Raw genomic sequence first — 46,384 nt, forward strand, 5'->3', positions numbered from 1 at the left:
ATACTGTCAACTCGACCTTTAAAAGGGTGATTAGGAAAAGCATCCAGCTTAATTTCTACTGCTTCTCCTGGTTGCATTTTATTCAATTGAGTTTCTTTGAAGTTCGCTACTACCCAATAGCCGTTATCTACGATCGCCATTAATGGTGTTCCCACTTGTACCCGGTTCCCAACTTCCACGTTTTTCCTACCTACCCGTCCGGCGCTAGGAGCGGTAATGTTGGTGTAAGAAAGCTGCAACTGTGCATCTTTGAGAGAAGCTTCAGCTTGAGCGATCGCGGCTTTTGCTGCTTCGTACTGACTTTGTTTAACAGCGGTGTCTTGTCCGGTGGCGGTGGCTTGTTGCAATCCTCCCTTAGATGCAGCCAGTTTCGCTTGGGCGCTGGTTACACCTTCTTGTGCTTGTGCAAGTTGAGACTGCGCTTTTGCTACACCCACTCTGGCAGAGGCTAACCTAGCTTGTGCTTGTTCTACTCCTTGAAGTGCAGCATTTTTTTGCGCTACAGCCACATCATAAGCAGCCCTGGCTGTATCTAGCTGTTGCCGAGGAATTGCGCCTTCTTTAAACAAGCTGTTGTAACGGTTGTAATCTGCTTGAGCTTTGGTCAAATTGGCATTCGCCTGCGCTACTTGGGCTTGTGCTGCGGGTATCCCGGCTTGCGCTAATTGCACTTCAGCTTGGGCTGCGGGTATCCCGGCTTGCGCTTCTTTAACTGCGGCTTGCGCTGTGGAAATTGCTGCAACTGCACTGCTGACATCTCCTTGCGCTTGAGTGGTTTTACCACTAGAGGTTTGTGAAGTTAAAGCAATATTCGCTTGTGCAGCTTGTGCCTGACCACGAGCATTTTGTAACGCTGCTTGCGCTTGCTGTACTTTACTTTGATAATCCTTAGGATCGAGTGTTACTAATAACTGTCCTGGTTGCACCAGTTGGTTGTCGTCTACTAGCACCTGGCTGACCGTTCCCGGAATCCGGCTACTGACTTGGTGAATATTTCCTACCACAGTAGCGTTATCTGTTTGTTCGTGGGCAGAAGCATATTGCCAGTAGTGATAACCAAAACCACCAGCAGCGATCGCTCCTACACCCACGCCAGCTAAAATCAAACCTATCGGTTTTTTCCGCTTCTTCTCAGCCTTTTTCTCTGTTTCTGGCTGAGGATGGACATCAGTTTCTGGTTCTGTAGGAGCTTCGGGAGTTACAACGGTTGCTTCTGGACTTGCGGAAGTCTTGGCAGTAACAGCCTCTAAACTCTCTACATCAGTAATTAGTTCTTTGTCTATAACAGAGGTATTGCCTTTTTTGCGTCCGTTCCAAGAATTAGCGCCCATGATTGTTAACTCCCCTAACTCAATGATTAAATTAATATTTTTACTTAGAGTACGTATTATTTAATTACTAGCCTTCATCTATCGTTCCCTTCGTATGCGTAGTATTATTATGGCAAAACAAAACTTCACACTACTTCACCCAATTGGGTGATCGTTACTTCTTCTACAGATAGACTTCCTAAGGTGTTACGCAAATAAACTTGTAGATTTCGCGCTCAGGTTGTCAAGAGCCATTTTTCTCCCTCATCCCCCTCATCCTCCTTGTCTCTGTGTGCCCTCATTTCAAGACAAATTAGTGATCGCCCGATTTAATAACTGCGAAAATAATTCTTTCTCTGAGGGAGAAATACCAGACATGGCTTCATCGCGTAACTCTGCGGCTAGGGGGGGTAAAACTGTTTCTAGTTCCTTACCAGCATCCGTTAGCCAAATTCGCCAGATGCGGCGATCGTGAATATCTCGTTCTCGACGCACTAAACCGCGTTCTTCCATGCGATCTAATACGCCAGTTAAAGTCCCTCCCACCTGTTTGAGCTTGTCGCCAATACTGGAAGTTGGTAAACCGTCTTCTTCCCACAAACAGCACAATACTAACCAGTGAAAGGGTGTCAATCCGAAAGGTTCTAGCTTTTCAGTAAACTTACGAGTCAGCAGTTGCGAGAGCAACTTGATTCGGTAGCCAATATTATATGGTGCCAGAACTTGCTGCCACGACTCCAAAACTTCAGAATCCTTAGATATAGACACCATGTCAACTAATTATTTAGTGTGCGTAATATTATTCTAGCTACACAATGCTTTCTTGGCAACAGTTGATTGCCATCTCTCTTAGGGAAGGACTTGAATCAGCTGGTACTCTTGTAGTGTAGCAATAACGCGGTAAGACGTGGATAATTGCTGGTTCTGTGGTGCAGATATCCAAGTATAGCTCAAAGCTGGTAATTGGGAAATTGCATTTACCCTTGGACCAGGAATCGGAGTGTAGAAATTCAGCAGTACAGAGTTTTTATCTTCTACTTGGGCAAAAGAGACAGGATAAGTTTGTAGAATAGATGCGATCGCTGGTTGTTGGAAAAAAGCTTTAAAAGCTGGGTTGTAGTCGCTTAACAAGCCTAAGCTACCAGCCATAGCTAAAGTTAGCCAACAGGGAAGTAACCAACAAGCTATCCAATAATTATCTGTCAAGAACTTTTTGCCGAAGTGATAACGACCGAGCCACACTAAAGGTAAAATTAGCCAACCTAATCCTAAAATCAAGCCTAAGGTTGCCTGCTGGTCAATATCAAAGTCACCCGAAATTAATGCAAATGTACTTACTAGCAAAAGTACAATCCCCAGTACACCAAAGGCGTAACTGAGGTTCCGCGGAAGATTTTCCTTAGTCTGTCTAATAAATGAGAGTAATATATTTCCTTTATTCTTTAGGTGGGAAGTTGTTGGGTGTGTAATTCCTCTTTGATAAATTTTGCCCAACCAGTCTAAACCTAAAGCAGCCAGCAAAGCTATGAATGGATAAAGACCAAGAGCATAGTGAGAAAGACGTGTAGAAAAAATACTCAGTTCAGTCAACCAAACTAAGGGAACGCCTACTAAAATCAACTGGTAGCGAGAAATAGGGCGATGCAGCACCACAGCTAATCCTATAAGACTGAAAAAAAACCAAGGAAAGGATTTTAAAGGAATATTCCAGAAATAGAATAGTGCTCCATTATGGTTGCGGTCTTCAGAACCTAGCTCCACCACAAATCCTAACAAGCGATTCAAGCTTTCATAACCATAGCGTGACCAGCTTAACCACAGCCAAGCTAATGTAGGAATCAAACCAACTGCTAATCCTAAATACAACATTGGGTTAGCAAGATGATGATGACGGCGATGCTCCCCAATTAAATAAGGTAATAAAGCTATCATTGGCAAAAAAATCATAAAGCTTCTCATTAAGAAGCCCAAACCAAAACTTAACCCGGCAATAAAAAGCCAATAATAGCTATATTGAGGATGTACTTCAGCTTTTAAGAAAGATAAAATAGCTAAAAGTACCAAGAGAATCATGGGAATATCTGGTGCGGCTAATCGACATGATTGTAGCCAGAGAAATTCCACACTCAAAATAGTGGCTGCTAGCCATGCTACTTTTTTACCTAAGAGAATTTTGCCGATTTCATATATAGTAAAAAGGCAAAATATTCCGGCGAGCGCACTCGGAATTCGCGCACTAAATTCACTGACACCAAATAACTGATAAGAACTAGCAATTAACCAATAGGGACCGGGTGTTTTATGATGGGCGTTGCCCCAAGGAGCTATCCAATCACCAGATTCAAACATCTGGCGTGCTCGCCCAGCATAATAGCCTTCATCATGCGCCATTAGGCTATCTTGCCCAGAATTGCATAGTAGTAAAGGAAGTAGCCAAATTAACAAACTGATATGAGGCAATCTCGCAAAAAGGGAGATTTGCCGCCATACACTCGGAAATACTCGGGTTTTGTACAACATTAATTAGTACGAATTGAATGTTGCGAGGTAAATTTCATGTATTTGTAATCCCGCTTCTAAAATATGTAAGGCAGCATACAAATTACTCGATTAAAATCCTAACTGAAATTAACTCAGTTAGGAAAAAAATCCTCCCAAATAGACATTTAAGCTATGATACTTCGACCAAATCAACGCCTAAAGTTAGATGACACAAATGACAAAATGTTTTATGCATTCCCGCGCTTTGTAACCCATGTTGATGAAGCGTTTATTAAGCAGCTAACAGATGTATATCGCGATCGCCTCAAACCTAACACACGCATCTTAGATATGATGAGCAGTTGGGTATCTCATCTGCCTGAAGAAATGCACTTTGCTCATGTTGAGGGACACGGACTCAATGCTGAAGAATTAGCGCGTAATCCCCGATTAAATCATTACTTTGTACAAGATATTAATGATAGCCCGCAGTTACCTTTACAAGATCAAGATTTTGATGCCGTTCTCAACTGCGTCTCAATACAGTATGTGCAATATCCAGAGGCAGTCTTTTCCGAAATACATCGCATTCTTAAACCTGGTGGTATAGCTATTATCAGCTTTTCTAATCGCATGTTTTTTCAAAAAGCGATTCAAGCATGGCGGGATGCATCAGAAGAAACCAGAGTGGAGTTAGTCAAAAACTATTTTGCCTCAGTCCCAGGGTTTTCTACTCCAGAAGTTATTGTCAGTAAGTCAAACATCCCAGCTGTGCTTCAATGGTTGGGCGCACCTGGAGGAGATCCGTTCTATGCAGTTATAGCTCATCGGACTGAAGCACAATAGTCTGTTAGCTGTTCACTGATTACTAATCAGCTATCGACTGACAACATCTGTAATTCTGGATACCGAGCAATAGTTATCAAAAAGTAAATTTTGTGGCGAAAGAAGACACAAGCGCTGATAATTGCCTCAAAGCTCAAGCATAAGGAGACACTAAACATGACTTTCCCTCGTGGGCGTAGGATTTTAGCTGCTGTGTTAATTTCAGTATTACTACTGACTACAGCATGTACACCAAAAACACCCGGCCGTTTTGACCAGGCACAGCAACAAAGCAGTCGCCAAAAAAGTGGTCAAGCAGTTGCTAAAGATGCAACTCAAGGTAGCAAATTGAACAAATTCTTTCCTGCTGGGGGAGATGGCTACCAGCGCGTCTATACTCAAGAGAAAAAAGGTTTTTCGGAAGCAAACTTGAAAAAAGGTGGCAAAGTTGTAGCACAATTAGCTATTTCGGACACTACCAGTACACCTAGTGCTGCGGCCAAATTCTCTAAAAGTACCAAAAAAGTTGGCGGTTACCCCGCAGTCACACTTGGCAACACTCAAACTTCGATTTTGGTAGGTAAATACCAAGTAAAAGCGATTTCCAAAGATCCAACATTTACCGCAACAGACAGGGAAGCTTGGATAGAGAAATTCAATCTTGATGGTCTGGCTAAACTCAAATAAGCTGCACTACACAGATAAAAATTACAACATCTAAAATAGGAGATTGTTTTGAGCAAATCGATTTTTGAGTTGGTGGATCAACTCCCAACTAGTGGTTTGACAGTGTCTATGTTGAATGCGCTGGATTTTGTGGCTCCAGGTCAGTGGCAAAATACTGTGGGTTTTGTCAACACTATTAAAACTGTGACTGGCGAAACTGACGAAGACCTAATTCAACAAATTGGCGAACGAGCAATTTATCTTTTCAACGATAAATCTCAAGGCTACCAAACAGCTTTATGGCTCTATCAAACCGTTGATGGTACAGATAAAGCCCTTGGTGCAGCAGCTTTAGCTAATAAGGTGGGAGAAAAAGTTCCCTTGTTAGGTTTTTTAAATGCTGTCACTCCTAAACCTGACAAAGCCCAAACCATTGACTTGACTTTAAAATTAGTGGCTGAGTTGGTAGCCTTCTGCCAAATCAACGGCATTCCAGGAGACAGCATTGGAGATTTTGTCGCCTCTTTGGCTGAGTATAGTGGTGAGTCTTTGATTCGGATGGTGGCTTTGGTTTGCGTTGATGGTTTAATTCCCTTGGGGCCTGATTTCATCAGCAAAGCTATATCTGGGATAAGCCAAACCAATCCCCAGGAGTTAGAACAAAACTCGACTTTTCAAAGCATCAAAGATGTCATCCCCGGCAATAATGCTGGCAGCAAACTGAACTTTATTGGTGAAAGCTTTGATTCTGTGAAAGGTTGGATGAGCGGTCTTGTTATCTCTAATAATTTAACCCCACAAAAAGTTGTCGGTCATTTGCAAAATTTTGTCGAATTTTCTGATAGCAAATTAGACTACCTAGCGGCATTTTTGGACGTGGCGACCAATTACTATGAACACACTGGTACGCAAACTCTAGCACGTCGCTTAATTGAACGAGCTGTAGCTGAAATTTAAGCTTCTCAGTATCTAAGAACGAGTAATGGGTAATAGTTGCAATTATCCATTACCAAAACCGCTATAGATGGTTAGATAAATGATGAGTAAATCTTGCAAATTGCTATACATTAAATTAAATGCAGAATAGGCTTTTTGTGTCTTGGTTCAAAACAGTATGCCCTGCTTTCATTGCCTTATCCTGCATAATGTTTGCACCCAAGGCGATCGCTGATACTTTTGACAAAGACGTATCTGATTTTGTCTCTGGAGGCGGTACTGCGCTTTATTTAGGTGCTGGTGTTGCACTACCGCTTTTGCTAGATGGTAAACAAGGTGGACAACATTCTCTAAGAGCACTAGATTCCCTCGGTACAAGTACTCTGCTTTGTATTGCTTTAAAAGAAGTAACCGATGTTAAGCGCCCCGATTCAGACTCCCGTGATAGTTTCCCTAGTTGTCATGCGACAGCAGCATTTGCGATCGCAACTGTACAAAGTCAATACCATCCCGGTTCTGCTATCCTCTGGTACTCTGGCGCGTCTCTTATCGCCTATTCACGGGTAAACCTCAATCGTCATCGGATTACGGAAGTGCTGGCTGGGGCTGCACTAGGGTATCTGACAGCGAAATTGGAGTTGAGCCAAAAGCATGGGCTGATATTATTTCCGATCATTAGCAGTGATGATGCGGGCGGATCGCTTGTCGGACTACAGGTAATCGGATCTTTTTGAGGAAATATCAACAACAAATTTACTTGGGCAAACGCAGATCGGCCGCGATCGCATAGAAATATGGTTGGAATATAGCCCAATCTTCTAACTTATCAAATTTGCCTGTTTCTGAAGCTGGATCAAAGGCACTACTAATAACGTAAAGTGCAGTACCATCGAAGGTAACATGAGCAATGTGTTGCTCCTGTACTCCACCTTGCTGCTTAAGCCCAGCAAATCCATAGCGAATTCCGGGCAGTTTACTAATAGTTACTGCTTGTGGCGGATAGGGTGAGAAAATAACCTGGTTTTTATAAGTAACCTGACGGTCTTTGGCGATCGTAGTATAGTAGTCTGTTACCCAAGCCTTCAGTGCTGTCAATAGCTGGGTTTGATACTGAGGACTTTGGTAATCTGCTTTAGTCCCTGTTGAAATACCAGCGGCTTCTAGCTGCTTTTGGAAAGCCGGAGTTTTTTCCAATGGGTAAACCCCAATCTCAACCGTACCTAAAAGCTTTCCTTTGCTAGAGACACATAAAAGCGGTGCATTACCTTTACAAGGTGCAACTTGCCAATTAGTGGGTGCTGAGGTATTACCCAAGAGATTCTGCCAAATGTTTCCCTCAGTAGAAGCAGGGTTAGGTGTTTTTAATGTCTGTACCACCGGGGCTTTCTGCTCGGGATTATTTGCAGAAATTAGGTGGGAACCATATTTTACCCCCACTGGTATTAATGCTACTAAGGTAGCACCAATTAATAGATGATAAAGGCGCAACATTTTTTCTGAAAATCTAGAGTCAGAGATGGCGGGATGAAAGTATACAAAGAAGATATATCTAAATAGCTAGAAGTTCCGCAAAAGTTACTTTTATAACCAGTTGCATTGATCGTATAAATTTGTAGTAGTACTGTCTTTGCTTTTAGTACTACTACAACAATTGTTATGTATTTATGTCTGCCTACTTATTTAGGCTTTCCAAAGGTCAAGCCACTAAGTATGATAATTAAACATGGCAAGCAAGCCGAAGAGCAAATTTCTAGGAAATTTTATCTGTAGCGAGAACGTTGTCTACGACTTTGCTTATGCCTAGCGACTGCCTTGCGCTTCTCTTTTTCTAAAGGCGTTTCAAAGTGACGCTTTTTGCGCATATCTTGAAAAATCCCTGCTTTGGAAACTTCTCGCTTAAATCTTCGTAAAGCCGATTCAATGCCTTCATTCTCTCCTAGTACTACTTGTGTCATTCTCATTCCTCCTGAATATGGATGAATAGACAAAATAAAATATTCCAGCAGAAATGAGCCTTTGGCTTTATCTGCTGGAGACTCTATATTTTAAATTTTTAGCTTCAGGCTTAGTAGCGGCGATTGTTGCGGTTATTATTGCCCCAGTTACCACGGGGGGAAGAACTTCTTTCTTCACGAGGCTTGGCTTTGTTAACTTTTAAATCACGTCCCATCCACTCAGCACCATCAAGTGCATCAATTGCAGCAGTTTCTTGTGCATCTGTTTCCATTTCTACAAATGCAAAACCACGTGGCCGACCTGTCTCCCGGTCAGTAGGTAGTTGAACGCGATTAACCGTTCCATATTCTGCAAAAGCCCTCTTCAGGTCTTCCTCAGTAACCTGATAAGACAAGTTCCCAACGTAAATCGACATGTTCTGTCTCCGAATTCAGAAATTTGTAGAGACTTAAATTCGGAGAGACGCTTTTGAGAAATCAAAACGAATAACTCAACCGAAAATAATCTTTATATCCACTAGTATAGCACAGCATTTGAAAATTAACTCCTACGGAGTTGGATTTCAAAGGTATAAATTATCTGCCAAGCAACGAAAGCTGCTATATTTCGGTTATATTCTTGAGCGTATCCAATTATTGCACGATTGTTGCATTTTTCAACATAAAATTTTTGGCAGATAGTCATTATTAGCGAACAAATCTTTTTGTCTACTAATAATTTTGAATTGTAAACGACCTCTTAAGGGTTTTTGTGTAAGGAGTTATGATTGTCAGGTAGGGTTTATTTAGGTGTATATACTACTATTAAAGTATAAGCAGGAACTTTTTAAAGCCAGAAGAAGTTCAAGAGCTACAGCAAGCTCTCTTTGAGAGTGAACTACCGCAGATCAGAGAAAGAATTCTAATTATTTTGCTCCAAAATGATGGCAGGACACAACAAGAAATTGCTAAATTTTTAGGTTGTTTACCTAGGCTATTTTGATGCATCTACGTAACTTATAAATATTATGAATCGTTTTTTCCCACATTGTTTCAGTATTATTATCCTCAGCAGTTTGTCTATTAATGCTATCACAATGGCAAGCACAACACCGGAAATACCAGGGATACATTTAGCTCAAAAGCTCAACTGTAATAATGCTCAAAATCAAGCCGAAATTAATCAGTGCGCTCAGTTATCCTATCAGAATGCTGATAAAAAGTTGAATCAAGTTTATAAACAACTCCTGCCAACTTTACCTGCTTATAGAAAACCGAAATTAATTACTGCTCAGCAAGCATGGATTAAGTTTCGCGATACTAATTGTGAATTTGAAAGAAGTGAAAATGAAGGGGGAAGTATAGCTCCTCTGACTTATTTTAGTTGTCTAGCAAGGACTACACAACAGCGTACCCAGCAATTACAGGAATACCTCAATTACACTCATGAATTATGATTGCTACTCGTTAGTGTTGTATTCAAAATAGTGTAAATAAATGTAAAGAAAATCGAAAACAAACTTAACCGAAATTAGGCAATTAGCATCCGGTAAGTCACTCACTGCGGTAGTCTAGATGAGAGTGAATTTATCGCCCGGTTTGACATATTGTTTTATGACTTCAGCTGTTTCCAGTCCTGCACGCACAATTCGTATTGGTTCTCGTAAAAGCCAACTCGCCCTAGTTCAAACCTACTGGGTACAAGAGCAACTCCAAAAAAGCTTTCCTGACATTGCTTTTGAAGTCCATACCATGTCTACCCAAGGCGACAAAATCCTAGATGTAGCATTAGCCAAGATTGGTGATAAAGGATTATTTACTAAAGAGTTAGAACTTGGGATGCTCAATCAGGAGATTGACTTTGCGGTTCATTCCCTAAAGGATCTGCCAACTAACTTACCTCAAGGGTTAACACTGGCAGCAATTACAGAACGGGAGAACCCAGCAGATGCCTTAGTACTGCATGAAAAGCATAAAGGTCAGCAAATTGATACCTTACCAGAGGGTGCGGTAATTGGTACATCTTCCCTGCGGCGATTGGCACAGTTACGCCATCAATTTCCCCACTTTAATTTTAAAGATGTTCGGGGAAACTTGAATACACGCATGGCTAAATTAGATGCGGGTGAGTATGATGCTTTGATTTTGGCAGTAGCAGGGTTAGAGCGATTGGGAATGAGCGATCGCGTTCACCAAATTCTACCCAAAGAAATTTCTCTCCATGCCGTTGGTCAAGGTGCATTGGGTATAGAATGCCGTGCTGATGATACCGAATTGATATCTCTACTCAAAGCTATTGAGCATCCCCAAACACGCGATCGCTGTTTAGCTGAACGCGCTTTCTTGCGCGATCTCGAAGGTGGTTGTCAAGTACCTATTGGTGTTAACACTGAAATTAATGGTGATAATTTAACATTAACAGGCATAGTTGCTAGCGTGGATGGGCAAAAGCTGGTTAAGGATACTGTCTCGGGAGAAGCTAAAAATGCCGAACAGCTAGGCAATCAATTAGCAAATCTCTTGCGTCAACAGGGAGCGCAGGAAATTTTAGATGTCATCTTTACCGAAATCCAACGGGGTTCTTGATTACGCAGGGGACAGGGAAGGAAGTGTGGGGAGTGTGGGGGAGAAATGGGGCAAGGGAGACAAGGGGAAATAAGTAATCACTTATGCCCCATGCCCCATGCCCCATGACCAATGCCCCATGCTCTATGACCAATGCTCATCACTGTTTTAGTCACCAGATGTGATTAGATCAGAAATGAAGCTTAGAAAATCAGCAGAACCGGGGAAACAAAAATTACCATGCGGATTCTATTTGTAGCAGCAGAGGCAGCTCCCGTTGCAAAAGTCGGAGGAATGGGTGATGTTGTGGGAGCATTGCCAAAAATCTTGAGAAACATGGGGCATGATGTCCGGATATTCTTGCCCTACTATGGCTTTCTGCCAGACAAAATGGAGATTCCCAAAGAACCCATCTGGCGGGGATATGCCATGTTTCAGGACTTTGCTGTTTATGAAAGCATTCTACCTGGTACTGATGTTCCCTTGTATTTGTTTGGGCATCCTGCCTTTACGCCTCGCCGTATTTATGCAGGAGAGGACGAAGATTGGCGGTTCACCTTGTTTGCTAATGGTGCAGCTGAGTTTTGCTGGAATTACTGGAAGCCCGAAATTGTCCACTGCCATGACTGGCATACAGGGATGATTCCTGTATGGATGCACCAAGATCCAGATATCACTAGCGTATTTACAATTCATAACTTGGCTTATCAAGGGCCTTGGCGTTGGTATTTGGAAAAAATTACTTGGTGTCCTTGGTATATGCAAGGACACAACACTATGGCAGCGGCAGTACAATTTGCCGACAGGGTAAATACAGTTTCTCCAACCTATGCCGAGCAAATTAAGACTGCTGCTTACGGTGAAACGTTAGAAGGTTTGCTGTCTTTCATCAGCGGTAAGTTATCTGGGATTATTAACGGCATAGATACCGAAGTTTATAACCCAGAAAATGACAAATATATTACCCAAACCTTTACTGACGATACCCTGGATAAACGAAAGGTGAATAAAATTGCCCTGCAAGAAGAAGTGGGACTACAAGTCAACTCCAATGCCTTTTTAATTGGCATGGTGACAAGGTTAGTCGAGCAAAAAGGTCTGGATTTGGTATTGCAAATATTAGATCGCTTTTTAGCATATACTGACGCCCAATTTATTCTTCTAGGAACAGGCGATCGCTACTATGAAACCCAAATGTGGCAGTTGGCTTCCCGTTATCCCGGACGCATGGCAACTTATCTCCTGTATAACGATGCCCTCTCTCGCCGCATCTACGCTGGTACTGATGCCTTCTTAATGCCTAGCCGTTTTGAACCCTGCGGTATCAGCCAAATGATGGCTTTGCGTTACGGTTCTGTACCGATTGTGCGCCGTACAGGGGGATTAGTTGACACGGTATCCCATTTCGACCCGATAAACGAGGCAGGTACTGGTTATTGCTTTGACCGCTATGAACCACTGGATCTTTTCACCTGCATGATCCGCGCTTGGGAAGGCTTCCGTTTCAAACCTCAATGGGGAGAGTTACAAAAGCGCGGCATGAACCAGGATTTTAGTTGGTATCAATCTGCTAAGCAATACGTGAAGCTGTACAGGTCAATTTTCAACTTGCCAGAAGAAGAAGCTACACCAAAACCAGAGTTAGTTTTGAGCGAATCAGTAACTCAATAGTAGACGTAGTGGGGACTGGAGAATAGAAAGATCAGAGAAGAGGGATTAGGGAAGAGTTTGTTCAATAGACCTCTTGCATAAGTCAAAGTTTTGAATATCAAACCACAGATTAACACCGATACACACAGATAAATATCGGTGTGTATCGGTGTACCCTGCGGGAAGCCACTTCGTGTCTACATCTGTGGTTCCTTTTTTGCTGATTCGTATTTTTGCAAGAAGTCTAATAACTAATACTTGATTTTTGAACACTGATTCAGTAATAGATCGCTTCCATAAGCCGATGTTTTGGATATCAAACCACAAATGCACAGGGATATTTCTTCGTGTGTATAGGTGTGCATCTGTGATTCGTTTGAGTCTGATTGGCATTGGACTACAAGGCCATTCCCAAAATCGGGTTTGTCTGAGTTTGGAAAATTGAAACTGAGTTGTTTCGTCACAATTTTGAATACTGAATCAGCGTTCTAACCCCCAATACCCAATCTCCAGCCCAAAGCCTTAAGTTTTGTTAAGTATCTTGAAAGTAATTTTTCACAATTTCCAAGATACGTTCGGCTGCCTTACCATCCCCAAAGGGATTAATGGCGTTTGCCATTGTTTCATAGGCTATTGGGTTACTTAGCAACTCAGCAGCAGCAGCAACGATATTCTCGCTTTGAGTTCCTACAAGTTTAGCTGTACCTGCCGCCACTGCTTCTGGTCTTTCTGTGGTTTCCCTAAGAACCAGCACAGGCTTACCAAGGCTAGGCGCTTCTTCTTGCAATCCACCAGAGTCAGTTAGCAAAAAATGCGATCGCCCAATTGCTCCTACCAGTTCTGCATAATCTAAAGGTTCTGTCAAAAAAATGCGGGGATGATCTCCTAAAAGCGCTTGTAATGGTTCTCTTACCGTAGGATTGCGGTGTAATGGTAATAGCAAGGCTGTATCAGGAAACTTATCTAGTATCTGTAAAAAACCCTGAGCAATTCCTTGGAGTGGTTCTCCCCAATTTTCCCGCCGATGAACTGTAGCTAGCAGCGTGCGGTATAATCCCCAGTCTAAGCCTGGGATGTTACAGGCTGGCTCGGTCGCAGCTACATTTAACAGTGCATCAATCACAGTGTTACCCGTTAAGTGTATTTCACCCAAAACACCAGAACGCTGTAAGTTGTCCACAGCCAGAGGAGTTGGTGCAAAGTGCAACTGGGTAAGTTGCGAAATTAGCCGTCGGTTAGCTTCTTCTGGGTAAGGATTAAATAGGTTATCAGTTCTTAATCCGGCTTCTACATGACCTACAGGAATTTTTTGATAAAATGCCGCCAAGGTTGCGGCAAAAGCTGTAGTAGTGTCTCCCTGCACTATGACTAAATCTGGTTTGCGCTGATTAAATAAAGTTTCTAAACCTCGCAGACTGCGACAGGTAATGTCACTCAAAGATTGCTGAGGCTGCATAATCTCCAAGTTACCGTCTGCTTTTAGGTTGAACAGCTGCATTACTTGCTCAACCATTTCACGATGCTGTCCAGTCAGAATTACTTGTGACTCAAAATCTGGGGACCTTTGAAAGACTTGAATTACCGGAGCTAGTTTAATCGCCTCCGGACGAGTACCTAAAATTATATAAACTCGTTTTTGATTAGTCATTAGTCATTGGTCATTGGTCATTGGTCAATAGTCAATAGTGATTAAGAATTCATAATCCGTCAATCCCTCAATCCTGACAAATGACAAATGGGATGTGAGGAAACACAGAACAGAGGGATAAGTCGGATGAGGCAGATGAAGGGAATGAGAAAGACAAATGACAAATGACAAATAAACATGAAAAAACCCGGCTTAACCGGGCAGATGTACTGTTTGTCGAATTCAGCAATTACATTTTGATATCGCAAGTTAACGGGCAAGCAGCGTAAACACTAGTCTGCATTTCTTCTGCTTCTCCATGTAACCAACTCAACCATTTGATTTGTTTTGGATGTACACCCTTAACAGTTAGTACTCCAGCAGCAAATAAAACTGCCATAACATTAAACAAAATCAAACCACCTGCGACAAGCAAAACAGCGCTAACAGGCATCACAGATTGCAGCACAATCGACAACAGACACCCGACCGTAGCCATCAAAACTACTAATGGGAACCCGACAACCAACAAACAAACTGCCAATGTGAAAGTCCAGATCAAAAAACTTTTGATCATTAACAAGGAGTAGGTCTTTCCGAGATTAGAGCTTTCAGCCGAAACCATGACTTTTCCTCCCAAAATACACAGCAAGAATTTAATTTCAGATATCTCGCTTTCACGAGTAAACTGAACTGTTTAATTAGAAGTTAAGTATATAAAAACCTACTCCTAAGATGAGCATTTATTTACTAAAGTTTACAGTTAATTTTTTATAATTATGAATGTAAAGTCCAGTTCACATATAAGAAAAAAACGTGGGATCGGCATCTGTCTGAAGGTATATAAGCCAAATTTCATCCGCTTTGTAGATATGTTGTAGACCCTTTTATTGAGCTTTGCTTAACATTTCTTATAATAGCAGACTAATATTCTCATAAATATTAGATCGAGCTGAATAAAATATCTGCTAATGTTTTTGCTGTGAATAGCTAACAAGTTTTGTCTATATCAAGATGAAATTTCTCATCTAAATAGTGAAAAGTATTTACTATTAAATACAATGTTATTTTGAACACTATAAGTAAGCAGAATATTTACTGATACTCGCTAAGGGTTAGAGTATGTTAAACAGGTATATATTGAGTTTAAAAAGTTATTGAAATAATAAATGAAATCAGACTAGTAAAAAAAAATACCATTTCTAGTCATAAGCAGAAACTGACTGTTGCTTTCATGTATCAAGCCAACAGAAGGCGACTGCTATGCCTTTAAGCGCCCTCAGGGCATTCACAAATGACTTGTTTCTAATTTATTTTTGTTCGCCTCATTGTAAAGATTTATGACAGACTTACAGCGTCCACCAAGTTCCAACTCAGCTGCTACACGTCCAGCACCGCCACCACCGCCAGCACCGCCACCACCACCAACGCCAACGTTAAGTACGCAACGCCAGGCTACACAAACGTTAGATATGTCAAACCATCCTGGAGTTCCCCCAACACCACCGCCCCCACCAGCTTCTGCTTCTACACCTGTTGCGGCTCATCGTCCTGGTACTCCACCGCCAATTCCTAATGTTGCAGCTAACCAAAGCAGTAGTTCGAGTCTAAAATTAGAACACCTAATTAAAGAAGCTTACGATAAAGGATTTTCTGACGTTCACCTGGGTGTAGGTGAAATACCTCGCTTTCGTAACCGAGGAGAAATTGAAACAACGAATTATCCCCAAACAGATAAAGAAACTTTTCTGAGTTGGATGCGGGAAGTATTAACAGAAGGGGAAATTAAGCGCTTTGAAGAACATTTGGAATTTGACGGAGCAACCCAGTACGATTTTGCTCGCGTGCGGATCAATATCTTCGACTCTTTAAGGGGCTATGCAATGGTATTGCGGTTAATTCCGCTAAAAATCTTAACAATGGAGCAATTGCGATTACCCGCTATTTTTAGGGAGATCTGTCATGTTCATAAAGGTTTAATTTTGGTAACCGGACCGACTGGTTCTGGGAAATCCACAACGATGGCGGCAATGATTGACTATATCAATAAAGAAATGCCGAAGCACATCATTACCATCGAAGATCCAATTGAATTTGTCCACAAAAGCCAAAAATCATTAATTAAACAACGGGAAGTGGGAATGCACACCCGAAAATTTGATAACGCCTTAAAAGCCGCTTTGCGGGAAGACCCAGATTTGATTCTAGTGGGTGAAATGCGAGATAAAGAAACAGTCAACACAGCTTTAAAAGCTGCTCAGACTGGTCACTTGGTAATGGGAACTCTGCACACGAATAGTGCTGTGAAAACCATTGAGCGGATACTGAATCTCTACTCTGGCGAAGAACAAGATGCCATGCGGGTGGCAATTTCTGAGTCTCTGGTATCGGTAATTGCCCAAGGTTTGTGTCGCACAACTGATGGTAAGCGTGCTGCATTCCACGATATCTTAATTAACACCGAGGCAATTAAGGAATGGATCAAAGACGGTAAATATGATGAAATTACCGAACTGATGAAGCAAGCCAGCTTTGACGGCATGATTACTATGAATCAGTCATTGTTTAACCTCTACCAAGACGGGCGTATTACTGAAGAAACAGCCTTGGAAATGTCACCAACTCCTAACGAAATGGCGCAGTTTCTCCGAGGACGAGTTTAAAGAAGAAAGGCAGGAGGTGAGACAGCTTGGTCTTCTCCCAAGGGGAGAAGCCAAGAGCGATGGGGGTCTCCCCCATGAGCGACTGCGAACCCGTTCGCTGAAAGCGTTCCCGTTCGCGTAGCGTCTCCGCAGGAGAAGGGTAGGGCACAAGGAAAGGGTAGCAATTTTCATACTTGGTTGTACCAAAACCAGGTATGAATAGCTGACTTAAAAATACTACTTGGATAAATATCAATAATTTAGATAATCCAATGCCTCATACCCAATGTTTATAAGTGTTAATTTCTCTAGCTTCCTGAACTAACGTGAATATTGGCAAACTATCTCAACCTCAGCTATTTAAAGGTATTGCCCTATTTACACCGGGAGGAGATTTGATTTACAGCATCGACCCTGGTAAACAAGGTCGATGGCATTTGCATTTGTGTGCTGCTTTACAGGAAATATTAGACTTACCAGAACCGCCTCATTTTTTAGTTCCTTGTTACACCGCGACTGTCGATCATTGGTTAGATCCGCGTACACAACAAGTGCGAACCTTTGCTGAAGCTTATCCAGCAGTATTGAGACATCAGGCTGTGCTAAACGCTATTTTTGGTACAGGGGATTTAGTATGGCAAGCAGCACCCTGGCCAGATGGATTGTGCGATCGCATGGTCTTGGCAACTTATCGCTCCTCATTTCCCCAGCTTTGGGAAGACCATGACTTAATTGTGCAATTAGATGTTGCCGAACCAGTCTTTAAATACGATCGCGTTCCCAAAAAGGCGCAAAATTTACGATTAAAAACCCAAGCTTATGTCCTTCGCTTGTTTGTAGCAGGACATAGTGCAGCAACAGAACGCATCCTGCATAATTTACACGAACTATTAGAGCGATCGCTCGCACAACCGTATACTCTGAAAGTTATCGATGTTTTAACTAATCCAGAACAAGCAGAAATCGATCAGGTTAGTGCTACACCCACCCTAGTCAAAGTCTGGCCGCATCCAATCCGCCGTATGGTGGGAGACTTGGATCGTGTAGAAAAAATCTTACAAATGTTAGGTGCTCAAGAAAAGTTTTAAAAACATTATAGTTTTCCAGCGTTCTCGCCAACTACTGAGAGTCTGAGCAAGATTACGTAAAAATGCTACCTATAGATTAGATTCTCCAATCATTGAAAAAACAGGCGAACACGCAAAAAACACGATGTTTTGGATAATAGCTGGTTAAAAGATGATTATTTAACTCTCTAAAAGCAATAGGTATTATTGATAATGATGACATCCCTTTAGATAAAACTAGGGGTGGTTACAGAAAAAGTAAAAATACTGAGGATGAGTAAAAATGAAAACTGAACGTGAAAAAGAAGTTAAAACTACTAACGAAAACCTTAGAGCTATCGCCTATAGTATGGACTTACTGATACCAGGATTATATTTTTGGTGTCCATATTTCACTATTAGAATTGGCGGTACAATACCCGATGATAACCCGTACAAATATCCTGGTAAAATTCACAGTTCTACAGGTATCGGGATAGTACTACCTGGATACAAAATATTTACAAGTTATCAGGGTAGCTATGACGCTTGATAAACACACAATACAGGGTATAGCAGCATTTACCAGTACAACTTTACCGTCAAGCGAGTTTGAAAAACTGATGATTAACGCTGGATATTCTGAAGTAGGAACTGCACCAGCGCAAGGTGGGAGAATAAAAGTATGGTGGTCGCACGATGATTATCCAAGGGTTGAATCTATTTATAGTCCCGATAAAAATACTGTATTGACTGCATATCATGTTTAGAAATTTTAATTAACGCAGCATTAAACAGCTACTTGATAAAGTTAAGGCTTATTGAAATAATTAGTAGGGGACATAATTAATAAAAATTATGTAGTAATATTACAGAATAGATTTACTTTGTAAAAACAGTATACAAATAATATTTTTGTAAATATGCCAGAATTTGTTTACTTAGTTCAAAGTGGAGAAACTAACAGATATAAAATCGGAATAACTAAGAATATTGATCAAAGATTTAAAAAATTAGGAGGAACAGATGCGCCTTATTATGTACAACCAATTCATCATATAGAAGTCACTAATAGTAGAGTTATTGAAAAGTATTTACATCGTAAGTATAAAAGCTATAAAGCAAAACATGAATGGTTTGAACTGAATGAAAATCTAGTAAAAAATGTTGTAAGAGACATGGTTTTTGAACAAATACTTCAACTAGCAGAGGAATTAAGCTATAAAGGTATTCTTGAATTACAACTAAAAATTGCTGAATTATGCCTGGAGAAAATAACAGAAAAGAGTGAAAGACCGTGTTGAAAAGTACGCTGAACCTATAATCTGCTCTATCTATTTTTCATAGTAATTGCTTGTGGTGGATACTGCTGCAACACTTGACGTAAATATTCTCCAGTGTAAGACATAGAATTATTTGCCACTTCTTCTGGTGTTCCCGCCGCAATTATTTCTCCGCCTTTGTCGCCACCATCTGGTCCTAGATCTATTACCCAATCTGCACAACGAATTACATCTAAGTTGTGTTCAATTACCAAAATAGAATTACCTTTATCCACTAAACGTTGCACTACATCCAGCAACTTATGCACATCATAAAAAGATAACCCTGTTGTGGGTTCATCTATTAAATAAAGCGTCTTACCTGTAGCGCGTCGAGATAATTCTGTTGCTAATTTAACTCGCTGTGCTTCACCACCAGATAAGGTGGTTGCAGGTTGACCAAGTTGGACATAACCCAACCCAACATCAACTAAAGTTTGTAAGCGATTTACAGCTTTGGGAATGTTTTGGAAAAAGTCTAAACTTTCTTCAACTGTCATGTTGAGAACGTCAGAAATGCTTTTATCTTTGTATTTAACTTGTAATGTTTCGCGATTGTATCTCGCACCTTTACAAATTTCACATTGCACATAAACATCGGGTAAAAAGTTCATTTCAATGACATTTACACCCTGTCCACTACAAGCTTCGCAACGTCCACCTTTAACATTAAAAGAAAATTGTCCGGGTTTATAACCTCTGGCTTTAGCTTCTACTGTTTGGGAAAATACATCCCGAATGACATCAAAAACGCCTGTGTAAGTTGCAGGGTTAGAACGTGGTGTTCTTCCAATGGGAGATTGATCGATAACTATGGCTTTATCAACAGCACTTAAACCTTTAATTTCTTCCAAATCTTTTGGTAAAGGAACTCGCTTAGTTAGATGGTGTTGCAATGCTGGGTAGAGTAATTCGTTAATTAAGGTAGATTTTCCAGAACCAGAAACACCAGTGACGGCGACAAGTTTACCCAAGGGAATTTCTACGTCGATATTTTTGAGATTATTGCGATAGGCATTGTGAATTACTAAACTTCGCCCATTTCCTTCGCGGCGTTCTGCTGGTGTAGTAATTACTCTTCTTCCTGATAAATAAGCACCTGTCAAAGAATCTTCTGCTGTTAGCAACGCCTGCAAATCACCTTGGGCGACAATATTTCCGCCATGAATTCCTGCACCAGGGCCAATATCAACAATGTGGTTAGCTGCACGAATAGTTTCTTCATCATGCTCAACTACGATTAAGGTATTACCTAAATCGCGTAATTTAGTTAAAGTTTTGAGTAATCTGCCATTATCTCGTTGATGCAAACCAATACTTGGTTCATCTAAAACGTAGAGAACTCCTGTTAACCCGGAACCAATTTGTGTGGCCAGACGAATTCGCTGTGCTTCTCCACCAGAAAGGGTCATTGCGGGACGGTCTAAGGTGAGGTAATCTAACCCTACATCTAATAAAAATTGCAATCTGGCTTTAATTTCTCTGAGAACTAAATCAGCTATTTGAAATTGGCGATCGCTCAATTTTAACTGATCTATTTTCTGGCGAGAATCCCGAATTGATACTCCAGTTAAATCTAAGATTTGGTACTGCCCTAATCTCACAGCTAAGGCTTCTGGTTTTAATCTTTTACCACTACAAACTTCACAAGGCTGATCGATTAAATAATCTTCCAATTTTTGCTTAATTAGCTCCGAACCGCCTTCATATTGCCTTTGCAGTATGGGAATTACGCCTTTAAAACTCTGCTTTTTCTGGGCTGCGGTAGTGGCTTCCTCTCCATGCAATATAATCTGTTGCTGTTCTGCTGACAGTTTCCCCCATTGCACTTGTAACTCAAACCCGTAAGCTTGCCCCACACTATAAAGCAATTCTAAATAGTAAGAATTATCTTTTTCTGACCAAGGTGCAATTGCGGCATAGACTGGCGCTTCACTATCAGGTACTATTAAATCTGGTGAAAAGCGCTTTAAACTGCCTAGACCATGACAGTTAGGGCAAGCACCATAAGGAGAATTAAAAGAGAATAATCGCGGTGATAATTCTTCCATTACTGCCCCATGTTCTGGGCAAGCAAAGTTTTCTGAAAATACTAATTCTTCTTCTATTTGTCCTTGGTCATCTGTCATTTGTCCTTTGTCATGAGTGATGACAATAGTGGCAATTCCATCTGATAGTTTGAGACAGGTAGATAGGGAATCTACCAAACGTTCTTGAATGCCATCTTTCTTGATTAAGCGGTCAATTACTACTTCAATAGTGTGATTGAAATTTTTATCTAACTCAATCGAATCAGACAGTTCTCTGACTTCGCCATCAACACGCACCCGCACAAAACCTTGGGAAGCAAGACTTGATAATAATTTGCGGTGTGTGCCTTTTTTGCCGCGAACTACCGGGGCGAGGATTTGAAAGCGGGTGCGATCGCTTAATTCCATAATCCGATCTACCATCTCATCAATGGTTTGCGGTGAAATACAGCGATCGCATATCGGACAATGAGGTTCACCCGCTCTGCCAAATAACAGCCGCAAATAATCGTAAATTTCTGTTACAGTGCCGACAGTGGAACGGGGGTTATGAGATGTAGACTTTTGATCGATGGAAATTGCTGGACTTAAGCCTTCAATCGCCTCCACATCTGGCTTATCCAACTGTCCGAGAAATTGCCGCGCATAGGCGCTGAGGGATTCTACATAGCGGCGTTGTCCTTCAGCGAAGATGGTATCAAATGCCAAAGAAGACTTACCCGAACCAGAAACCCCAGTGAAGACAATCAGGCGATCGCGTGGTAATTCTAAATCAATATTTTTCAGATTATGCTGCCTAGCACCCCGAATACGAATCGTATTCTGGTTGTTGTGGCTGGAGTGCGGAAGATGTCCATTTAAGGATACGGCTAGCTTTTGATCTGACATATCGGCAAGCTGATTGTGAGAAGCGGCGTGAAACAGTCCTTAATAATACTATCTTTACCGGGCTTATAGTAGAACGTCCGTACTGTTTGATTTTGGTAGTGATTTTACGACCTTTGGGGTTAGGTAGAGGAAGGAAGCGACGCAGGAAAATGGCAAATGACAAAAACTATTGACTATTGACTCTTAAGTTCTTGCTCGATCGCTATTGCTAATTCATCTGGATCGACAGGCTTAGTAATGTGCCTTTGGAAACCTGCGGTGAGAATTTTTTGATTGTTAGTTTCACCTGCAAATGCTGTGAGCGCGATCGCGGGTAGTCTTCCACCGTGCAATACTTCCAATTCTCTAACTTGGCGGATGAGTGTATAACCGTCGATATCTGGCATGGCGATATCGCTGATTAATAAATCTGGTTGAATTTTGGCGATCGCTGCAAGTGCTTCCCGTGCTGAAGCAGCTGCTGTAACTTCAACGCCATATTCTTTAAGGATAAAGGTGATTAAATCTAGGCTATCAACATCATCATCCACAGCTACTATCCGCAAACCCTGAAGATTTGGGCAATCATTCAGCAATTCTTTATCCTCACTTTTTGGCGAGACAGCCGTAATTACAGGTAGCGTTACCGTAAAGCTTGCTCCTAGTCCTTCTCCGGGGCTTGCGACTTGCACAGAACCGTCGTGGAGTTCGACAATGTGACGGACAATTGCTAATCCTAATCCTAAACCACCAAATTTTCGTGTTGTTGCATCATCTGCTTGTCGAAAGCGCTCAAATACGTAGGGCAGAAAGTCAGGGCTAATTCCTTTGCCTGTATCTGTAACCTGAATTTGGGCATCAGAGCCAACTTGGTGAAGTTGGATTTCTACTCTACCTCCTGCTGGCGTAAACTTTACAGCATTCGTCAGTAGGTTTCCTACTACTTGTTGTAAACGACTGGGATCGCCTTGTACTTTGCCCACAGCGGGATCAAGCTGGGTCAGAATTTGAATCGATTTAGCTTCAGCTGCTAAACGCACAGTTTCCAAGGCTGCTTCAACAGTAACAACTAAGTCGACTACACAGATATTTAAGCTGAGTTTGCCACGGAGAATGCGCGAAACATCTAATAAATCATCAATTAACCTTGTTTGTAATTTGGCATTGCGCTCAATAATTTCTAGTGCTTGAGTTGTTTTTGCCGGATTTAATTGGCGATTAAGCAGAAGTGTTGACCAACCCAAAATCGGATTGAGTGGAGAACGTAGTTCATGAGAGACAATCGCCAGAAAATCATCTTTCAGTCGGCTAGCTTTTTCTAGCTCTATTCGAGCAGCGCGTTCCCTTGCCAAAGCCTGGGCGCGTTCCTCAATCACCAATTTTTGATCGTGAATATCCGTGCAAGACCCAAACCATTTGACAATTTGACCTTCTTGATTTCGCAATGGAAATGCTCGTCCTAAATGCCAGCGGTATTCGCCATCAGCCGCACGCAGAAGCCGATACTCAATATCATAGGTTCTCCCAGTATGTAGGGAATCTTGCCAAACTGCGATTGTGCGTTGCACATCATCGGGATGCAAAATTTCTTGCCATCCTTCACCGCGTGTTTGTTCTAAGGTTTTCTCCGTGTAGTCATACCAGCGTTGATTGTAATATTCATGATAACCATCTGGCTGTGTAATCCAAAACATTTGCGGCATTGTATCCGCTAATGTGCGAAAGATTAATTCACTTTGACGAAGTGCTACTTCTGCTTGCTTGCGATCGGTAATCTCAAACAGCATTCCCAACATCCGGATGGGCTGCCCTTGTAGATTGTACTGAAAGCGTCCGAAGGCTGATACCCAATGTATACTACCATCCACCCAGATGACTCGATATTCGTCTTCATAATCTTGCTGCTTCGCCATTGCCGTTTGAACTGTTACCTCAACGCGAGGCAAATCATCTGGATGGACTTTGCTAGACCATTCCTGATAAGTCCGTTGCGGGTTTCCAGGCTCATATCCAAAAATCATTTCATGGTAAGGAGTCCATACAACCTCATTAGTTTGTAGATCCCAATCCCACGATCCTATCTTCGCAGCATCCAGGGCTAGAGTTAGGCGTTCTTGGTTTTCCCGCAATGCTTGCTCTATCTGTTTGCGTTCTGTGACATCTAGAAATGCTCCAATTACGCCGCGTACAGTACCATCTTCATCTCGCAATGGCACGGCTCTGCCGTAAATTGATCGCACATCCTCGTCACTAAAGACAAATTCCAATTCCGCCTCAACAGGCTGTCCAGTGCTACCTGCTAGTTGCATTGGTAATTCTTGGGGTGGAATATCTCGACCATTTTTTTGGATCTTCAGCTGAAATGGAAATAGTCCATCAGCAGGAGTCGCTGTTAAGACCGATCCAGGTGGTAACCGCATCAATTCATAAGCAGTTCGATTTGCAGTCATGTAATGGCAGTGCGGATCGCGAGCAATCCAGACAGCAGCAGGAACTGTTTCCATGAAGGTTTCCAGTTCTTGTGCCCGTGCTTTGGCGATCGCTTCACTGTTTTGCAGGGCGAATTCTACTTGCTTGCGCTCGCTAATATCAACATTGATTCCGGTCATGCGTATGGGGTTGCCCGCATCATCGTAGAATACTTTCGCTCTGGCGTGCATCCAATGAATACTGCCATCTTTCCAAACCACACGCCAGTCGGTGAACAATTCCCCTGTTTTCAGTGAAGCAATTACATCTGCTTCTGCCTTAGCTAAATCATCGGCATGAACCCATCTCGCCCACTCTTCATAACTACCGCCAAACTCACCAGGTTTTAAACCGTAGAGAGCTTCTAACTCTTTTGACCAAATATTGATATTAGTTTGAATATTCCACTCAAAACTTCCAACTTTCGTTGCTGCTTGTGCTAAATCTAACCTCTCTTGCTTTTGACGCAAATCATCTTGGATTTGCTTTTGAGAAGTAATATCAGTACAAATACCAACCCACTCCCGAATCTTGCCTGATTCTGTCACGACTGGTACACCACGCGCAGAGAAATAACGATAGATTCCATCTGCACCAAGTACCCGATATTCATTTTCGTAAATACTTCTTTGCTGAACGGCTTGCATCCAAACTTTGGCAGTTCTTTCTTGATCTTCTGGGTGCAATGCAGCTAACCAACCCCAACCTTTAACTTCTTCTGGACTTTGCCCTGTGTAAGCTCTCCAATCGGGCATATCAATTATCTGTCCATCAGGAGCAGTTGTCCAAACCATTTGTGAGATTGCGACTACCAAAGAACGATACCGTTCCTCACTTTCTCTCAAGGCTGCTTCAGTCTGTTTGCGTTTAGTAATATCAGTGAGCATGGCGATCGCACTACAAAATTCACCTTTGTGATTCAAAATGAAATTAGTGGAGACAATTGCCCAGATATTAGATCCATCTTTGTAGCGTAAACGCAAATCAAATTGCTGGTTGATTTCTTGAATGCTCTGCCCCTGTTGTCTTAACAATTGCTCTACTTCAATTTGAGCTTGACTTTCCATAAAGTCAAAAATTGAACAACCAATCATCTCTTGTATGCTGTAGCCAAGCATTTGAGCTAAACGCTGGTTGACATACTCTGTCTTGCCGCTACTGTCAAATATCCAGATGCCCTCATTAGCTGTTTCTAGCAGACGACCATAGTTTATCTGAAGTTTTGCTAGCTTTGCTTCAGATGCTTGCTTGGCAGTACGTAGTTCTGCATTTAACGAACTAATTAATAGCGATACTGTGCTAAATATAACTAAGTCTAGAATCTCAGAGCCATTTCTCAGGGTAAAGACGTATATAGGCAGTGTAAAAAAGTAATTATTAGCTAATATTGATAAGACTGTAGCCACCAATCCTGCTGGAAATCCACCGTACCAACTACTAAAGACTACAGCAGCAAAAAAAAGTGACAAAACGTTGAGTTGTAGCAGTCGTTCCAACAATAAACCCAGTAGCACCGCCAGTAGGACTGACAAAATAGAAATACCGTAGCGTTCCATCTGTGAACGCTGGACTCTTAACATACTGCTTTTAGATGAGATAGACTCCTATTTTACCGTGGGCAACTGGCCTGAGTAATATAGTGTTCGGGTACGATCAACTCAAGTTAACTGCTGATCTGTGGCGCGATCGCTTTCTGAATTAAATTAAGTGTAACGATACCATAGACTTAAAATTGATTGCGCTAACGAGGCAGTCTCACCATGCTCGCCAATGCAGCCACCTATGAAGTTACCTGGGAAAAATTACCAGATGATTTTGTTTTAGACGATGAGCCAGTGGATAACATTAATCAACCTACCCTTGCTGCGGCTCTTACAGAAAGCTTGGAACTGGCTCTGAGATTGCCAGCCGATGCTTTAACCATAACTAACTATGGCATCTGTGCTACTTTAAATCGTCAGTTCGTAGTCAAAGCCCCAGATTGGGGATATGTGCCATCTATTTGTGTACCACGAGCCGAAGTTAAGCGCAGTTATACCCCAAGGCTCCAAGGGGATATTCCTGTAATTGTAATGGAGTTTATCTCAGATACCGAAGGTGGAGAGTATTCCAGTAAACCCACCTATCCGCCTGGTAAATGGTTCTATTATGAGCAAGTTTTACAAGTGCCAAACTATGCCATTTTTGAACCAGATGAGGGAGTTTTAGAAGTTTATCAACGGGATAATTCCGGGCGTTATCAACTGCAATCACCAGATGCAAATAACCGTTACTGGATTGCTGAAATGAACTTATTTTTGGGTATCTGGCAAGGAAGCCGAGAAAATCGTACAGGTTATTGGTTGCGTTGGTGGGATGAGCAAGGCGAACTATTACTATGGGGAGCCGAGTTAGCCACTAAAGAACGGCAACAGGCAGAACAAGAACGTCAGCGTGCAGAAAGATTGGCACAGCAGTTAAGAGCTTTGGGAATAGAACCCGAAGCTTAAGCTTGAGTGAATAGCCGAGAGTCAAAAGTCAAGGGACAAGAGTTTTTCTGCCTTGTCCCCTTGTCCTCCTTCTCATATCTTCCTTGTCAGCCAATCTCTAATCCCCAGTCCCTACACCACTACTTTTTCTAATATCAACTTAGAACGCTTCACCTGTTCAGGAATAAGAACAGGGTAATCTCCAGTAAAGCAGGCTGAACAAAAACTATTGGTGTCTTCTCGCGTTGCTTCTAGCATTCCTTGCCAACTCAGGTAAGCGAGAGTGTCTACTTCCAACTGCTTGGCAATTTCTTCTACTGACTTGGTAGCAGCAATTAACTGATCTTGAGTGTCGGTATCAATCCCATAAAAGCAGGGATGAGTAACTGGCGGTGAGGAAATACGCATATGTACTTCCAGTGCGCCGGCGTCACGCAAGGCTTTGACGAGTTTCCGGCTAGTGGTTCCTCGAACAATCGAATCATCCACAATGACCACTCGTTTGCCTGCTAGTACATCTTTCAGGGGGTTGAGTTTCATGCGGATGCCCGATTCGCGCATGGTTTGGGTTGGCTGAATAAAAGTGCGTCCGACGTAGCGATTTTTAATCAGTCCTTCGCCATAGGCCACACCAGAAGCTTCAGAAAAACCAATTGCGGCAGGTATGCCAGAATCAGGAACCCCAAAGACGATATCGGCATCAACCGCCGATTCTGCCGCTAGTTGCCGCCCTAACCGCATCCGATAACTATACAAGCTCTCGTCATGCATGATGCTATCAGGACGAGCAAAGTAAATCATTTCAAAGATACACAACTTCTTCTGAGGCTGCTGATGCCAGTGAACGGAAGTTAAACCTTCTTCGTCAATCCACACTAATTCCCCTGGTTGTACGTCTCGTACGTAATCCGCACCAATGATGTCTAAGCCACAAGTTTCGGAGGCGAGAACATAACGGTCTGGCTCACCAGGTAAAGTGCCTATTACTAGAGGACGTATGCCATTGGGGTCACGTACACCCATAATGCCAACAGGAGTGCCAATGACTAAACTAAAAGCTCCTTGGCAGCGGCGAAATGCCTGAATACAACCATCTAGCCAATTTGCACCAGTATTTACTTCTTGGGCGATCGCAAACGCAATCATTTCTGAGTCTGTTGTTGTCACTAAGTTGCATTTATTCTTCAGCAACTCTTCACGCAACTGCACAGTATTGACTAAATTACCATTGTGTGCTAATGCTAACGAACCTAAGCGACTCTCGACCACAGCAGGCTGGGCGTTAACTTTGCGGCTAGAACCTGTTGTTGAGTAACGAGTGTGCCCAACGGCTAGGCTACCTGGTAACTCGTTCAGCACAGATTCGTTAAAGACTTGAGACACCAAGCCCATATCTTTGTGCAAGTGTACTTTTGTACCTTCAAAAGTCGCAATGCCAGCTGATTCTTGTCCCCGGTGCTGGAGTGCATACAATCCAAAGTAGGTCAGTTTAGCAACATCTTCTCCTGGTGCGTAGACTCCAAAAACACCACAAGCTTCTTCTGGCTTGTCGGGACGATTTTCATGACTATTAATTGGGTTGTTTGACTGTTGGGAGTAGTCGTCCGGAGTGACGGAATCGTAGGGAATCATGCTGGCTTTGCTCCTGGTGGTGGTGTCAAGTCACTGGGATTAGGCGATATCAACTTGGTTAGAAGTATTTTTAGAGATTTCTGAATCAGCGTCGTGGATTGTAGAGATGTTGTAAGCAACATCTCTACAATCCCAAATCCAAAATCTAAATCCAAAATTGATATGAGTGGATAGTTAGAGTTTTCTTAATAAAACTTTAACTGTCCATTAAAACAGTACCGTAATTATGCTAATTGACGTTAGCGATTCGCATAGGGGGGATTTTACGAATTAACTAGGGGTAGTAATATGGATTGCTAAACGTCTGGCGATCGCGTGGGAATAGCGATCAATCATATCGTTGATAGTAGCGTTTATTAAGGTTTGGTTATCAGAGGTTAAAACCCCCAAGCCAACGCCAGAATTAGTCACTGTACCCAGTTTTTGCCATTGTTGACCAAGATGTTCTTCTAAGTAGGATTCCCAAATTTCTTGTTGTTCTGACGCCACAGACACTAAAATCTGCCCACCACCTTCGCCAAATAGCAGTGTATCTAGGCGTGTTGGCTGATTGGCTAGTATTTCTAACGTAATTTGGGCACCAAGCTTACCAGCAATGCAAGATTCGGCTAATGCAATAGCTAGGCCTCCCTCAGCACAATCATGAGCCGAACGTATCCAGCCTGCACGAATACCCTCACGGCAAACTTTCTGTATGCGACGTTCCCAGTCAAAATCTACCTTTGGCGGTCTACCAGCAACAGTGCCGTGAATTGTGGCTAAATACTCGGATGCGCCCAAACTTTCGTCAGATGTTGGTAGCAACCCTAAAAGATAAATTACATCACCAGCAGCTTGCCAAGCTTGACCACAAATTTTGCTGATATCTGGGATTAATCCCACCATACCGACAACAGGTGTGGGATAAATTGGTTGGGGATTACCTTGAGAATCAAGGGTTTCATTATAAAGAGAAACATTCCCACCAGTTACAGGTGTAGCTAATTCCCGACACCCTTCCGCTAAACCGCGACAAGCTTCTGCTAATTGCCAGTAACCGATTGGTTTTTCTGGACTGCCGAAATTCAAGTTATCAGTCACCGCCAGAGGTTCTGCACCCACACAACTAAGATTGCGTGCAGCTTCTGCTACTACTGCCTTAGCTCCCTCATAGGGGTCAAGATAGACATAGCGCGGATTGCAATCTACCGTCGCCGCCACTGCTTTTTTACCCCCTCCGTTTACGGGAGGTTCTAAAGGACGTAAGCGCACCACAGCAGCATCTGCACCACCTGGGAAAATTACAGTATTGTTTTGCACCTGATGGTCATACTGGCGATAAACCCAGCTTTTAGAAGCAATAGTAGGAGTATCAAGCAAAGTTAACAGAATATCATTCCAACTTTGTAAGCTTCCTTGAATTTCAATGCCCGCAGTAGTGCTGGGAGGCAAAGAATCAGCCGTCCATTCCCAAGCTTGGCGGGCATATTCTGGAGGTTGTGCCAACAATTCCCGATGATACAAGGGTGTATTTTCTGCCAACGCATCAGCAGGAATTTCTGCTGCTATTCCACCTTCAAAGAGAATCCGCACAACCGGTTCAGCAATCACTGTACCAGCAACAACAGCTTGGAGTCCCCAACGGTGAAAAATGTCAATTAGCTCCTGTTCCCGCCCCTGATGAGCAACGAACAGCATTCGTTCTTGAGATTCCGAAAGCAGGTATTCATAGGGAACCATGCCTAATTCCCGCGCCGGAATTTTATCCAAATCTAGTTCAATACCGACACCGCCTTTAGCTGCCATCTCTGATGTCGAACAGGTAATGCCAGCAGCACCCATATCTTGTGCAGCGACTACGGCACCTGTTTTAAATGCCTCCAGACAAGCTTCAATTAAAGACTTTTCTAAAAAAGGGTCGCCAACTTGCACAGCGGGACGGTCATCTATTGACCCATCACTTAATTCTGCACTAGCAAAACTTGCTCCTCCCATGCCATCGCGTCCGGTGGTGGAACCAACATACAGCACGGGGTTACCTATACCCGATGCCCCAGATTTGACGATTTCTGGGGTTTCCATCAATCCCAAAGCCATGACATTCACTAACGGATTCCCGGAGTAAGCAGGGTCAAAGTAAACTTCGCCGCCCACTGTGGGCACTCCAACGCAATTACCATAGTGGCTGATACCAGCCACAACACCTTGAAATAGCCTTTGGGTTTTCGCATCTTCTAGGGAACCAAAGCGCAAGGAATTTAATAAGGCTATGGGACGCGCACCCATTGTAAAGATATCTCGTAGGATACCACCCACTCCGGTGGCTGCGCCTTGGAAGGGTTCAACTGCTGAAGGATGGTTATGGGATTCAATCTTAAAGGCAAGTTGCAATCCATCGCCTAAATCTACAACACCAGCATTTTCACCAGGGCCAACGAGAATGCGGGGTCCTGTCGTAGGAAACTGTTTGAGTAAAGGTCGGGAATTTTTATAACAACAATGCTCTGACCACATCACGCCAAACATTCCCAATTCAGCTTTGTTGGGATGTCGCCCTAGCCGTCGGACAATTTCTTCATATTCTTCTGGTTTCAAACCTTCAGCGGCGATTTCTTTGGGTGAAAAGGGAGCAGAGGATTTGGCGGTCATGGAAATAATGCACCAAAAGGACAGAGCATTATTCTATCGGTTTAATTGCGCTGTAGGTGTAGTTGGAGGAATGCAGATAATTCTTCTTTAGAAATTTCTCGCTGCACTACTCGAATCACCATGTTATAAGTTTCTTCTGCTGATACCATTTCACAAAAAATATGATGTGGATGTAGGTTGGGTTGAGGAATAAAACCCAACACTTCAAAGTCTTGTAATTGTTGGGTTTCACTCAGTTCAAACGCCACTTCACTCAAGTCGGGAAACCCGCCCACGTGAGTGGCTCCCCAACCTACGCATCTGTCTCATTTTTTCCTAGAATTGGTATGACAAGTTCAAACTATAGCCGTTCAATGTAATAAAAGTATCCATCACAGCAAATGCAGTGCGTTTATTACCATCGATAAAAGCATGGTTCATCGCTAGATGGTATAGATAAGCTGCTGCTTGCTCGTAAATTGTAGGATGAAGCAGTTCACCGCCAAAAGTAGCCTGACGTTGAGCTAAGGCCGAATCAAGTAAGCCTTCGTCTTTGATACCAGCAGTACCGCCAAATGTCTCAATTTGGCGTTCGTGAATCTTGATAACTTGGAAATTAGAAAGAAATCTAGGAGTCTGAAAGGCGGCGATATACCTCTTGCCATTTTTTTTCAGAAGCTAAATAAGCTTGCCATACCTCGTCATCCTCAGCAGTCACATTTGAGGTAGTATCCCCTAATTTTTCTTTGCTGTTCTCGATTTTACGGAAAGATGCAGCAAAACCAGGAATACTCAACAGTTCCTCACTTACCTGATTTTCTGCCGTTTCTTGCAAATAAGCCAGAAAAGCAACTGCTACTCGCAAGCGTTCAGAAGAAAGCTGACGTAAACGGTTTTCTGCTTCTGATAAATAACTGCTGTGCTTTTGTTCTGTTGTCATTGTTGCTTATTCGCTGTTGTTTCAACAAGACGTTGTGGATCATTTTTACTCATCGTTCGTGTAATCGATTCTAAAAATAAAGAATTCATCAAAATAGTTAAAAGGCGTACAATAATAAGGATTAATCGCATCAAACTTTTATCCAAATACCCTTTAGAGGCGTGGGTAGTCCACAGTGCGATGACGTTCCGCCCGCCTTCGGCGATCGCACTACGATAATCTCAAATCCTTTCTCCACCCTGAGATTTTCCCTTCTCTTAACCAAACTACAAATCAGCCCATCACACCACACCTTGAAAGGGCTAGTCCTATGCTCCACGAGGAACATGCTCAGGGTTGAGAAGATCATTGTACCTATATTGCCCATTCGGACCCGGCAGTCGGTAGATGAAATCAAATCTATCTGGTCTATTGGGGAGTAGCGGATTATCGTAATGGAATCTAAACCAGACTTCTATAGACCCGTAGCGCCTTACAGCATCGGCTAAAACTTGTTCAACATAACTACTATAAGCACCCCTATTAAAGTTGGGATTTTGTGGGAAGATATTCCATTCCACAGTACCTAAACCACCCAACCGATTACCTATCACATGTCCAGCATCATCACTTCGTAATCCAAGCCTTTGAGCAAAAGCACGTGTTGCGTCGTTTGTACCTGTTCCCGTACCAAGATTATTTGGTGTTATTTGTGCACGAAGCCATAAAAGAGCACCAGCTGGGTTTCTTACAAATTGAAGAACTGGTCCGTTGATAGGTGCAGGTGTAGGGGTGGCAGGAGGTGTAATAAAGGCGTTAATGTCTGGCGGCCACTGAATGTTCTGAGTAATGGTTTGAACAGCAACTGTCACAGTCGTTGGTGTTGGTGTGTGTAGCACAGATAGGCTCGATCCAGTTAGATAACCTGTAGGTTCTTCTAGAAAAGTTAAGTTTTGTGGTTGTGTAGCTGCAACGTTAAGCCAAATTGACGCTATGGGAGAGGCTACTACCTCTACCTTACCCCCAGGACTTGCCCGTTTTTGCAAACTCTGGCTTCCTTGTATGGTGTCAACTATATCTTTAGAGGGAAGTGTCTCAAATGTAAAGAAAAATGCCACATTTGGAGGCAGTGTCAAAGTAATATGATAATTGCCCGCTATAGGTTCTTTGATGACAAGACTCTGAAGCGATGCTCCAGACTTGCTCACTATGTTTCCGCCGCCAGATTCCTCCTGATTATAAACAGTTCCATCAGGTGCTTGGATTGTCAACATTGCAGCACCACTTGGAAATGTAATCGATTCTCTACTTTGAGTGATATTAGCAAGAAGAAAAGGCGCACCTGGATCGACAGTTATTGTTTTACTTGTGGCGATTCGTTCGTTTGATCCAGGTCCAAATCCAGTCCCCATAGAAAAATAGCAATATGAATTCGGACCTCTATCTTCAAGCCATTGGGGACGAAAGGCTGGTAATGTCAAAATCGAAGACCAAAGCTGATCTTCTCCTTCCTGGTGAGTTTCCACTGCTAATACCCCGTTGCCAGCAACCTTTGGCACTGTACCGTTACTGCTATATTTTTTGCTCTGGCTGTTCCCATAATCAAAGCCAGTGATTGTTTCATTATCAATTCTACCAACCTGATACCAAAGAGTATCATGGTTCTGAGACTTGTGAACCTCGACAACTAAGCCATCATTAGTGATGGCTACTGAGGGTTGTACTCCATCGTCATAATCAATGCTTTTGTTGTTTTCGTACTTACCCCAATCAATCTCGTCACCCTTAACTTTACCAACGCGATAGTATAGCCTATCATACGTCTGAGACTTGTGAACCTCGACGACTAAGCCATCATTAGTGATGGCTACTGAGGGTTGTACTCCATCGTCATAATCAATGCTTTTGTTGTTTTCGTACTTACCCCAATCAATCTCGTCACCCTTAACTTTACCAACGCGATAGTATAGCCTATCATACGTCTGAGACTTGTGAACCTCGACGACTAAGCCATCATTAGTGATGGCTACTGAGGGTTGTACTCCATCGTCATAATCAATGCTTTTGTTGTTTTCGTACTTACCCCAATCAATCTCGTCACCCTTAACTTTACCAACGCGATAGTATAGCCTATCATACGTCTGAGACTTGTGAACCTCGACGACTAAGCCATCATTAGTGATGGCTACTGAGGGTTGTACTCCATCGTCATAATCAATGCTTTTGTTGTTTTCGTACTTACCCCAATCAATCTTGTCACTCTCAACTTTACCAACGCGATAGAAGAGCCGATCGCGACTCTGAGACTTGTGAACTTCTACAACCACATTTCCATTATTCAAAGCAACAGATGGCGATACACCAGTATCGTAGCGATCAGCTTTACCAAAATTGTCATCTCCAACAGATATACCATCTCCTAAGTCTGGTAATGCTGGTCTTGAGTTTGGGTCATCCAAAATCTTTTTGATTGCACTCTGCAACGGAAAATGGTTTAAGTCGTTAGCCATGATTTAACTCCGTAAGCTAGTGTTGTAGCGATTAACAAAATACCAATCTGAACCAATGTGGTGAGCGAGTGATTTTAACCGATGACAGCTTGGGCACAACGGTCTTTAATTACTCAAGATTTAGTATGAATGCAGGTACAGCAGAGTGATCGCTAAAACTTGTCTAAGTCGATCGCCCATGTCATTGCACCCCCCAATTCTTTTTCAATCAAATAACTGACCTTATAACCAAGGGATTTCTCGTCGTCATAACTCACCCAAAGTCCGGTTTTAGTACTGTAGGCGTAGGGAGTCAAAGTGGCATCATCCCACCTTTGGACATCGAGTTCGCCTGCTTCAATTTTTTCCTGGATTTCAAAATAAGCGAGGATACCAGGAGTGGCTGTCGCTGTCCCTGCAGGCCCAGAACCACTAAAAGGCTTTCCGAAGCCATCTGTAAGGTCTGCAACGACATAACTCCGTCCGTAAGTGGGCAATCCTAGCACAATTTTTTCCTTGGGAATATTAGCTTTAAGGTAAGATTCCACCGTATCCTTGATGTCAAAAGTACCATTGGGTACGGAATCTTTCAGCAGGGGAGCGTTGGCTCCTGTTCCCATTGTGTTGGGATCGTCAAAAGCCCCATGATAGTCATAGGACATGACGTTGAACCAATCTAAATATTGAGCGCACTCTCGCAACCATTGAAAGAATGAGTCGCCGGTTTTGCTGCCTTTGGGTACCGCGGCCGAAGCCATAGTGATGATAAATTCTTGTCCAGCAGTTTGGCGGAACTCTTGCAGCAGTGCCAGGTAATTGTCATAATCGGCATCTTGACCACCTCGTTTAGAGTCGCCGGGATATTCCCAATCGATATCAATACCATCAAAACCGTACTGTTTGGCATAATCGATCGCAGACTTAATAAACTGCGTCCTGCCATTAGGATCGGCTGCCATTTTGCTGAATAATTTGCAGGTAAAGGGACCGTAGGGGTATTTGGTTCCAGCTGACTCAGGCGTGTCATCACAACTGTTAAAACTCCAGCCACCAATTGAAAGACTCGTTTTGAGGTTGGGATTTTTCTGCTTTAAACTCTGTATCGCCGGGTACAGGACTTTTTGATCGTTCCATTCCACTGGTTGAACTGTGTAGTCACCTGTATAGCGTTGGTCTCCGGTTCGTGTTTCGGTCGGATCGACACTCCAACTCACAAAGCCAATCATACCAAAGGCAAAGTTGATGTGTGTAAATAGCGAGGGGTCAATTTGCTCAGGTAAGAACTTTCCTCCGCCTTGGCGGTATTGCGCCCAGTTGCTAAAGTAACCAACAAATTTGTAAGCCATTTTGGTTTCTCTCGTTTGTTTTTTTGGTGTTGTTGAGGGTAAACAACTTACCCCACGAGGAGTTCTAATACCAATTTCCAATTCACAAGCACCTGACTTAAGCAAGAGCGAGAGGGAGAAAACCTGATAAAATGGTAGTCTAGTATGCCCAATTACTCCTTAAGTCAGTGACATTCATCTCAGCTTGTGTGTTAAGCAAGCATGACGTTGATGCTTTTAAGCAGGAATCTTAAGCATCTGACCAATTTGCAAGCCTGTAGGAGAAACACCAGGATTTGCATCTGCAATTTTCTTGCTCTTGGCATCGCTACTATCACCGTAATAGGCAGCAGCAAGATTAGAAAATGTGTCTCCAGCCTCTACTTTATGGTCACAGGGAGGTTGACCTTGTTTGTTAGACATATTCTTTTCCTCCACAATTCTTTGTACATAATTGTCGAAGTCGGGTGTCTAACCGCCAGACACCACGTTGTGAGTTGAAGGCTTGGTAAAAAATGGAGTATAGTCTGCACTTGGTACAGGTGCCCTCTCCTCTGACTGGTTTACATCTAAAAAATTAGTCATGTAATGGATACATCTCAACTTCTCCACTTTCCAGTCAAATAAGGAAAATTCTTAAAACAGCAGATCCGGTAGGTGTTGCGCGTGTGGTTGCGCTATCGAAGTGAAAAATGCGTTGGCGCACATCAAACACCGCCCAAGCCGACACGACGAAAATCAGGCGTAATACCTACCAGGATAATGCTTTTGTTGGTTGATACTAGTACGGCATTAGAACGATAAATGAAAAGCTGTTAAAACGAAGGAGTCGCGATCGCATGATTGAATCATCTATGGATTTGGAAGCAGTTTCTTAGCAAGCCAAATCCAAAATCTATTTTCGTGGAGTACTTGCACATAGTTAGCATCCACTTGATTGAGGCGAGCAAAGATGCTTGGTTGTCTGAGTACAACGACTCATAGCAACGTGGTAATTTTGTACAAAAGTCCCAGCCAACGGTGGTAAAAGACGAATGCAATCAGTCCAAGATCAGAAACTGCATGACCTTCTTCAACTTGTTGAGCAGAAAACTCAGGTAAAACCAGCGACAATTGCTCGCCGTGCTGCCTAAGTAATGATTCCAGAACAACTGCATCCTGAATCGCGGCGCTACAACCTTGTCCCATTAAGCTAAACATAGAGTGTGCAGCGTCCCCAATTAATACTGCCTGAGCTTGCAAATCATGATAATAGCGACATTGGCTCCAGTATTCATGTCCTGGCTGGGCTGCGAGAAATGCCGCAGCTTGCCTTCATTAAGCTTGAATGAAGGAAAGTTTTTTGGCAACATCTGCTGTAATAACTGCTGTAATTCTTGTTGACTACTGAATCTAGCTTATCGGGTTGATTTTTAAATAGCGATCGCTATCTCAAATTGATATTTACGTAAGCCAAAAAATGCGATCGCTATTTTTTTATTCAATCAAATATCCAAAAATCTCAGGGGTGCCCATGTACCTCTTGATTTTTCAAGACAATTTACTGTTCACTGATTTCATCATTGGTACTCTCGCCTGCTTTTGACGGTACAGAAATACCAAGCCAGCACCTGCAATTGCTAATCCAGCTAAAGGTGAAGACTCCGGAACTGTTGCTATCCGCCGAAACTCGATGGGGGTATTAACTAGCAACTGACCACTGCTGCTAAAAATTTGGTCTAACGAGTTGATGCTGTTAGCTTGAATCGAGACGCTAGATATCACCTTACCACCAGTACTACTAGGACAACCTGTTGGTGCATTATTCCCAACATAACGGCTTGGCTCATAAGTTAGATCTAGACTACAAACAGCAGCAGCAAGATTATTTTGGCTAATAATTCTTTCCGACACCGGGCGATCGCAAAGTCCACTCAAACTGCTTGAATTGATAAAGCTACGAATATCTAGGTCTATAGCACCACTGCCTAATCCGAAGGAATAAAAGCGTACTCGGTTGAACCCTGCGCTATGTTGTTCCAAGTAAACATTTTGAGATTCATCTGTCCCACTACTACCATCTAGCTGCACTTGACAATTTGTCATAGTAATGGCTGGTACTGAAGGATTGCTAGCTACTTGGTTGGCGTTATCAAAATTGCCAGTAAACCACTTTACTACCTCTTTAATCTGTGCTGAGAGAGTTAGCAATTCAGCAGCTTGGCTCTGTTGAGGAAAAACAAATCCAGTTACTAAAAACGCTAAGGTGTATGCTTTCAGTGGATTCATAATAGATTCGCAACTTCAACTAACATCAGCAATATTTTGGATTAAATAAGAAATATATTAAGGTTATCTGGATTCAAAATCTACTGCTTATCGTTAGATTTATCAGTCAGTAACCTCTCCAATAACTACTGTTGAGTCTGGTTATTATGCTGGATAAATAAAATTTGTTAGCAATCAACTCTGGTAATTGCTCTCAACTACCATCAGCCCAAAGTTGTCAAAAATTAAAGTGCGATCGCTATTCAGATAATACCAATCGCACGTAATGCCTCTATTTATTCTCAAACCGACTTTGCTGCATGATTCATTGAACGCTAGCAACTTGCAGATTCTGTAAAATTAAATCTGCTCTTGGCGCAAATCCGTCGCCGTATTCTACTGGATAATTGGTAATTACATAGAAAACTTTGCCATTTTCCTGGCCAAGGTACACATTACCTACTATGTTTTTTCCTTTACTGAAAACAATCTTTTCTCTTGCCCAAGCATAAGGAACTTTTTGAGTTCGATCAACAACTCGCCATCTATTGGATGCAATTAAACCATTCTTAGCATTCACAAAGCTTTTTAACTGTTGGAGAGTTTTTAAATTATTCAGAAAGGCAATGTGGACATATGCGTTCTCATTTTTACTGCCCCCAAAATTAGCAATAAACCTCACTCCTGTTCCTTCACCAGAACTACTTCCTTGAGCAAGAAATTCTTTGTCTGGAAAGTAAGTGGTAAACAAATTGCTGTATTGGTCATAGAGTCTTAGGGTAATAGAAGTTTTTTCTCCTTCAACACTAATAGTGGCAGTTTTAGTGGTTGGTCTATTGCTTGTTGAGTTATAACTGGTTTGGAAGGCTGTAGCTGTAGTTGTAATATTACCTGAAGAGAGTTGATTGGGGAGTGGTGCGGCGCAACCCAAGGATGTTGCTAACAGAATTGCCCCAGTCATAAGATTTCCAAGATGAAGATGCATTTTCCCAGAGACAGAGTGGTTGTTTACAGATAACTGGACTTTGTAACTTAAGTTACAGTTCCTTTAGCTATGATGTGTATTTTTCTCTTAATAGCAAGAAATTTCTTTGGCAGATACAGTTGGGCTATGACCATCCAGTGATAACAATCACAGATGCCCATGATTGAGATCGTCTCTGTACAATTGGCAAACTGCCATAATGCCTCATAACTGAACTCTAGCCGAGTCATTAATAGGGAACACAATATTTGCCGACAGTCTTTTATTAAGGGCTGTCGGCTTTTTGTCTCTGCTTAAGAGCCAATAGGCAGTATTCCAAGAGCTTTTGACAAATTACCAATGACTAACCATAAAATTTCCCCACACATGGTTGATAACTTGACATAGAACTTGCCAGAGCCACAACCAGTTGTGGGGAGAGTTATGATCAAATGAGAAATGTTATGGATTTTGAGCGCTGATATTTAGCACTCACTTTAGTGAACAAAAAGTTCACTACTCGAACCAGCACACACTTTGTATCAAGACATTGCCTGAATAATGTAATCAAAGTATGGTGATGCTTCAGCAGCGTCTTCTGCACTAAGTAAGTCAAGGGAGGCTTTTTTCAGGGAAGTGATAGCTTCTACCATTCCAGGTACGGGAACGCCCAATGAATTGTACATTTCCCGTACACCAATCAAACCAATTTTTTCAATTGGCTCTTTATCGCCAGCGAGTACGCCATAGGTAATCAGGCGCAAATACCAGCCAAAGTCACGAATACAGAGAGAACGCTGACGTTCGCCGTAAGCGTTACCACCAGGAGAGATAAAGTCAGGGCGCTTCTGCCACAATTGTTTGGTTGCTTCCTGAACGATCTTCTTTTCGTTTTCAGCTAGGGTGGCAGCAATCCGTGTCCGCTGTACGCCGGTTTGCAAAAAAGCTTGGATACTTTTCAGTTCGCCACTGCTGGGATAACGCAGTTCATCGTCGGCTTTGAGAATAACTTGGCTAATTACAGTCATGATTATTGCAATCACGCGAAATATTATCTGCTAGTTTAACGAGTCTGAGGTACACAAGTGAAGGGTTACAAGCTGGTATGTATTGAATTGACACGATTGGGCAATGGGAAGTGGAGAAATGAGTGAGATGAGGCAGATAAATCACAACTCTTGACTTTTGACCATTGACTCTTGACAAATGACAAATGACTAATATGATTTGGCAACAAGGCGAATTCATTGAAATTGCGATCGCCGATTTGAGCGATACGGGCGATGGTGTAGGACGGTATAACGATCGCGTAGTTTTTGTACCGGATACTGTACCGGGCGATCGCGTCGAGGTTCGCTTGGTACACGTGAAACCGAAATACGCCCACGGCAAACTTCAGCAATTATTGCAACCATCGCCCCATCGCCAAAGACCAAGTTGCATTGTGGCTGATAAGTGTGGTGGTTGCCAATGGCAGCATATTAATTATGAATTCCAGTTAGCAGCCAAGCGCAATCAAGTTATCCAAGCTTTAGAGCGTATTGGCGGTTTTATGCAACCACCAGTAGACCCAGTACTCGCAGCTACCTCACCTTTGAGCTATCGCAACAAAGCTACATATCCTCTGAGCAAATCTTCAACAGGACAGGTACAAATCGGTTACTACCAAAAAGCCAGCCACCAATTAATTAACTTGAATCAATGCCCAGTACAAGACTCCAGATTAAACCCAATACTTGCTGAGGTAAAGCAAGATATTCAACAGCGGGGTTGGCAAATTTATGATGAACAACGTCACCAAGGGCAAATCCGCCATCTAGGTTTACGTATTGGACGCCGCACTGGGGAAATCTTACTGACTTTGGTTGTCAAGGACTGGAATTTACCAGAAATTGCAACCCAAGCGCAGGAGTGGTTAAAACGCTATCCCCAATTGGTAGGAGTATCATTAAATCGCAATCCTGCTCGTACAAATACTATATTTGGCAGCGAAACTCGTTGCGTTGCTGGTATGCCATACTTGCGAGAAAAATTTGCAGGATTGGAATTTCAGGTACTTCCGGATACGTTTTTTCAGGTTTATACTGAAACAGCGGAGGCGCTGTTAAAGGTGATTCAGTCAGAACTGAATCTCCAAGGGTATGAGGTGTTGGTTGATGCCTACTGCGGTATTGGAACTTTAACGTTGCCTTTGGCGAAACAAGTACGACAAGCTACTGGGCTAGAAGTACAACCAGAGGCAGTGCAACAAGCAATTTTGAATGCCCAACGTAATGGAATTAATAACGTTACTTTCCAAACTGGGGCAGTAGAAAAATTGCTGCCACAGATGGAAAATGCACCAGATGTGGTATTACTTGATCCGCCGCGTAAGGGGTGCGATCGCTCTGTTATGGAAACTTTACGGCAAGTGAAACCATCTCGAATTGTTTACGTCAGCTGTAAAGTAGCTACCCTTGCTCGTGACTTGAAATTGCTTTGCCAAGATGGGCTGTATACTATCAAACGAGTACAACCAGCGGATTTTTTTCCTCAAACCGCTCATGTAGAAGCAGCCGCATTTCTTGTGTTATCACATACAGACGGGGGTTCTGCCACCTTGACAAAAACTCAAATTTGAAATTTGTAGTCTAGTGCATACTAAAAATGCTAAAATTGAATTAAGCTTAAAATAAGTTTGATTTTGTTTAAAAAACTGAAGTTGCATAGACTCTAAAAATCATGAATTAGATTGTTTAAATGGCAAATCGGCCCACAGAAAGAACAGGAGAATGCTACTTCTAAATTCCAGCATTTTTTTAGTTACTAACTGTCTTCGGAGTCTCCTCCCAGCCGTTTTAAATATTAAGCAATCTCAAATCATAGACAGAGTCAATGCTCCCTAGCATTTTCAATATTTAGTTTTAAAGACGCAAGTTTGAAGGCAACATGACCACCTCAACCTTTATCAGGGTGCCTGTAATAGCAAACTGATGTCTAGCTAACTGAAAGCTATGGGGTTTCTCTTGTGATTACCATCTCGCTCCGTCCAGTTGGACGTTATTGGGGCACTATTAGTTTTGCCTCAACTCTCTATCTATGTCCAATCTTAGATTTGCTTTTGGCAGAGATTCCAGCAACATTACAAGCCGAGCTGCGCCTAGGGCTTCAAGAGGCTTTAGTAAACGCAGCAAAACATGGCAATAATCTTGATCCTAGTAAAACAGTAGTAGTGCGTTTTTCGTTAATAGACAATCAATATTGGTGGGTAATATCAGACCAAGGTAGCGGCTTTGCTCCTTCATCGGACTCTGATTGTGATACCGATCCAATAGATTATCTTCCACCAGATGAAGCAGAAAGTGGACGAGGTCTTTGTCTTCTCCACCAAATTTTTGATCAGGTAGAGTGGAATCGCAAAGGTACAGAATTAAGACTTTGTAAACAACTAGAAAATCGTCCTCGATTATCTCTGCGGCGGTGACAAATACAGCAAGTATTAGTGATTGGGTATTGGGTATTTGGAAGAGTTTTTCCTAGTCCCCAGCCCTTAACCGCTGATCCCTAGCCTTTAGTCGCTGATCCCTGATGTCCATGAGTAGGACAAGGGGGAGCAGAAATAGAGCGATCTAACCAACCAGTAGCCTGTTCTAATCTGGCGATAGCCTCCTGTGGCTGATCTTTGAGGAGAAACACAATAGCTGCGGCTGCTTGTTCACGAGCGCGGAAATTGCGGTTAGACTTGAGGCGATGCCAATCGTTAGGGGAAATGCTTAGCCTCTCCATGAGAGCTTGGGCTAATTCCAAAGTGCTAAATTCATTCAGTTGACTGGTTTTAGGCAGCTGGGTAGATTGAGACATGACTCTTAAGTGCTGAGTATTAAGTGCTGAGTGCTGAGTTAGTCTATAGTCTAAATTTTGGTTATTGACTATTGGCAGACTTACATTTAATCATAGTTTAATCCTAGAAAATGAAGCCGCCTAAACAGTTTCCTAATTCTTCATCACAGGAAAATCCGGAACCAGAATTTGAACAAGAACTCGAAGAAGTAGAGCGATCGCTTCTATCTTTAAAAGAACGCTACACTCAAGTGCAAAGCGATCGCGAACAAAAATCACAATTGCAACAACGTCGTCAAGACTTGCAGCAAAATAAAATGCAAACGCCAGAAATCAAAGCAGAGTTAAAGCACATTCAACAGCAGTTGGAAGTGCTAGAACTAAACTTAGAAAGCCAGTTATTTTCTTGGCGTAGCTTTAAGAAACCTTTCTGGCAAGCCGTCCGCTTTGGTGGAATGGGCGTTATCATAGGCTGGATATTAAAGTCCTGTGCTGGTTAAATTATGGTAAATCGACGGATTGCAGAAATATTGCGAAGTGGTCAACCTGATGAGTCCCTCTTAGTTCAAGGCTGGGTGCGGACAAAACGCGAGTCTAAAGGGTTTGCTTTTATCGAAGTCAATGACGGCTCATCACTAGCTAATTTGCAAGTCGTGATTAATCAGGATTTGCCAGATTACGAAGCTATATTGAAAAAATTAAATACAGGTGCTGCGGTCGAAGTAACAGGGGTACTCGTAGCATCTGTTGGTAAAGGACAGCGGATTGAGTTGAAAGCCGAGACGGTGAAAGTCTACGGTGAAGCTGATCCCGATACATATCCTTTGCAAAAGAAACGTCATTCCTTTGAATTTTTGCGCACCATTGGACATTTGCGATCGCGTACAAATTCCTTTGGTGCAGTTTTCCGCGTCAGAAATGCTTGTTCGACAGCAATTCACCAATTTTTCCAAGAAAGAGGCTTTTTGTGGGTACACACACCCATCATTACTGCTAGCGATTGCGAAGGTGCAGGAGAACTATTCAGCGTCACCAGCTTGGATCTGAAAAATATTCCCCGCACAGAATCCCAAGCAGTTGATTACAGCCAAGACTTTTTTGCCAAACCTACATATTTAACAGTCAGCGGCCAGTTAGAAGCGGAAGTCATGGCGATGGCGTTTAGTAACGTCTACACCTTTGGCCCCACCTTCCGCGCGGAAAACTCCAACACCTCCCGCCACCTAGCAGAATTTTGGATGGTTGAGCCAGAAATGGCTTTTTGCGACCTAGAAGGTGATATGGATTTAGCTGAGGCGTTTCTCAAATACATTTTTCAATATGTGTTAGAAAAATGCCCAGAAGACATGGAATTTTTCAATCAACGCATTGACAATACTGTATTAGCAACAGCAGAAAATATTATTAACAATCAATTTGAGCGCTTAACTTATACAGATGCGATCGCACTTTTAGAAAAAGCTGATGTCAAGTTTGATTATCCTGTGAGTTGGGGCTTAGATTTACAATCTGAACACGAACGCTACTTGGCTGAACAACTCTTCAAAAAGCCTGTAATCGTTACAGATTACCCAGCGCAAATTAAAGCTTTTTATATGCGTTTAAGCGATGATGAAAAGACCGTGCGTGCGATGGATATTCTCGCACCAAAAATCGGTGAAATCATTGGCGGTTCCCAACGGGAAGAACGTTTAGAAGTGTTAGAACGCCGCGTAATAGCGCAAGGAATGAAACCAGAGGATTTGTCGTGGTATCTCGATTTGCGCCGTTATGGTACAGTTCCTCATGCTGGTTTTGGCTTGGGTTTTGAACGACTTGTGCAATTTATGACGGGGATGGGAAATATTAGGGATGTAATACCCTTCCCACGTACACCGCAAAATGCTGAGTTTTGACCCAGAAAGTAGCAAATGATGGGAAGGGAACTGGGGCGATCTCTGATCGGTACAGCGCCTTACTTTTAGATGCAAACTCAATTAGTTCCGGTGCGATCGCCAATGTCATTGCTCAAAGAATGGCAACTTGTAAAATCACGCATATATCTGGCTACTTGGGGCTTTTGCACAAATCTCCTCAAGAATGGGAAGCATTGATTGACATTGTGATTGTCCCAGAAATATGGTTTTTTCGAGAGCCGGAATCATTCACGTTGTTGAAGTATTACATATTATCTGAATGGCTAGTAACTAAATCGCAGCGTGTATTGCGGGTTTTGAGTGTACCCTCTGCCACAGGTGAAATTAAACTCAACGAGATTGTCACCAATCCCGTTGGTCTTCAAAACCGTGCGTAACAGTTTCCCGTTACACGGCTCCTCAACGGCGTGATGCTTGTCATGCATACCTGCTGCCATCTCTGGCAGTTTTCTCGTCGTGGCAATGTCTGTGTAGGAGTTGTAAGTTTTTATATACATCCTTTCCACCTTTTGATTTTGGGATGATATGGTCAACTTCCATCACATCGTATTCTCTAAAGTACAGTCCACATTGGGCACATTTCCCTTTTTGACTTTTGAGTAATATAGTTACTCTTAGTGGTAGAAGGGGGTTTTTGCCTTTTCTTTCACTCCAGTAGATTAGGTTTCCATCAAAGGGGAATGCATTTCCTTTTACCTTGGTGTGCCTGACGATTTCCGTTTTGGCATGTTTTATTAAGGTTTCTGTCACTTTCCCCTCTTTGGTTGCTGAAAAAACCCAGTTGTCACCGCCTATTGTGTTCCAGTATCTTTTTGATACCCATCCCTTAGATTTTTGGGGGTGGCGGTGTTTTGCCCAGGCTCGAAGCTTGATGAATACTAGACGGTCAATATCTTGGAAGATTTCTTTGCTTACCACCGTTGAGTAATAATTTGCCCATCCCTTTATTATCGGGTTTAGGTGTCTTATTAGAGCCTCTTGGGGGGCTGATTTGTGGGCATCGATAATCTTACAGATTTCGTCATAGTGTCTTTTAATCGCCTTCGTGCTGGGTTTGATGAGTGTTTTGAACCCTAGTAGATTTCCTCTGACTTTTCCTGTTTGGTACTTCCCTACTGTATATTGCCTAACATTGAACCCTAGGAAGTCAAACCCTTTGGAGTTAATGATATGAGGCTTTTGTAGGGTGTAGACTATTCTGGTTTTACTAGGTTTCAGTTCTAGACCCATGTTTTCTAACCACTCAGATATTTCGGTTTTACATCTTTGGATGACATCGATATCCGGGTGTAGAATTACGAAATCGTCTGCATATCTTATGAAAGATAGTGCGTTTTGATTGTCTCTTTTCTTGCCGGGTAGTGATTCAGCGATTTTTTTAATCGCCTCTTCCATTCCATGTAATGCGATGTTCGCTAGCAAGGGGGATATTACACCACCTTGTGGCGTGCCTTCATCTGTTTCTGACCATTCTCCGTTATCAAATACACCTGATTTTAACCACGCTTTGATTAAGCGGTTTAAGGTTGGGAATGTATTGATTTTGGCTAATAGTGCAGCGTGATTGATTTTATCGAAAGTGGGTAGCCAGCTAGCGAGGTTTCCACTGTTTGGTTCCTTTTCTAACT

At 42.5% G+C, this 46,384-nt stretch carries 42 protein-coding genes and 1 pseudogene (1 of these 43 running past the window's edge); 19 read left to right on the forward strand and 24 right to left on the reverse strand.

The genetic code is table 11. The features are described 5' to 3' along the window. The 3 genes from BV375_RS06515 to BV375_RS06525 all read right to left on the reverse strand — a co-directional run. Window positions 1-1,331, reverse strand: the 5' portion of a protein-coding gene (locus tag BV375_RS06515; protein ID WP_086758513.1) for an HlyD family secretion protein. The gene continues 178 nt to the left of window position 1, outside the view; the window shows 1,331 of its 1,509 coding nt (coding positions 1-1,331); it begins with the start codon at window positions 1,329-1,331; its stop codon lies beyond the left edge, outside the window. Between the two features lie 282 nt (window positions 1,332-1,613). Next, a complete protein-coding gene (locus BV375_RS06520; RefSeq protein WP_086758515.1) occupies window positions 1,614-2,081 on the reverse strand; it encodes a MarR family transcriptional regulator in 468 nt (155 codons plus the stop codon). A 78-nt stretch (window positions 2,082-2,159) separates the two neighbouring features. Beyond that, entirely contained in the window at window positions 2,160-3,830 is a 1,671-nt protein-coding gene (locus tag BV375_RS06525; protein ID WP_086758518.1) for a glycosyltransferase family 39 protein, read from the reverse strand. Window positions 3,831-3,983: 153 nt separating this feature from the next. Between BV375_RS06525 and BV375_RS06530 the strand changes: the two genes are divergently transcribed. The 4 genes from BV375_RS06530 (at window position 3,984) to BV375_RS06545 (ending at window position 6,952) form a co-directional block, all read left to right on the forward strand. Beyond that, on the forward strand, window positions 3,984-4,637 hold the full coding sequence (locus tag BV375_RS06530; protein WP_086758520.1) for a class I SAM-dependent methyltransferase: 654 nt from the start codon (window positions 3,984-3,986) through the stop codon (window positions 4,635-4,637). Window positions 4,638-4,793: 156 nt separating this feature from the next. After that, complete coding sequence (locus tag BV375_RS06535) at window positions 4,794-5,303, forward strand: hypothetical protein (protein ID WP_086758521.1); 510 nt, start codon at window positions 4,794-4,796, stop codon at window positions 5,301-5,303. Window positions 5,304-5,351: 48 nt separating this feature from the next. Beyond that, on the forward strand, window positions 5,352-6,239 hold the full coding sequence (locus BV375_RS06540; protein WP_086758523.1) for a hypothetical protein: 888 nt from the start codon (window positions 5,352-5,354) through the stop codon (window positions 6,237-6,239). A gap of 137 nt (window positions 6,240-6,376) precedes the next feature. Then, window positions 6,377-6,952 (forward strand): phosphatase PAP2 family protein, encoded by a 576-nt coding sequence (locus BV375_RS06545; RefSeq protein WP_208099068.1) that lies wholly within the window; start codon window positions 6,377-6,379, stop codon window positions 6,950-6,952. 19 nt (window positions 6,953-6,971) lie between these two features. On the opposite strand, the gene BV375_RS06550 is transcribed toward BV375_RS06545, so the two are convergent. From BV375_RS06550 to BV375_RS06560, 3 genes are all read right to left on the reverse strand, one after another. Beyond that, a complete protein-coding gene (locus BV375_RS06550) occupies window positions 6,972-7,709 on the reverse strand; it encodes a hypothetical protein (protein WP_086758527.1) in 738 nt (245 codons plus the stop codon). Between the two features lie 269 nt (window positions 7,710-7,978). Next, on the reverse strand, window positions 7,979-8,173 hold the full coding sequence (gene rpsU / locus BV375_RS06555) for a 30S ribosomal protein S21 (RefSeq protein ID WP_086682360.1): 195 nt from the start codon (window positions 8,171-8,173) through the stop codon (window positions 7,979-7,981). Window positions 8,174-8,283: 110 nt separating this feature from the next. After that, window positions 8,284-8,589, reverse strand: a complete 306-nt coding sequence (locus BV375_RS06560; RefSeq protein WP_086682363.1) for an RNA-binding protein — start codon at window positions 8,587-8,589, stop codon at window positions 8,284-8,286. 395 nt (window positions 8,590-8,984) lie between these two features. Here BV375_RS06560 and BV375_RS35805 point away from each other — a divergent pair. The 4 genes and pseudogenes from BV375_RS35805 to glgA form a co-directional block, all read left to right on the forward strand. Next, window positions 8,985-9,137: pseudogene (locus tag BV375_RS35805) on the forward strand (IS630 family transposase); the annotation flags it as partial. Between the two features lie 43 nt (window positions 9,138-9,180). Beyond that, complete coding sequence (locus BV375_RS06565; RefSeq protein ID WP_086758529.1) at window positions 9,181-9,609, forward strand: lysozyme inhibitor LprI family protein; 429 nt, start codon at window positions 9,181-9,183, stop codon at window positions 9,607-9,609. A gap of 157 nt (window positions 9,610-9,766) precedes the next feature. Next, on the forward strand, window positions 9,767-10,738 hold the full coding sequence (gene hemC, locus BV375_RS06570) for a hydroxymethylbilane synthase (protein WP_086758531.1): 972 nt from the start codon (window positions 9,767-9,769) through the stop codon (window positions 10,736-10,738). A 219-nt stretch (window positions 10,739-10,957) separates the two neighbouring features. Beyond that, window positions 10,958-12,388 carry a glycogen synthase GlgA gene (gene glgA, locus BV375_RS06575; RefSeq protein ID WP_086758533.1) on the forward strand — a complete coding sequence of 477 codons (1,431 nt, stop codon included), beginning with the start codon at window positions 10,958-10,960 and terminating at the stop codon, window positions 12,386-12,388. 511 nt (window positions 12,389-12,899) lie between these two features. Here glgA and wecB read toward each other — a convergent pair. Beyond that, entirely contained in the window at window positions 12,900-14,015 is a 1,116-nt protein-coding gene (gene wecB / locus BV375_RS06585) for a UDP-N-acetylglucosamine 2-epimerase (non-hydrolyzing) (RefSeq protein ID WP_086758537.1), read from the reverse strand. 229 nt (window positions 14,016-14,244) lie between these two features. Beyond that, window positions 14,245-14,619, reverse strand: a complete 375-nt coding sequence (locus BV375_RS06590) for a hypothetical protein (RefSeq protein ID WP_086758539.1) — start codon at window positions 14,617-14,619, stop codon at window positions 14,245-14,247. A gap of 715 nt (window positions 14,620-15,334) precedes the next feature. Between BV375_RS06590 and BV375_RS06595 the strand changes: the two genes are divergently transcribed. The 5 genes from BV375_RS06595 to BV375_RS06615 all read left to right on the forward strand — a co-directional run bounded on the left by BV375_RS06595 (window position 15,335) and on the right by BV375_RS06615 (window position 18,986). After that, complete coding sequence (locus tag BV375_RS06595) at window positions 15,335-16,657, forward strand: type IV pilus twitching motility protein PilT (protein ID WP_086758541.1); 1,323 nt, start codon at window positions 15,335-15,337, stop codon at window positions 16,655-16,657. Window positions 16,658-16,962: 305 nt separating this feature from the next. After that, window positions 16,963-17,724: a circadian clock KaiB family protein gene (locus BV375_RS06600; RefSeq protein ID WP_086758543.1), complete on the forward strand. Its 762-nt coding sequence runs from the start codon at window positions 16,963-16,965 to the stop codon at window positions 17,722-17,724. Window positions 17,725-17,986: 262 nt separating this feature from the next. After that, window positions 17,987-18,235 (forward strand): hypothetical protein, encoded by a 249-nt coding sequence (locus BV375_RS06605; RefSeq protein ID WP_086758545.1) that lies wholly within the window; start codon window positions 17,987-17,989, stop codon window positions 18,233-18,235. After that, window positions 18,225-18,452, forward strand: coding sequence for a hypothetical protein (locus BV375_RS06610; RefSeq protein WP_086758547.1), 228 nt, complete (start codon window positions 18,225-18,227; stop codon window positions 18,450-18,452). Before BV375_RS06605 ends, BV375_RS06610 begins: the two co-directional genes overlap by 11 nt. A 153-nt stretch (window positions 18,453-18,605) precedes the next feature. After that, entirely contained in the window at window positions 18,606-18,986 is a 381-nt protein-coding gene (locus BV375_RS06615; protein ID WP_086758549.1) for a GIY-YIG nuclease family protein, read from the forward strand. Between the two features lie 26 nt (window positions 18,987-19,012). Here BV375_RS06615 and uvrA read toward each other — a convergent pair whose 3' ends face one another. Further along, window positions 19,013-21,922 (reverse strand): excinuclease ABC subunit UvrA, encoded by a 2,910-nt coding sequence (gene uvrA, locus BV375_RS06620; protein ID WP_086758551.1) that lies wholly within the window; start codon window positions 21,920-21,922, stop codon window positions 19,013-19,015. A gap of 173 nt (window positions 21,923-22,095) precedes the next feature. Beyond that, window positions 22,096-25,950, reverse strand: coding sequence for a PAS domain-containing protein (locus BV375_RS06625; RefSeq protein WP_086758553.1), 3,855 nt, complete (start codon window positions 25,948-25,950; stop codon window positions 22,096-22,098). Between the two features lie 180 nt (window positions 25,951-26,130). On the opposite strand from BV375_RS06625, the gene BV375_RS06630 reads away from it, so the two are divergent. Continuing rightward, window positions 26,131-26,859 carry a Uma2 family endonuclease gene (locus BV375_RS06630; protein ID WP_086758555.1) on the forward strand — a complete coding sequence of 243 codons (729 nt, stop codon included), beginning with the start codon at window positions 26,131-26,133 and terminating at the stop codon, window positions 26,857-26,859. Between the two features lie 111 nt (window positions 26,860-26,970). Here BV375_RS06630 and purF read toward each other — a convergent pair whose 3' ends face one another. The 12 genes from purF to apcD form a co-directional block, all read right to left on the reverse strand. Next, a complete protein-coding gene (gene purF, locus BV375_RS06635; protein ID WP_086758557.1) occupies window positions 26,971-28,470 on the reverse strand; it encodes an amidophosphoribosyltransferase in 1,500 nt (499 codons plus the stop codon). Beyond that, window positions 28,467-28,592, reverse strand: a complete 126-nt coding sequence (locus tag BV375_RS38645) for a hypothetical protein (RefSeq protein ID WP_279432906.1) — start codon at window positions 28,590-28,592, stop codon at window positions 28,467-28,469. The genes purF and BV375_RS38645 overlap by 4 nt, the downstream gene beginning before the upstream one ends. Window positions 28,593-28,740: 148 nt before the next feature. Next, the gene (purL, locus tag BV375_RS06640; RefSeq protein ID WP_086758559.1) at window positions 28,741-31,098 is read right to left on the reverse strand and encodes a phosphoribosylformylglycinamidine synthase subunit PurL; all 2,358 of its coding nucleotides are present in this window, start codon (window positions 31,096-31,098) and stop codon (window positions 28,741-28,743) included. A 41-nt stretch (window positions 31,099-31,139) separates the two neighbouring features. Beyond that, on the reverse strand, window positions 31,140-31,373 hold the full coding sequence (locus BV375_RS06645) for a hypothetical protein (protein WP_086758561.1): 234 nt from the start codon (window positions 31,371-31,373) through the stop codon (window positions 31,140-31,142). Between the two features lie 40 nt (window positions 31,374-31,413). Further along, the gene (locus BV375_RS06650; protein ID WP_339376812.1) at window positions 31,414-31,752 is read right to left on the reverse strand and encodes a type II toxin-antitoxin system death-on-curing family toxin; all 339 of its coding nucleotides are present in this window, start codon (window positions 31,750-31,752) and stop codon (window positions 31,414-31,416) included. Beyond that, complete coding sequence (locus tag BV375_RS06655; protein ID WP_086758565.1) at window positions 31,706-32,017, reverse strand: hypothetical protein; 312 nt, start codon at window positions 32,015-32,017, stop codon at window positions 31,706-31,708. Before BV375_RS06655 ends, BV375_RS06650 begins: the two co-directional genes overlap by 47 nt. 308 nt (window positions 32,018-32,325) lie before the next feature. Next, window positions 32,326-34,506, reverse strand: coding sequence for a DNA/RNA non-specific endonuclease (locus tag BV375_RS06660; protein ID WP_086758567.1), 2,181 nt, complete (start codon window positions 34,504-34,506; stop codon window positions 32,326-32,328). A 152-nt stretch (window positions 34,507-34,658) separates the two neighbouring features. Continuing rightward, window positions 34,659-35,831, reverse strand: a complete 1,173-nt coding sequence (locus BV375_RS06665; protein ID WP_086758597.1) for a glycosyl hydrolase family 18 protein — start codon at window positions 35,829-35,831, stop codon at window positions 34,659-34,661. Between the two features lie 216 nt (window positions 35,832-36,047). Further along, a complete protein-coding gene (locus BV375_RS06670; RefSeq protein WP_086758569.1) occupies window positions 36,048-36,233 on the reverse strand; it encodes a LysM domain-containing protein in 186 nt (61 codons plus the stop codon). A 1,107-nt stretch (window positions 36,234-37,340) separates the two neighbouring features. Further along, on the reverse strand, window positions 37,341-38,078 hold the full coding sequence (locus tag BV375_RS06680) for a chromophore lyase CpcT/CpeT (protein ID WP_086758573.1): 738 nt from the start codon (window positions 38,076-38,078) through the stop codon (window positions 37,341-37,343). A gap of 304 nt (window positions 38,079-38,382) precedes the next feature. Then, complete coding sequence (locus tag BV375_RS06685; protein ID WP_243713861.1) at window positions 38,383-39,018, reverse strand: hypothetical protein; 636 nt, start codon at window positions 39,016-39,018, stop codon at window positions 38,383-38,385. Between the two features lie 545 nt (window positions 39,019-39,563). Next, window positions 39,564-40,049: an allophycocyanin subunit alpha-B gene (gene apcD, locus BV375_RS06695; RefSeq protein ID WP_086758579.1), complete on the reverse strand. Its 486-nt coding sequence runs from the start codon at window positions 40,047-40,049 to the stop codon at window positions 39,564-39,566. A 185-nt stretch (window positions 40,050-40,234) separates the two neighbouring features. Here apcD and rlmD point away from each other — a divergent pair, with 185 nt between their 5' ends. Together rlmD and BV375_RS06705 are read left to right on the forward strand one after the other, a co-directional pair. Continuing rightward, on the forward strand, window positions 40,235-41,641 hold the full coding sequence (rlmD, locus tag BV375_RS06700) for a 23S rRNA (uracil(1939)-C(5))-methyltransferase RlmD (protein WP_208099069.1): 1,407 nt from the start codon (window positions 40,235-40,237) through the stop codon (window positions 41,639-41,641). A gap of 387 nt (window positions 41,642-42,028) precedes the next feature. Further along, complete coding sequence (locus BV375_RS06705; protein ID WP_086758583.1) at window positions 42,029-42,484, forward strand: anti-sigma regulatory factor; 456 nt, start codon at window positions 42,029-42,031, stop codon at window positions 42,482-42,484. An 80-nt stretch (window positions 42,485-42,564) separates the two neighbouring features. Here the strand turns inward: BV375_RS06705 and BV375_RS06710 are convergent, their stop codons facing one another. Beyond that, window positions 42,565-42,861 (reverse strand): DUF6439 family protein, encoded by a 297-nt coding sequence (locus BV375_RS06710; protein ID WP_086758585.1) that lies wholly within the window; start codon window positions 42,859-42,861, stop codon window positions 42,565-42,567. Window positions 42,862-42,971: 110 nt separating this feature from the next. Here BV375_RS06710 and BV375_RS06715 point away from each other — a divergent pair, with 110 nt between their 5' ends. From BV375_RS06715 to BV375_RS36640, 3 genes are read left to right on the forward strand one after another with little or no spacing between them, the layout of a single operon-like run. Next, window positions 42,972-43,340, forward strand: a complete 369-nt coding sequence (locus BV375_RS06715; protein WP_086758587.1) for a hypothetical protein — start codon at window positions 42,972-42,974, stop codon at window positions 43,338-43,340. A 3-nt stretch (window positions 43,341-43,343) separates the two neighbouring features. Then, entirely contained in the window at window positions 43,344-44,735 is a 1,392-nt protein-coding gene (gene asnS / locus BV375_RS06720) for an asparagine--tRNA ligase (protein WP_086758589.1), read from the forward strand. Beyond that, window positions 44,732-45,133 carry a hypothetical protein gene (locus BV375_RS36640; RefSeq protein ID WP_166507393.1) on the forward strand — a complete coding sequence of 134 codons (402 nt, stop codon included), beginning with the start codon at window positions 44,732-44,734 and terminating at the stop codon, window positions 45,131-45,133. Before asnS ends, BV375_RS36640 begins: the two co-directional genes overlap by 4 nt. A gap of 40 nt (window positions 45,134-45,173) precedes the next feature. On the opposite strand, the gene BV375_RS06725 is transcribed toward BV375_RS36640, so the two are convergent. Beyond that, a partial coding sequence (locus tag BV375_RS06725) for a reverse transcriptase domain-containing protein (RefSeq protein WP_086758591.1) occupies window positions 45,174-46,384 on the reverse strand: 1,211 nt, incomplete at its 5' end.

It is taken from the genome of Nostoc sp. 106C (genome assembly GCF_002154725.1).
Lineage (GTDB): Bacteria > Cyanobacteriota > Cyanobacteriia > Cyanobacteriales > Nostocaceae > Aulosira.

Excerpts from the sequence above, each read along its gene's own strand:
- BV375_RS06520 (WP_086758515.1), bottom strand. The coding sequence starts at position 2,081 with ATGGTGTCTATATCTAAGGATTCTGAAGTTTTGGAGTCGTGGCAGCAA.
- BV375_RS06525 (WP_086758518.1), bottom strand. The coding sequence starts at position 3,830 with ATGTTGTACAAAACCCGAGTATTTCCGAGTGTATGGCGGCAAATCTCC.
- BV375_RS06530 (WP_086758520.1), top strand. The coding sequence starts at position 3,984 with ATGATACTTCGACCAAATCAACGCCTAAAGTTAGATGACACAAATGAC.
- BV375_RS06535 (WP_086758521.1), top strand. The coding sequence starts at position 4,794 with ATGACTTTCCCTCGTGGGCGTAGGATTTTAGCTGCTGTGTTAATTTCA.
- BV375_RS06550 (WP_086758527.1), bottom strand. The coding sequence starts at position 7,709 with ATGTTGCGCCTTTATCATCTATTAATTGGTGCTACCTTAGTAGCATTA.
- rpsU (WP_086682360.1), bottom strand. The coding sequence starts at position 8,173 with ATGACACAAGTAGTACTAGGAGAGAATGAAGGCATTGAATCGGCTTTA.
- BV375_RS06560 (WP_086682363.1), bottom strand. The coding sequence starts at position 8,589 with ATGTCGATTTACGTTGGGAACTTGTCTTATCAGGTTACTGAGGAAGAC.
- BV375_RS06565 (WP_086758529.1), top strand. The coding sequence starts at position 9,181 with ATGAATCGTTTTTTCCCACATTGTTTCAGTATTATTATCCTCAGCAGT.
- hemC (WP_086758531.1), top strand. The coding sequence starts at position 9,767 with ATGACTTCAGCTGTTTCCAGTCCTGCACGCACAATTCGTATTGGTTCT.
- glgA (WP_086758533.1), top strand. The coding sequence starts at position 10,958 with ATGCGGATTCTATTTGTAGCAGCAGAGGCAGCTCCCGTTGCAAAAGTC.
- wecB (WP_086758537.1), bottom strand. The coding sequence starts at position 14,015 with ATGACTAATCAAAAACGAGTTTATATAATTTTAGGTACTCGTCCGGAG.
- BV375_RS06590 (WP_086758539.1), bottom strand. The coding sequence starts at position 14,619 with ATGGTTTCGGCTGAAAGCTCTAATCTCGGAAAGACCTACTCCTTGTTA.
- BV375_RS06595 (WP_086758541.1), top strand. The coding sequence starts at position 15,335 with ATGACAGACTTACAGCGTCCACCAAGTTCCAACTCAGCTGCTACACGT.
- BV375_RS06605 (WP_086758545.1), top strand. The coding sequence starts at position 17,987 with ATGAAAACTGAACGTGAAAAAGAAGTTAAAACTACTAACGAAAACCTT.
- BV375_RS06610 (WP_086758547.1), top strand. The coding sequence starts at position 18,225 with ATGACGCTTGATAAACACACAATACAGGGTATAGCAGCATTTACCAGT.
- BV375_RS06615 (WP_086758549.1), top strand. The coding sequence starts at position 18,606 with ATGCCAGAATTTGTTTACTTAGTTCAAAGTGGAGAAACTAACAGATAT.
- uvrA (WP_086758551.1), bottom strand. The coding sequence starts at position 21,922 with ATGTCAGATCAAAAGCTAGCCGTATCCTTAAATGGACATCTTCCGCAC.
- BV375_RS06625 (WP_086758553.1), bottom strand. The coding sequence starts at position 25,950 with ATGTTAAGAGTCCAGCGTTCACAGATGGAACGCTACGGTATTTCTATT.
- BV375_RS06630 (WP_086758555.1), top strand. The coding sequence starts at position 26,131 with ATGCTCGCCAATGCAGCCACCTATGAAGTTACCTGGGAAAAATTACCA.
- purF (WP_086758557.1), bottom strand. The coding sequence starts at position 28,470 with ATGATTCCCTACGATTCCGTCACTCCGGACGACTACTCCCAACAGTCA.
- BV375_RS38645 (WP_279432906.1), bottom strand. The coding sequence starts at position 28,592 with ATGTTGCTTACAACATCTCTACAATCCACGACGCTGATTCAGAAATCT.
- purL (WP_086758559.1), bottom strand. The coding sequence starts at position 31,098 with ATGACCGCCAAATCCTCTGCTCCCTTTTCACCCAAAGAAATCGCCGCT.
- BV375_RS06655 (WP_086758565.1), bottom strand. The coding sequence starts at position 32,017 with ATGACAACAGAACAAAAGCACAGCAGTTATTTATCAGAAGCAGAAAAC.
- BV375_RS06660 (WP_086758567.1), bottom strand. The coding sequence starts at position 34,506 with ATGGCTAACGACTTAAACCATTTTCCGTTGCAGAGTGCAATCAAAAAG.
- BV375_RS06665 (WP_086758597.1), bottom strand. The coding sequence starts at position 35,831 with ATGGCTTACAAATTTGTTGGTTACTTTAGCAACTGGGCGCAATACCGC.
- BV375_RS06670 (WP_086758569.1), bottom strand. The coding sequence starts at position 36,233 with ATGTCTAACAAACAAGGTCAACCTCCCTGTGACCATAAAGTAGAGGCT.
- BV375_RS06680 (WP_086758573.1), bottom strand. The coding sequence starts at position 38,078 with ATGAATCCACTGAAAGCATACACCTTAGCGTTTTTAGTAACTGGATTT.
- BV375_RS06685 (WP_243713861.1), bottom strand. The coding sequence starts at position 39,018 with ATGACTGGGGCAATTCTGTTAGCAACATCCTTGGGTTGCGCCGCACCA.
- apcD (WP_086758579.1), bottom strand. The coding sequence starts at position 40,049 with ATGACTGTAATTAGCCAAGTTATTCTCAAAGCCGACGATGAACTGCGT.
- rlmD (WP_208099069.1), top strand. The coding sequence starts at position 40,235 with ATGACTAATATGATTTGGCAACAAGGCGAATTCATTGAAATTGCGATC.
- BV375_RS06710 (WP_086758585.1), bottom strand. The coding sequence starts at position 42,861 with ATGTCTCAATCTACCCAGCTGCCTAAAACCAGTCAACTGAATGAATTT.
- BV375_RS06715 (WP_086758587.1), top strand. The coding sequence starts at position 42,972 with ATGAAGCCGCCTAAACAGTTTCCTAATTCTTCATCACAGGAAAATCCG.
- asnS (WP_086758589.1), top strand. The coding sequence starts at position 43,344 with ATGGTAAATCGACGGATTGCAGAAATATTGCGAAGTGGTCAACCTGAT.